The sequence below is a fragment of the Methylomicrobium album BG8 genome (genome assembly GCF_000214275.2).
Classification (GTDB): Bacteria; Pseudomonadota; Gammaproteobacteria; order Methylococcales; family Methylomonadaceae; genus Methylomicrobium; species Methylomicrobium agile.
In genome coordinates this window covers 516210-573880 of record NZ_CM001475.1, presented here as the reverse complement: position 1 = coordinate 573880, position 57671 = coordinate 516210, and the positions used below count along the sequence as shown (strand labels likewise).

Below are 57671 nucleotides of genomic sequence, written 5' to 3'. Positions count from 1 at the left end.
GCAAGCCTCGCAACGCTTCCAATTCATCCGCTCGCAGATCGTCGTATTCGAGTCGCGCACCTCTGTGGCCGCGCCGCAAGAGATGGTGGGAGTGATTCCTCTCCTGTCGACCAACAGCATTTTTTATCATTTCATCGACTCGCGCCGCCGTACCGAAAGCAATATCGATGACTTCCGTCAATGGCTGGGCTTTTTCGGAGGGACTTACCAGCCTTTGATCGACCAATTATCGAAGATCGATCCGTATTTCGTCACTTTGACCCAATTACGCCAACAACTGGCCGCCACTTTTCAACACTATTTTACGGAGACCGTGTCATGACCTCGATGCTGGAATCCTATGCCGCGGTGGCCGGCGAGGACGTGATCCGCCATTTGCAGCAGTTGACCAGACCGCTGCGGGGCAAGACGATGGTTCACGTCAACTCCACCCGCGTCGGCGGCGGCGTCGCCGAAATCCTGGAAAAAATGGTGCCGCTGGCCCGGGAACTGGGGATCGACGCGCGCTGGGAAGTCATTACCGGAGACAGCGAGTTTTATCAATGCACCAAGAGCCTGCACAATGCGATCCAGGGCAACCAGATCGGCATACCCGAAACGCAATTGAACCATTTCCGCGAAGTCAACGAACAGAATGCGAATCAATTGCGGCCCATTCTCGAAGAGGCGGATTTCGTGTTTATCCACGACCCGCAACCGGCGGCGCTGCTGCAATATTGCAAGGAACGGAAAGGCAAATGGATCTGGCGCTGCCACATCGATGCCAGCCATCCGTACCGGCGCCCCTGGCGTTTCGTCGAACAGTTCGTGCGCGGCTACGACGCGAGCATCTTTTCCCTGCCGCAGTTCGTCCAGCCGATGCCGCACCCGTCTTACATCATTTCGCCGAGCATCGACCCGTTGAGCGACAAGAATATCGACTTGCCGCAGGAAGAACTGGATTCGGTCCGCGGGCATTTCGGCATCGATCCGGACGCGCCGATGATCGTCCAGGTTTCGCGCTTCGACCGCTTCAAAGACCCGGTCGGGGTGATCGAAGCGTACAAGATGGCCAAGTGCTATATCCCGAACCTGCAAATGGTGCTGGCCGGCGGGAGCGCCACCGACGACCCGGAAGGCGAAGCCGTCCTGAACGAGGTGCGCTTCGCGGCCGGCGATGACCCCGACATCAAGATTCTGCTGCTCCCGCCCGACGCGCACCGGACGATCAATGCGTTGCAGCGGCTCGCCGATATCGTGCTGCAAAAATCCACCAAGGAAGGTTTCGGCCTGACGGTGACCGAGGCGCTTTGGAAAGGCAAACCGGTGATCGGCGGCGATACCGGCGGCATTCGCCTGCAGGTGATCAACTTCCATACCGGGTTTCTGGTCAATACCCCTGAAGGCGCCTCCTTGCGGATCCGCTATCTGTTGAATCAAAGGCAGAAAATGGAAGAAATGGGGATTAAAGGCAAAGCGTTCGTGCGCGAAAACTTTCTCCTGACCCGCCAGTTGCGCGAACACCTGACCTTGATGGTTGCACTGCAGCATCATGCGAACGACCGGATCGAAGTGAGTGGATAACGACGCATGGCGGGAACAAAAAGATCGCATCTGATGCCTTTCGGAACCCGGTTGCTCGACGACGGCCGGGTGAACTTCCGCCTGTGGGCGCCCGGAGCGGATAAAGTCGAGTTATGCCTGCAAGGCGATGCCCCCGAAGTCAGGCTGCACATGGCCGCCGAAGACGAAGGCTGGTACGGCATTACCACCGAACTGGCCGGTACCGGGTTTTATTACCAGTACCTGATCGACGGCAAGCATCATGTGCCGGATCCCGCCTCCCGCTATCAGCCTCAGGACGTGCACGGTTCGAGCCAGGTAATCGATCCCGCGGCTTGGCAATGGCAGGACCACCACTGGCAGGGGCGAACCTGGGAAAGCGCGGTGTTCTACGAGCTGCATGTCGGGGCTTTTTCCGGGGAAGGCAATTTTGCCGGCGTCAGGAAACAGCTGGATTATCTGGCCGATCTGGGCGTCACCGCGATTCAGCTGATGCCGGTCGCCGATTTTTTCGGCCGGCGCAACTGGGGCTATGACGGGGTGCTGCCGTTCGCGCCGGCGAGCTGCTACGGAACGCCCGACGAGCTGAAAGAGCTGGTCGACGCCGCGCACGCGAAAGGCCTGATGATTTTCAACGATGTGGTTTATAACCATTTCGGGCCCGAAGGAAATTATCTCCGCTTTTACGCACCGGAGTTTTTTACCCCGGACCAGGATACCGCCTGGGGCAATGCGATCAACTTCGGGCAAAGCCACTGGGTGCGCCGGTACTTTATCCACAATGCCCTGTATTGGCTCGAAGAATACCATTTCGACGGCTTGCGTTTCGATGCCGCGCACAGCATTTTCGATCACCGGAACCCCCACTTTCTGGAGGAACTGGCCGACGCGGTCCGCCAGGGGCCGGGCTGCGACCGCCATGTCTACCTGGTCCTGGAAAACGACAACAATGCCGGCCATTATTTGAGACGCGGCAAGAACAGCCCGCCGCATTATTTCGATGCTCAGTGGAACGACGACATGCATCATGTCCTGCATGTGCTATTGACCGGAGAAACCTTCGGATTCTACCGGGACTACCGTGACCGGACGATGCATCTGCTGGGCCGGTGCCTGACCCAGGGGTTCGCCTATCAGGGGGAAACCTCGCCCTATCGGGCCGGGCAACCCCGCGGCGAACCCAGCCCGGACCTACCGCTCACCGCCTTCATCGCCTTCCTGCAGAATCATGACCAGGTCGGCAACCGGCTGCAAGGCCGGCGGATTACCGAACTCTGCCCGGCCGAAGCCGTGCGCGCGGCAACCGCGATCGTTTTGCTGGCGCCCTCGCTCCCGTTGCTGTTCATGGGCGAGGAATGGGCCTGCACTCGGCCTTTCCCTTATTTTATCGATTTTCCGGAGGAACTCGGCCGGCAAGTGGCGGAAGGGCGGCGGCAGGAGTTTGCCGATTTTCCGGAGTTCGAAGGCGAAACGGCGCCCGGCGCTCCACCTTCGCCGAATGCGCTGCCAACCTATCAGTCGGCGATTCTGCACTGGGAAGAAATCACGCTGCTGCCGCACCGGCAATGGCTGGATTTTCACCGGGAATTGCTGCGCATCCGCAAGCGCGAAATCATCCCGAGGCTACACGGCGTCACCGGAAAACAAGCCCGCTACCGGCTGATCGCCGACCGCTCTCTTCAGGTGCAGTGGCAGTTGAACGGCGGCGCGATGCTGACGTTGACCGCCAACCTGGGCGCTATCGAGGCAAATGCGGAATGCCCTGCCGCCGGCAGGGTGTTGTACGCCAGTGCCGGCGAGCCGCAGGAAACGTTGCGGCAAGGAAAATTACCGCCGTGGTCGGTCCTGTTCTGCCTGGAGGAACCTGATGATGATCGAGTCGACAGCCGGCTATCCGCTTCCCCGCGAAAGTGAGGAACAACCCAGCGAAACCGCACTCCGGCGCCAAAAAGCGGCGATTCCGGTATCGACTTACCGCCTGCAATTGAATAAAGGCTTCACGTTCGCGAAAGCGACCCGGCTGGTGCCGTATTTACGCCGCCTCGGCATCAGCCATTGTTATGTGTCGCCTTACCTGAAGGCCCGTCCGGGAAGCACACACGGCTACGATATCGTCGACCACGGCGCAATCAACCCGGAAATCGGCAGCGCCGAAGCGTTCGACCGTTTCGTCGCCGAACTGCAGCGCCACGGCATGGGCCTGATCGCCGACATCGTGCCGAATCACATGGGCGTGATGGGCAGCGACAATCTCTGGTGGCAGGACGTACTGGAGAACGGCCAGGCTTCCGGCTATGCCGACTTTTTCGACATCGAGTGGCATCCCGTCAACCAAGCGCTGCAAAACAAGCTGCTGATTCCGGTGCTCGGCGGCTTGTACGGCGAGATCCTGGAACAGCGGCAACTGACGCTGGAGTTTGACGCCACCCTCGGCGAATTCGGCATTTACTATTTCCAGCACCGTTTTCCGGTCGATCCGCAGACCTATCCGCTGATCCTGAACTCGCAGCACGCGCAGTTGACGAAGGCTTTCGCGCCGGACGACCCGGTATTTCCGGAATACCAGACCCTCGACAACAGTTTTAGCAAACTGCCGCCGAGCACCGAAACCACCGAAGAAAAAAAAGAAGAACGCCGGCGGGACAAGGAAGTTTTCAAGAAACACCTCGCCCGGCTCTGCGCGGACAATCCGCCGATCCTGCGCTTCATCGCCGACCGCGTGGCGGAAATCAACCGGAGCGGCGGCGAGAACGGCGAAATGCACGCGCTCCTGGAAAAGCAGGTTTACCGCCTGGCTTACTGGCGCGTCGCCGGGGACGAAATCAATTACCGCCGGTTCTTCGATATCAACGACCTGGCCGGGTTGCGCATCGAAGACGAAAAAGTGTTCGACACGACCCATCAATTGATTCTGTCCCAGCTCGGGCAAGGCAAGATTCAGGGACTCCGGATCGATCATGCGGACGGGCTGTACGATCCGGTCGCCTATTACGAACGCCTGAACAAAAAGATGGCGGCCATCCTCTCGAATATCGAAGCCGAACCGAAAGACATGCCCCCGGTTTATGTCGTGGCCGAAAAAATCGTCGCCAATTACGAATACCTGTCCAGCGACTGGCCGATTCACGGCACCACCGGCTACGAGTTCGCCAATATCGTCAACGGCGTTTTCATCGACGGCAATGCGGAAGCCCAACTGACGCGCTGTTACGGCCGTTTCGCCAGGAAACGCCAGGATTTCGGCGAACTGGTCTATCAGTCCAAAAAACGGGTGATGACGACGCTGATGGGGGGCGAATTGAGCGTGCTTGCCAACCAGCTCGGTAAAATCGCCAATGCGAACCCGAAAACCCGCGATTACACGCTGAACGCCCTGCGCGAAGCCTTATCGGAAGTGGTCGCCTGCTTTCCGGTCTACCGGACCTATATCAACGGCAACAGCATCGGCAAAAAAGACAGCCAATACATCAACTGGGCCGTCGAACAGGCCAGGCAGCGCAGCCGCGCCGCCGACAAGACCGTGTTCGAGTTCATCCGGAACATCCTGCTCCTGGAACAGCATTCGCCGGTTTCGGAGAGAGAGCGGCTCAAGTTCGCGATGAAGCTGCAGCAATACACCGCGCCGGTGATGGCGAAAGGCTATGAGGATACCGCCTGCTACCGTTACAACCGGCTCATTTCGGTGAATGAAGTGGGCGGCGATCCCGGCCATCTGGGCTATTCGGTGAATGCCTTCCATTATTTCAACCAGGAACGGCTCAAGAAATGGCCGCACAGCATGCTGTCGCTGTCCACGCACGACAGCAAGCACAGCGCCGACGCGCGCGCCCGGATCAATGTGCTGAGCGAGATACCGCAGCAATGGCAGGAAGTCGTGCTGCGCTGGCGAAAATTGACCAAACGGCCCAAATCGAAGGCGGGCCGGACCGCGATCGTCTGGGACGACGAATATCTGTTCTATCAAGTGCTGATCGGAACCTGGCCGCTGACGCCGATGGACGAGACCACGCTGAAGGATTACCGGGAACGCATCCGGGCCTATATGATCAAGGCGGTCCGCGAAGCGAAACTTTACACGTCCTGGATCGACCCGAACGAGGAGTACGAACAGGCCGTCGACGCGTTCGTCTGCCGCTGCCTGGACACCAACACCAATCCGATGTTTTTACGGGAATTTACCGAATTCGAAAAACGGATTCGAACGCCCGGCCTGTTGAACGCGCTCGCGCAAACGGTGCTGCAGTTGACCTCGCCCGGCATGCCCGACATTTACCAGGGCTGCGAACTCTGGCAATTTACGCTGGTCGATCCCGACAACCGGCGCCCTCCCGACTTCGACCGGCGCCATCAGGCGATGGAGCGACTGGAAGCGATGCTGGCCAAACCCGACCAGAACCGCCTTCAACTGCTGCGTTCCCTGCTCGCTTCGATGGAAGACGGGCGCATCAAGCTGTTTGTCGTAATGCAGACGCTACGTTTCCGGCTGCGCCATGCCGCGCTGTTCCAGACCGGCGACTACTTGAAAATCAATATCCAGGGCAGCGGCGCCGAGCATCTCTTGGCGTTCGCCAGAAAAGACCGGAACCATTTCGTCATTATCGTGGTTCCCCGCCTGATCGCCGCTTTATATATCGACAAGGCCGAGCCGCCGGGCGGTTTCTGGAACGGCACCCGGCTGGAACTGCCGCCGGCGGCGCCCGAAGAATACCGGGATCTGTTCGGCCAATGCCGGGCCAGCACCGTAAGGGCCGAGGATCAGCTTCAACTTTGCCTGCCCTCCTCTTTCGGCCTGTTTCCGTTTGCGATTATGTCGACGCCTCCCGAATCGGCGCCATAAAACCGAACATCGGCCTTGAGCCGAAAGCCATCGGCGCGCTTCGGCAAAAGGAATCGATCACCCCGCAATACCGCTAAGTCTAGAGCATTTTCACTTGGGGTATATGGCCTTCGTAAGGAAAACACGTCATTCCGGCAGAGCCTGCCCCGGTCAGGGACTGCCAGACGACTGCACCCGTAGGGTACGCTGTGCATACCTTTCGACATGAGAGGGTACGCATTCGGCAACTGCTCCATGCGTTGCCCTAACTCCTGCATCCCTACAGTCGAGCGTACCCTACGGGGCTGGCTGGACTTAACGGCATGGCACCCTTCAGAAGGTGAGGGCCTTACTACACGCGACATGAAAATGCTCTGGCTTCGAGGTGTTGCAAAGCTGGCTTTGCAAGTGACGAAACCGAATAACAAAGCCAGCTTTGTATTCCATGAATAACCTTGCCCCCGGCGTATCTTAACGGCATTGGGCCACCCCGCACGGCACCTCATTTTCCCGAAAGATATTTTTTGACAGCCCATAGGCCATGGATCAATATTGATATCTGGTATTCGGGAAAACGGAAAGCTTCCGTCCGGTATAGATCGAGGGAACGATTGATCTGGTTTTTGCTCAATGCCGAAAAACTCACTGCGTCATCCTGCGGGATGAAAACTCAAATACGACCAAAAAGTCATCGTGAAAAAACCTCCATCTTCCTCCAACAATTCCTCGGATTCTCCTTCCCGACCTTCCGAAGATAAAGCCGTTCCTTTCAAAGTTGTCGGGATCGGCGCCTCCGCCGGCGGCCTGGAGGCTTTCGAGGAATTCTTCCAGCACATGCCGGCCGACAGCGGTATCGCCTTTGTGCTGGTGCCGCATCTCGACCCGAGCCACGCCAGCCTGCTGACCGAAATCCTGCAGCGCTCCACCCGCATGCCGGTCGTCGAAGTACAGGACCAAATGCCGGTCGCCTCCGACGAGGTATATGTGATTCCACCCAACCGGGACATGGAAATTTTTCACGGAAAAATCCAGCTCAGCGTCCCCAATGTACCGCGCGGGAAGCGCTTGCCGGTCGACGCCTTTCTGCGTTCGCTGGCCGAAGACCAGAAAGAAAACGCGGTCGGGATCATTTTTTCCGGCACGGGCACCGACGGCACCTTAGGATGCCGCGCGATACTGGGCGCAGGCGGCGTGACCTATGTACAGGAGCCGGCCACGGCGCGTTACGACGGCATGCCGTCCAGCGTGATCCAGGCCGGTTATGCGACGCGGGTATTGCCTGTCGATAAAATGCCCGATGCGCTGATCGCCGAGCCCGGAAAAATCCGGATCGCCGGGACCGAGAAAGCCGCTGCCAAAGGCGAACCGGCCTCGCGTCCCAAAACGGAAAGCGGAATGATGCGTATTCTGCTGCTGCTCCGCTCGATTACCGGCCACGACTTCTCGTTGTACAAGGAAAGCACGATCGGCCGCCGTATCGAGCGCTGCATGCTGCAGAACGACATTAAAGATACCGATACCTATATCCGCTACCTCAAGGAAAAACCGGACGAAGTCCACACTCTGTTCAAGGAACTGTTGATCAATGTGACCAGTTTTTTCCGCGATCCCGAAGCGTTTGCGACGCTGGAAGAAACCATACTTCCGCAGTTGTGCAAGGATAAACCGGAAGGCGCTTTCTTCCGGGTCTGGGTCGCCGGGTGCGCTACCGGCGAGGAAGCCTACTCGATTGCGATTATCTTGCGCGAAATGATGGACAAGCTCCAGAAAGAGCTCAAGGTGCAGATTTACAGCACCGACCTGGACGAGGATGCGATTGCAATCGCCCGCACCGGACTTTATCCACCCAACATCGCGCAGGATGTCACGCCGGAACGGCTGCGCCGCTTCTTCCTAAGAGAAGACAACGGTTACCGTGTCAAAAAGGAGATCCGGGAAATGATCGTGTTCGCGGTGCAAAACGTAATCAAGGATCCGCCGTTCACCAAACTCGACCTGTTGTGCTGCCGCAATCTGTTGATTTATCTGAAACCGGAACTTCAGGACAAGCTGATACCGGCATTTCATTATGCGCTCAAGCCGGATGGCGCACTGTTTCTGTCGCCTTCGGAAAGCATCGGCAATCATCACGAACTCTTCAAAGTACTGAACCGCAAGTGGAAGCTCTATCGCGCCGTGCATTCCATCACCTCCGCCCGGACCATGATGGCGCAAGGGATATCCTGGGGACTGGGAGCCGTTACAAAAACACCCGAAGAAAGCATGAAGACGATCAGGGAACTCAATATTGCCGAGCTGACACGGCGCATACTGGTGCAGTTTTTTGCGCCCGTTTCGGTGATCACCGACCATAAAGGCGACATTCTGTTCATTCACGGCGAAACCGGCAAATATTTACGTCCGGCGCCCGGCCAACCTTCGCACAACATCATCGAAATGGCCCGCGAGGGATTGGGGATGGAGCTGCGCACCGCGCTCCACATAGCCGCCAGCGAGAGAATACAGATTTTGAACCGGCAAATCCAGGTCAGGACCAACGGCGGCTTCTCCCCGATCAACCTGTCGGTTCGCCCTATTGCCAATCCCGACGCCAGCCAGAATCTGCTGCTGATCAGCTTTGAGGATGTCGCCGTCGATCTCGTCAAACCGGTACGCAAACGCGCCGCCAAACCCGGTGAACAGGGGCGCATCGAAGAGCTGGAGCGCGAGCTGGAACAATTGAAGACCAGCTATCGCGCCAGTATCGAGGAACAACAGGCGTCCAACGAGGAACTCAAATCCGCCAACGAAGAAATGCAATCGACCAACGAGGAATTGCAGTCGACCAACGAGGAACTGGAAACCTCGAAGGAAGAATTGCAGTCGGTCAACGAAGAGCTGGTCACCGTCAACTCGGAGCTTCAAGCCAAAATCGAGCAGTTGGCCGGCATGCAGAACGACATGAAAAACCTGCTGGACAACATCAATGTCGGGATTATTTTTCTCGACCGGAATCTGATCATCCGGCGCTTCACCCGCGAAGCGGTGCGGATTTACCGGCTGGTGCCTTCGGACGTGGGACGGCCTTTGAACGACATCAAATCGGTCATCAACGGCGACGACCTCCACCACGCGGCGCAAGCCGTACTCGAGACACTGATCCCTTACGAGCGCGAACTTTACATCGGCGACAATACCTGGATGATGGTGCGAATCCAGCCCTACCGCACGCTGGACAACATCATCGACGGCGTGGTAATGACTTTTACCGACATTACTTCGCGCAAGGCAATAGTGGAACAAGATGCAGTGGTACGCGCCGAAAGCCTCGTCAATACCATACGCAAGCCTCTCGCCGTCCTCAACGAGTCATTCCAGATAATGTCGGCCAGCCAGTCGTTTTATAGCGCATTCGAGATTACCCCGGAAGAAGTGGTAGGCCATCCGATAGATCAATTGAACATTGGCTTCACGGCTCTTCCCGAACTTCGCAAGCTGCTGGAAAATGTTTTACGGAATGATCAGCCGATTGACGGCTATGGGATAATAGCGGACATCCCCGGCGTTGGCCAACGCAGGATAAAAATCAACGCCAGCCGCATAACGGGCAAAATCGCCATGCCGCAGATGATCCTGCTGTCGATGGAAATCAATCCCTGACAAACCGCAGAAGGTTTCGCCCTGTAGTTGATGCCGAGCGGACTTTTATATTTTTCGGTTTACGGTTGAATGAACTGTGCGGTTTCAGGAAACCGTAAATGCCTTCTTATTCAACTTCGGCGCCCCGTTTCAGAAGCAGTTCTTTCAATAGCGAACGATGGCAGCGGCTTTCATCCTCGCAATAACAACCGACCGACAGGTTCGTATGATGGGAAAGCGCGGCGAGCAGGTCCAGGTCCTTGCTCGCTCCCGGCTCCTTCATTTCGGCCAGGAATTTTCGCTTGAAAGTTTTCCAGGACTTTTCGTCGTCCGTCGCGAGAAACTCCTTGAGCACCGCCTCGCTTGGAGACAGATTCGGAAACCACACATCGTAGATATTCTTCGCCGTGTAATCTTCCTTTCTGACGCCTCTGGGCGGATGTCTGACCGTACCGATGCGCAGACCTTCCCGATCTTGGCGGGAACTGCCTAATCTTACGATTTTTATCGCCATTTGTTTCTCCTCGTATCATTGAAAAAACCATCCCTAGGACATTGATATAGAAACGATGTCGTAAATGTAGGGCGGATGCCGGCAGGCGATCCGCCATCTTACGGCGGAACCGCTGTCGCGTTCCGCCTTACCGGCTTGTTGTCCGCATCAAGCGTTAAGTAGCCTCGATATAACAAAGTGAAATCGAGGCTACCGGTATTTAATCTCCACGGCTTCGCTTCCCAACTGCCGCTTCAACCGTAACAATAGCTCTTCGGTCGCAAACACCCGCCACTCATCCCCCAGCCTGACGGTCGCCTGCGCCTGCTCCGAGCGGTATTGAATCAGTACCGGACAGGCGCCGCCTTTGAAGGGCTCCAGCGCCGGGCTCAATTCTTCGGCCAGCGAATTGCCGTTGACGCCGGCGTTCCAGATCAACTGCACGCCGCGCGCGAACGCGTTGCGGGCCTGGTCGATGCTGTAGAGTTTTTCGGCGGTCAGGCGCGGGGCGCCGGTGAAATCGTCCATCGCGAGCGCGCCTTCGGCGACCAAGAGCACGTCGCGAGTGAAGATGTCGCGGTGCCGCTCGTAGATTTCCGGATACACCGCGACTTCCAGCCGGTCGGTGCGGTCGTCCAGCAGCGCAAACCCCATCGTCTTGCCGTTTTTAGACTGGCGGGTGCGGATTTCGACGACAAGTCCCGCGACGCGCGCTTCCATCTTGCCCTTGCTGCGTTCCATGTCCGATTTCAGCTTGTTCAGACTGCCGTGCGTAAACTGGCCGATTTCGGCCTCGTATTGCGCGATCGGATGGCCGGTCAGGAACAGGCCGAGGGTCTGCTTTTCGGCGTTCAGGCGCTCCTGCTCGGGCCAGGGCTCGACGTAAGTCGAATAGGCGGCGATCGAGTCTTCTTCGGGGCCGGCTTCCTGCAGGCCGAACAGGTCGTTCTGGCCGGTTTCGGCCATTTTGCCGTGCTGTTCGGCGACTTTCAGCACGGTCGGGAGTTCGGCCAGATGCGCGGCCCGGTTCGGGTCGAATACGTCGAACGCGCCGGCGCGGATCAGAGCTTCGAGCACGCGCCGGTTGACCTTGCGCAAATCAACGCGCTTGCAGAGATCGTAAAGGTCTTTGTAAGGGCCGTTTTCCTCACGCTCCCGGATCATGTCCTCGATCGCGTTTTCGCCGACACCCTTGAGGGCGCCGAGGCCGTACACGATCTTACCGGTCCTGTTTACCGTAAAATGGAAGTTCGAATCGTTGATCGACGGCGGCGCGATCGGCAGCTTCATCCTTCGGCATTCTTCGATCAGCACGACGACCTTGTCGGTGTTGTCCATATCGGCCGACAACACCGCGGCCATGAATTCGGCCGGATAATGCGCCTTCAGCCAGGCGGTCTGGTAGGCGACCAGCGCGTAGGCTGCCGAGTGCGACTTGTTGAAACCGTAGCCGGCGAACTTCTCCATCAGGTCGAAGATGTAGGTCGCGATGCCTTCGTCGATGTTGTTCGCGACCGCGCCCGTGGTGAATATCTCGCGCTGCTTGGCCATTTCCTCGGGCTTTTTCTTGCCCATCGCGCGGCGCAGCATGTCCGCGCCGCCGAGCGTGTAGCCGCCCATTTCCCGGGCGATCTGCATCACCTGCTCCTGGTACAGAATGACGCCGTTGGTCGGTTTCAAGATCGGAACCAGAATTGGGTGCGCGTATTCGGCCTTCGCACCGTGCTTGACGTTGATGTAATCGTCAACCATGCCCGATTCGAGCGGGCCCGGTCGGAACAGCGCGACCAGCGCGATGATGTCGTCGAAGCAGTCCGGCTTCAGCTTTTTGATCAGCTCCTTCATCCCGCGCGATTCGAGCTGGAACACCGCGGTGGTCTGCGCGGTCTTCAAAATCTCGTAAGAGGCCGGATCGTCGCGCGGAATCGCGGCGATGTCGACCGGGGTTTCCCCACGTTCGGCCTTCTTGCGGTTGATCGTTTGCAGCGCCCAGTCGATGATCGTCAGCGTGCGCAGCCCCAGAAAGTCGAACTTGACCAAACCGACCGCCTCGACGTCGTCCTTGTCGAACTGGGTGACCAGGTTGCCGCCGCCCTGCTCGCAGTACAGCGGCGTGAAATCGGTCAGCTTGGTCGGCGAGATTACCACCCCGCCCGCGTGCTTGCCGGCGTTCCGGGCCATGCCTTCGAGCGCGCGCGCCATGTCGAGCAGCGTGCGGACTTCTTCCTCGTTCTCGTAGCGCTGCCGAAGGTCGTGGCTGTCCTGCAGCGCCTTGTCCAGCGTCATGCCGAGTTCGAACGGAATCAGTTTGGCGAGCTGGTCGACGAAGCCGTACGAGAAGCCAAGCACCCGGCCGACGTCGCGGGTCACCGCTTTCGCGGCCATCGAACCGTAGGTGATGATTTGCGAGACTTGGTCGCGGCCGTAATGCTCGGCTACATAGTCGATCACTTCGTCGCGCCGGTCCATGCAGAAGTCGACGTCGAAGTCGGGCATCGAGATCCGCTCGGGGTTCAGGAATCGTTCGAAGAGCAGGTCGAATTCGATCGGGTCGAGGTCGGTGATCTTCAATACATAGGCGACCAGCGAGCCCGCGCCCGAGCCCCGGCCCGGACCGACCGGAATCCGGTGGTTCTTCGCCCACTGGATGAAGTCCGCGACGATCATGAAATAGCCGGGGAAGCCCATCTGGGTGATCACGCGCAGCTCGGTTTCGAGCCGGTCGTAGTAGACCTTGCGGTTTTCTTCCTCGGCGCCGCTGCCGAACGGCGGATGCTGGCGCAGGCGTTCTTCGAGGCCCTTGCGCGATTCTTCGGCCATCACGTCGCCGATCGTCATCCCTTCCGGCACCGGATAGTCGGGCAGGAAGTTTTTGCCCAGCGTCAGCGTGATGTTGCAGCGTTTGGCGATTTCGACCGTGTTTTCGAGCGCCTCCGGAATGTCCGCGAACAGCTCGCACATTTCTTCGGGACTGCGCAGATACTGCTGATTGGTATAGTCTTTCGGCCGCCGGCTGTCGTCGAGCACGCGGCCCTGGTTGATGCAGACGCGGACCTCGTGCGCGTCGAAGTCTTTCCGATGCAAAAAGCGCACGTCGTTCGTGGCGACGACCGGAAGGCCCGCCTCGGCCGCCAAATCGAGCGCGGCCGCGATGTAGTGCTCTTCGCCGGGCTTGCCGACGCGCTGCAGTTCCAGATAGAAGCTGTCCGGAAACAGGTTTGCCCAATACAGCGCCTGGCGTTTCGCATCCTCCTTGCGTTCGCCGGTCAGCGCGCGGCCGACATCGCCGGCCATCGCGCCGGACAGCGCGATCAGTCCGCTGTGGTTCGCCTCGATCCATTCGTATTTGAGCATCGGCACGCCCTGATGCTGGCCTTCCTGATAGGCCTTCGAAATCAGTTCGGTCAGGGTGGTATAGCCCTGCCGGTTTTTGACCAGCAGCGTCAGGCGATAGGGGTTGGCCGGCTCGTCCGGATTGAAGATCAGCACGTCCGCGCCTGCGACCGGCTTGATGCCCTGGCCCATCGCGGCCTTGTAGAATTTGACCAGCGCGAACAGGTTCACGTGATCGGTCACCGCCGCCGCCGGCATGTTCAATTCGGCGAGGCGCTTGACCAGCGGTTTGATTTTGACGATGCCGTCGACCAGCGAAAACTCGCTGTGCAGTCTGAGATGGATGAATTTGGGTTGCATGGATGCTACTTCTTACCGCTGCGGATAAAAGTAGGGCGGATTCGCCGAAGGCAATCCGCCGGGAATGTGCACAGGCTTCAAAATGGCGGATTGCCTTCGGCGAATCCGCCCTACGGCTATTTTCATAGTGGAAAAGATCGGTTTGGCCGATTCGGAGGGCTATAAGTCTTCGATGCCGTTGAACAGGCTCATGTAATCCTGCATGGCGCGCTTGATCACTTCATGGGCTTCGGCGCGGCCGTACACGTCGGTAATCTCGCAGGTGGATTCCTCGCCGGGCAGGTTTTTGTAGGTCAGAAAATAGTGCATCAGCCGGTTGATGTAGGAACTCGGGCAGTCCGACACGTCGTTCCACTGCCGGTAAAATTCGTCGCCTTTCATCACCGCGATGATCTTGTCGTCCGCGTCGCCGCCGTCGAGCAGGCGGAAGCCGCCGACCGGGATCGCCTGCAGGATGATGTCGCCGTGCGACACGCTACGTTCGCTCAACACGCAGATATCGAGCGGATCGCCGTCGCCCTTGATGCCCATCCGGCCCGACTTCAAGGCGGCGAACTCGGCGACTTTACCCCCGCAATAGGTACGCGGAATGAATCCGTACAAGGTCGGCACCATGTTCGAGAATTTTTGCGGCCGGTCGATTTTCAGGTAGCCGCTTTTCTTGTCGACTTCGTATTTGACCGTATCGGTCGGCACGATCTCGATGAAGGCGTTGACCACCGAAGGCGTATTGTCGCCCGCGCTGATGCCGTGCCAGGGATGGGCTTTGTAATGGTAGTTGTTCATGTAATTGGGATCGATCAATGGGCGGTCTTGTTTCATTGCCATGCTCCGTTTGAAGGCGATGAATCGAACAAATAAACTGTAGCTTCGATGCAGCGTAAAACCGGATCGACGGATAAGCTGCCTCGATCGCACATACGCTATCGAGATGATACATAAAATAGACAGGCCAAAGTCGCGAAACGCCTGGCATCAAACCGAAATGGGCGCCCTGATCGGATCGTGCGCCCGGTAACCTTCGACTTCGAAATCCTCGTGCCGGTAATCGAACAGCGAATCCGGCCGGCGTTTCAACACCAGCCGCGGCAAAGGATAAGGCGTACGGCTCAATTGCAGCCGGGCCTGCTCCAGATGGTTCAGGTACAAGTGTACATCACCGCCGGTCCAGATGAAATCGCCGACGCCGAGACCGGCCTGCCGCGCGACCAGGTGCGTCAGCAGAGCGTAGCTCGCGATATTGAACGGCACGCCCAGAAAGGCGTCGCAGCTGCGCTGGTAAAGCTGGCAGGACAGCCGCCCTTGCGCAACGTAAAACTGGAACAGCGCATGGCACGGCGCCAGCGCCATCCTGCCTTGGGCGACGTTCGCCCGCGGGCTGATCGTTTCGTCCGGCAAATCGGCCACGTTCCAGGCCGAAACAATCAGCCGGCGGCTGTTCGGAGTGGCCTCGATCTGCTCGACGACCTGTTTCAATTGGTCGACGGTACCGCCGCCCGGCAGCGGCCAGGCGCGCCACTGGCGCCCGTAAACCGGGCCGAGATCGCCGTTTTCGTCGGCCCATTCGTCCCAGATGGTGACCTTGTGTTCGTGCAGATAGGCCAGATTCGTATCGCCGCGCAGGAACCAGAGCAGTTCGTGAATAATCGATTTCAGATGGATCTTTTTCGTCGTAACCAAAGGAAACCCTTCGGCCAGCGGGAAACGCATCTGGTGTCCGAAGATCGACAGAGTACCGCTGCCGGTCCGGTCGCCCTTCCGGACGCCTTCGTGAAGGATTTTGTTCAGTAGATCGAGATAAGGTTGCATGCAATTCCGAATTCAGGTCCTGTCGTCATGCCGATTCAAACGTTTTGCGGAACCGGCTTGCGGTAAGCCCAGTAAATCATCCCGGCGCCGATCAGGATCATCGGCATGGACAGGATCTGTCCCATCGTGACCCAGTCGAGCGCCAGGTAGCCCAACTGCACGTCGGGCATCCGGAAGAATTCGACGAAGAAGCGGAAGCAGCCGTAAAAAAACAGCGCCATCCCGGTCGGCGCCATCTTCGGGCGGGGCTTGGCGGTATAGATCCAGAGAATGACGAACAGCACCACGCCTTCCAGAAACGCTTCATAAAGCTGGGACGGGTGACGCGGCAAAGGGCCGCCGTTCGGGAACACCATCGCCCAGGGCACGTCGGTCGTCCGTCCCCAGAGTTCCGAATTGATGAAGTTGCCGATCCGGCCGGCAAACAGGCCGATCGGGCACAGCGGCGAAATGATGTCGGTCAGCTGCATCATCGTGCAGTGCTGCTGCTTGCCGAAAAACCACATCGCCACGAACACCCCGAGCATGCCGCCGTGGAACGACATGCCGCCTTTCCAGATCTCGAACAGCACCAGCGGGTTGTGCAGGAATTCGGGCAGATTGTAAAACAGCGTGTAGCCGATGCGCCCGCCCAGGATCACGCCGAGCGCGCCGTAAGTGACCAAGTCTTCGATGGCCTCGGGCTTGATCGGCGACCAAGGTTTTTCGGCCCGTTTCTTGCCTAATATCCAGACGCCGGCGAATCCGACCAAGTACATTAAACCGTACCAGTGGATTTTCAGCGGGCCAATGGCGATGGCGATCGGATCGATTTGCGGATAAGTCAGCATGGTTACCGGGGCGAGTTGAACAATCAAACGAAAGGCCATTATACATGGAATTTCAGGCCGATAACGGCCGAGCCGGCAATACAAAGCGCGGAAAACCTTGCCACGGGCAAACGCCCCCGGACGGCTCGGCTCTTGTGCGGGCCGAAGGAAACCGCCCTTCGCAGTAGCCGGATACTTGACTACTTGGCGAACATCGGCGAGGGGCGCCAACGGAAAATAAAATGTCCGGACGGCCTGCGCGCCGGAGAGCCCGGACATTTCACCGCATCGCCGATGCCTTTTATTCCGACATGCCCGAATGATGTTCCGTATGCCCGGGCACCTGGGCATTGCCGTGATCCTTTGCCTGTGCATCCAGCCATTCATGCAGGGCCTGTACATACTGAGGGTATTCGGTGGAAAAATGAATCTGGGCCCCGTTGGGCAGCGGTTTGTATTCGTAGCGGATATCGTCGGCGGGAGCGGTTTTCAATTGCTGAAGGCCCGGCATATCGGGGCCGTGCATCCGCATCGTGCTGGAAAAATCGCCTTTTCTGAATTCTTCGGCCATTTTTTTCAGATGGCTCTGGATCAATTCAACCTGTTCGGGATTGTCCGCTTTGGCCACTACGTGCAGAACTCCGCCGTGAACGGTCTTGGAGAAAGTTTCCAGCGCCTGGGCGGAGTTATAAGGCACCAGTTCCTGGCGGCGCTGCTCGACATCCTCGCGCCGCTGCGGCGCCGCATTTTCCTCGGCGAACGCAGGCGTCGCGAAAAATAAAAGTCCCATCGAAATTAAGGCTGCGTGTTTCATTATCGTTCTCCTCGTGTATTGACCCCCGGCGAACCCATTGCGCGCCGGGCTTTTGAAAACGGGTACTTCAGTCAAAATCCGAATGCCCTGAAAGCCGTGCTTCGGAATATTTACCAAGACCGGCCGGATAGACGCCAGGTTCCGTCATTCGGGTACGATCGGTGCGGATAATTTCGTTCCGGCTGCGCTTCTGTGTTGCGGATGGTACGCGCAGCGTACCCTACTTCTGCATTGCGGGAGCGCCCAAACTGCGGTTTCAGGGCGCCAGTTCGACGCGGATTTCGGTCGATGCGGCATGGCCGTCCGCGTCGACCACGCTGATCAGGTAATGGCCGGGCTGGCCGGGCAGCCAGGAATAGGTTTCGGAAGGAGCCGTTCCGGCAATGAAACTGCGATTGGCGAACCAGTAAATGTTGCCGTTCGCGGCCGTGGTCGCTTTCAGGGCCAGGGTCGACGGTTTGCCGAGACGGAGAGCGTAGATGCCGGATTTCAAAGGCGAGATAATTCGGAGCCCGCCGTCCTCTTCCGCCGGGTTCCGGTAGCACGCGGGCAATGGCGGAGCCGGGCGGCGCGGCATGCCGGCCTGTTCGAAAAGGCGGAGCATTTCGCTGTCCCAGAATTCGACGATTTCGCGCCGGCTTTGGGGGGCGTCCGGGCAGACGATGCGGCCGGTTTGCCGGTCGAAATGGACCGCGCGGTGCAGCGTGCTGGTTCGGATCGGCGATTTGCCCGGAATGAACCAGGTCTTCGCCCGTACCGGACAGTCCGCGTTCGGAAGGTCGCCGCTGGCCGCGCAGACCTCGACCTCTGCAACCGTATCGGGCTTGAACGAGGGAATCGGGTCGGCCAGTCCGGGCAACAGGCTTTGGGCCCGCAGGCCGTCGAGAATCGAAAAGAACAGCGGCGCGGCCGCTTTGCCGCCGACCAGAGCAGGATTTTTAGTGCCGTCGAAATTGCCGACCCAGACGGCCAGCACATAGTGCCCCGCGATGCCGATGCTCCAGGCGTCGCGAAATCCCCAGGAAGTGCCGGTTTTCCAGGCCGTCTCGGGCCGGTCCGGGCGCTTCGAATCGGGCCGCGGATTGTGCTTCAGCATGTCGAGCGTAATGTAGGCCGCGGCGCTGCTCAGCAGCGCCAAGGGCTCGGTAGCTTCCGATTCCGCCCGGCCGGGGCTGCCGCAATAATTCAGCCTGCCGAGCTTTCCCCGGTTGATCAGCAGCGCATAAAGCTCGGCCAGCTCTTCCATCGTCACCTCGCCGCCGCCGAGCGCCAGCGATAGCCCGTAATGCGGTTCATCCCGCAGCCTCGACACGCCGGCGCGCAGCAGGAATTGATAGAAGGTCGGGCGGGAAAGCTTGGCGGCAACCCGGACCGCAGGGACGTTGCGGGAGCGGATCAACGCCTCCTGCACCGTGACCGGCCCGATAAAACGGCCGTCGAAATTTTCCGGACTGTAAGGGCCGAAGGCGGTCGGCAGGTCGGCCAGGATCGTGCGCGGATGCACCAGCCCCTGATCGAGCGCCAGCGCATAGACGAACGGCTTTAAAGTCGAACCCGGCGAGCGTTTCGCCAGCGTGCCGTTGACCTGGCCGTCGATCGCGGCATTCCGGTAATCGGCCGAGCCGACCATCGCCCGCACCTGCATCGAATTTGTATCGACCAAAAGGGCTGCGGCGTTGCGTACGCCTTTGTCGCGGTTGGCCGCCAGGAAATGGCGGATCGAACGTTCGACGCTTTTTTGCACGGTCCGATCCAGACTGCTGAGGATCGCTTCCGCTCCGGCGCAACGCTGCAACAGCAGGTCGGTCAGATGCGGGGCTTCGATCGCCAATTCGGAACGGCCGTATACGGGCAAGGGCAAGGCCAGATCGGCGGCATAGCGGCGGTCTTCCGGAAATTCGTCGAGCCAGTTTTGCCAAAGGCGCTGCCGGGCGGCCAGCAGCGCCTTTGGCAGTTCATGGTGTATCGGGACGCGGCGCGCAGGATTTTGCGGAATCACCGCCAGCGTCACCGCTTCGATCCGGTTCAACTCCACCGCAGGCTTGTGAAAATAAATCCGGCTCGCCGCACCGATCCCGACGATATTGCCGCCGTACGAAACGCCGTTCAGATAGGCTTCCAGTATCTCGTCCTTGCCGTAGCGCAGGTCGAGCCACAGCGCGAACGCAATCTGCCGCAGTTTTCCGAAATAACGGCGGCTGTCGATCCGGTATAACTGCCGGGCGACCTGCATGGTGATCGTGGAGCCGCCTTGCCGGCCGTTGTTAGTCAACGTGGCCCAGGCCGCGCGCGCCAAAGCCCAGGGATTGACGCCGGGGTGCCGGTAGAACCAGCGGTCTTCGTAGAGCAGGACGGCGGCGCGGAGATGGACGGGGATCTGTTCCAGCGGAGTCCACAGCCGGAACTGGCCGTCGCTCGCCAGGGTCAGGCGCAGCAGTTCCCCATGCCGGGCGTAGATCGCGGTTGATTTGGGGTAGGCATCCGAAAGTGACGATTTGGGGAAATACTTAACCGCTCCAAGAACAAGCCAGACTGTCGCTAAACCGAGAACGGCGGCTCGAAACCACCCATGCGCATGCAACGGGTTGCGCGGTAGGCCGGCTTGATTGCGGGTCATTTAATCAACCATCACTGTTTCGGACAATGACAACAGGCTCTGCCGGGAAAAGCGCAGGTCGGGCTTCCTGGCGTCAGCCCAGCCTGAGCAGCCTCTTGTCGGAGATTTCCGCACGGTTATTTTTTGATACTTTTATAGTTTTCCTCGCTTTCGCGCATGATTCTTTCTCCCTCTTCGACGATTCGCCGGCCTTCGTTAATTTTATTTTGACCTTCGGCGATCATGGCATTGCCGCGGTCGACCAACTGCTTGCCTTTTTTCCATCGATCGCCTAAATTCGCGATGCCCTGGCTTTCGCGCAGCATTTCCTCGCCGGAAATAAGCGGTTCCGGGGCCGGGACCGGCGCCGGTTCGGAGGCACAGCCGCCAAGGGCCAGAATGAAGCATGAAATCGCCAGCTTCGCTCGAACAGTAAGATAATTTTGCATAATCAATGACTCTTGAATGTTACGGATTAAATAGGAGACGGTGAATTTTACCAGATGTGGTGAAAAAACCGGGGGTTCGAACATAGGTTCAATCGATGCGCGCAATGTTAAACCCATCGGTTTGAGCAGAGAAACCCTTATCCTATCCCGCTGGGTTTGCGCTAGGCTTAAATCCGGCCGGCGCAAACGGTATTTGGAAGAGAAACGGGTCGGATGGCCTCAACAGCCGAATACGCCACAACCCTTATTGACTGTAGGGGACGGCGTACCTTTTATCCTCCAATAGTACGCACAGCGTACCCTACAGCGGTAACTCCACCCCGCCTGAGGTAACGCTATCGCTCGACAGGGGAACTAGGGAAGAAGTCATTATCGGCCAAACTCTACCCCCTCTCCATAGCGAGAACCCGGCGGAAAAGCGGCTGCCGGACCGTGAGTTTCTTTAAAGCTGTCCGGCTTTGGATACCGATCATGGCGGGATATTGCCTGTTGTACGAAAGCTGTCGCGGCTCCAACTGGAGGCGCGGAGAATAATCTGAGATGAGACAAGCGGATGATATGATTACCGGCTTGAAATTTACTTAATCGGAGTCGATATGATTGGCTATGCCGTTAGCCGCCCTTTTGCCTTGAGCGTTCGCGGCCAGCGCAAAACCCTGAAAGCCGCGCCCTCGCTCGAAACGCCTACGGCGGATACGGTCTATATCTCGGCCCAGTGGGAAATCGACATGCTCCAACAGGCATTGACGGAGGCTTGGCCGCAAGCGAACAAGGCGGAATTGTTGCGAATCATTTCGTCGGCAACTCTCGTGCGGACGGCGGGATTTCCCGTCCTGTTGGGCGCCGGAGCGTATGCAGACCCCGAACATCAATCGCCGCCGCAATGCCTTGTCCTTCAATTGCGGTCGCTTAAAGCCGCCCAACCGTTTCGCGAGCACTTCCGGCTGCTCGTCATCAATGGTTTCGGCAGCAATTTGGGCGACACGATGATCGGCCTTACGGCTTTCAGGCAGGTGCTGTCCGTGTTGTGCGCCGAATTGCCGGCGGTGTCGGTGGACCTCATGCTGGGTTGGCATAAGGACGATCGCCTGGAAAGGCTGGTGCGGAATGTGGAGGGTATCGATACCGTATTGACTCAAGGCTTGAGTCTGGCCGAAATGTCGCGTTATCAGGGTATCTTCGATACCAGCAGATTGCTGTTGCTGCCTCGTTATGGAAAGATGCCGATGGTGGATTGGTATCTGTGGTGGTTCGGCATAGAGCCTTCCCAAGTCGCTGCTGCCGACAAGCGCAACCAAGTAGCCATCCCGGCGGAGGCCGATCGAGCGGTGGCTGATTGCCTGACGCCTAAAGCTGGGCCGCGCATCCTGGTGAATCCGCGCGCTTCGGTGCTATTGCGGAGTATGCCGGAAAGCGCCTTGCGGCGATTGATCGAGCATATCCTGTCTGCCTGGCCGGAAGCGGATGTGCTGCTGACTCATCAGATGAACATCCATTCCCCTCGTTTGCAGTTCGTTTCGAAAATCACGCCAACGGTGGACCATCTGGCGGCGCTGCTCACGCAAGTCGACGGACTCATTGGCGTCGACACTTATACCCAACACCTCGCCGATGCGACTTCAACGCCGTCCGTTACGATGATGGCCTCGATGGAGCTGGAGGTTTATCCCTACTACCCATTGGGTGAAAGTTTATTATTGCCGGGCGCAAGCCAGCTTTCCGGCTGGGGTAAGGCCAAAGTTGCGCCATCCGACTGGGCCGCCGCATCGAGCCATTACGAAATGGCGTGGGAGGCAGTGGATTTTGATGCCGTACTTTCCGCCTTACGCCGAATGATGGCTAAAAAGCAGGCGTCCTATCGTGCCTATCCGATACGGTTTCATCCCGAACCCGGCCCGGAACGGAAGCTTTCGACGCGGCAGGCAGTCATCGAAGGCATGGAACTGGACATACCGATACGGCAGCGGGAAGACCCGTTGGCGCAGTTACTCCACCAGACCGTCATCGGTTTGGGCAAGCAAGTCCTGGCCAGGGGAGATACTGTGGTTTATCTTGGCGCGGGAGCTGGAGCAGCGGCGCTGCCTCTGGCTCGAATGGTCGGCGGACAGGGACGTCTGGTCGCTTTCGAACCGCGCCGGGAATTGTATCAGCTGCTTTGCGCCAATCTGGCGCGGGCGGGAATTCGCCATGCCGAAGCGCATTTCGCGATGCCGGAAGGGGAAGGATACGCCGTACGCGAAATCGCCAATCTCTCGATGGATGATGAATATCTGCCGTTGAGCATGGGCAATTCGGAACAGCTCGAACCGATCGTCTGCTGGCCGCTGGATGCCAGAAAAATAGAGGCGTGCCGCCTGCTGACCGTCTGCTCGCCTTTACCGCTGCTGTCGGTGCTGCAAGGGGCCGGCAATACGATACGGCGTTGCCAGCCGGTTATCGTCGCGGGCGTATTGTACTGGCGGGATGTGTCGCGATTGACTGAGTTTCTGGCCGGGTTCGGCTACCATGTCAGGACATTGGAAGTCAGTGATTCCGCCCTGCCGGAATCGGGGATTCAATACGCTATCCTGGCGGCGGAACCGCCTGGAGGAACAGCGCATATCAATTAGTGCGTAGGTTGGGTTAGGCGCCAGCCGTAACCCAACACTCGAAGCCGAATCCTGTTGGGTTACGCTTCGCTAACCCAACCTACGGATCTTTCTCGTCGACACGCACCGTGCCTGATCCGGAATGTGCTCGCAAGGTCGGTACGTACATCGCCTCGGCATAGACCGGCGGCACGTTGAATAGCCCCGTAGGTTGGGTAGAGGCGATAGCCGAAACCCATCGTGGATAGCCAATATCGTATGATGGGTTTCGCTTCGCTCTACCCCTCCTACCTTGCTATGGCAAACGGCGATTGCTGTCGCGAAACCGCCCTACCACACTGTAGGGCGTTTTCGCGACAGCAAAACGCCAATCCCCTTTAAAGCGCGGCGGATTGCCTGACGGCGAATCCGCCCTACAAGCTGATTAAATCCTTCGACAAGCTCAGGACGAGCGGTAAGCTGTCGATTCCGTTCGTGGTGAGCTTGCCGGGCCATGGACGGAATCAGCTTATTCAGAGCCTCCTCAAGACCTATAATTGGCCTAATTTAAATTCAAAGCCCAAATTCACCACCAAGTCGTTCAACACGCCTTCGCCGCCGACGTTAGACGGAAGGGTATTTATACGATAGCGAACATCGCCGCGTAAACTGAAGTTGTCGGTAATCGTAAAACTGCCGCCGCCGCCGGCTTCAAAAATGAACGAAGTGGCATGGGTGTTGAAATAACGGGAGGTCAACTCGGTACGCATGCCGCCGAGGCTGGCGACCAGATAGGGTGAAAAACGGTCGCGCATGAAGTAAAACTGCCCGTCCAGGCTAGCTCCCAATAAATCGGTTTCGCCGCCGCCGCAACAGGGAATGTCGTTCCTATAGTTATGCCAGAAGCCGCGCGCCTCCACGTTGAAATAGCGATTGATCACCATTCCGACGCCGGCTCCCGCCCCCCAGCCATCGGATGCCTGCGTATCGCCGCCCGGATGCAAATAACTGCCGAACGGCGCGACATAAATATCGCCCGCCTCTCCGCTCGCTTGCGAAACGGCGCTAATGCCCAGCGATGAGACGGCAACCAAAACCGTCGCTAACTTATTTATGTTCATCGATCTCTCTCAAAAAATTACACAAAATTATCCACAGTCAGCGCCTTGACGCCAGTCAGCATGATTTCAAAATCCGCTATGCCGTCGCCCGTGACATCACCTTGCAACAGATGGGTCTTGGCATCGAAATGCAATTCCCCTGCCTGTTCGCTAAATGCCGTGACAAGAACGAACTGCTGCCCGCTTGGCAGCAATTTGTTGGCCAACTCGGTTAAATCGATTTTGTCCTCATTCACCTTAAAGTCGGCGATGACGTCGCGGTTCTTCTTACCGACCAAACTGTCCGACAGCTCCACGTACTTGAACACATCGGCCCCGGCGCCGCCGAACAATTTATCGGAGCCGCCACTGCCCACCAACACATCGTTACCTCCCAATCCTCGCAGAACATTCTTGCCGTCGTTACCCACGAGGATATTGTCCTTGGCATTGCCGGCGCAATTCAAATTGGCAATGCCATGAGTAGACGCATTCGACAGGCCCGCCATTTTAAGCAGCCAGTCGGGCAAGCAATTGTAAGCACTGGTGGATGTCGATACGACCTTGTTGAGCAATTGCACATTATCGACGTCCACCGGCGTCTTTTTTAAACTGACATTCGAAGTAATCCACACGGGTGGAGGATTAACCGGCTGCTGGATGAACACCGGCAACCCCGGATCGAACAACGCTTGCATATTGGGATCGTTGTCGCCAAAAGCATTGTCGGTAAGCGTCAACTCGATCGCTTGAATCAGACCGTCCTTAATGATAAAGCGAGCGCCATCGCCCACCGGATTACCCGCCGCGTCGGTGCGTTGCGTAAAATCATACCAACCGGCGCTGGTAATCTCTTTACCGTTCAAATCCAGCAAGACGCCTGGCGCATCTATAGCCGCCTGGGTAACATATTTGAGATAAGCGTTGAAGCCGTTTTCGGGTACTTTAGCGCGTGAAATGTCGATCACCACCCGCACTTGCGTACCATTGTCGGGATTGTTATCAAAATCCTGCAAGACAAGTCCGTCGTCGACAGGCGTAATCGCAAATTGAATCGGATCCCAAGGCGCTTCAATGGTAGTGCCATTGGGAAGATTATTCACGCTGACCGGATGCCCGCCGAACTCGGCGGCATCCTGAGGAATCACGTTGATTTGACTGAGCTGATAGAACTCATCGCCAACTATCGGCGAATCCTCCTCGGCATATCCCGATACCACCGACAACGAAATGATCGGCTTGACTTCGGTCAACGTGCCTTCAATGGCTTTATCGAAATACCCGCTATTGATCCAGGCCAATGTAGCCAGCGCATGTTGTTCGGCATCTTGTTTGCCATCGTTATTCAAGTCGCCATCGGCGCCGCCGTTGCCGGTAGATGAGGACATGGTCGCCAAAATCTCTTCCACATTGGGCGCAATACCGTCTTTGTCGAAATCGTCGTCCAACAGGACGGTATTGCTGACCGGCCGGCCGTCTATCAGATCGCCCGTGTATTTCAGCCCGGTACCGTCGTCTTTGATGGTAGCGGTGCCGAAGGTTTCGCCCACTACCGGACTGCCGGGCAAACCGGTGGCCGTCAAGCGGAAAGTTTCAGCGCCCTCTTTTAAGAGGTCATTGATCAACGGGACACGAACCAGCAAGTTCGTTACCGCGCCCGGCCCCTCCGGCAAGGTCAAGACATCGTTGGCGGGATACGCCTGCCAAGCGCCATCCATAAACACTTCCAGCGTATCCGCCACATCCAGGCCCAAACTGGCATGGCCTTCGCCTACGCCGGTTGAAGTCAAACGCAACGTCAATTGCTGGCCGCCCAAACCGGTGAGGATAAACACCGCAAACGACGAACCTTCATTCACCTCAAAACTGTCAATCGAAAAGCTGCGGTCATCGTCCTTGATTATCCTCGGGTCGGTCGTCTCCGCGCCGCTTTCGTTATAAAACGCACCGCGCCCGTCATCGCCAATTACCCCGGTGCCATAAGACATCAAGCTGCCGGTGACCGCTTTCAGTTTGAACGACTCCGGCCCCTCGAACACCTCGTCATCTCGAATAGCGACTCTCACCAACAGTGTGGTGCTGCCGGCCGGATAAGTCACCGGCGACCCCACATAATCAGCCCATTGATCGCCATCGAAATACTGCAGTTGGGTACCCGTATCGTCACCCAAGGCCGCGTGGCCTTCGGGCAAGGTTCCATCCGCCAAGCGCGCCGCGGTTTCTTCCAACGAGAGAGATAACTGTTGTCCTGTAGAGCCGGAAACCCGGAACACCGCATACGGAGACTTCTCGTTGACCGTCACATTATCGATTCTCAGTAACCGGTCATCGTCAAGATGGCTCTGACTGGTCACCGGCGTATCGGCACTGACCGAGCCGGTAAAAATCGTGCCCGTGCCATCGTCGAGCAAAGTCGCCGTTCCGGTAAACGCGCGGCCGCCGCTGCTGGCAATCAATTGGAAGGTTTCCGGGCCTTCATAGATGGGTGGATCGTCATTGACGATACCGGTTCGAACCAGCAACAGACCGCCTGCAGGAAAGTTCGTCACGCTGTCCGGAACATAATCTTGCCAGGCGTTACCGTCGAAAAACTGCAACGCCGAACCGCTGGGGGTATTGGCGGTATCTACGCCCAAGATGGCATGGCCCTCGCCACTACCGGTAGGCGCCAAAGCCAAACTAACCGGCTGGCCGGCAAGACCGCTGACAGTAAAGATGGCAAACGGCGAGGCTTCGTTCACCTCGATGTTGCTCACCTGCAGCGGCAGATCGTTGTCGAGAATGGTTCCGGCGCCAGTCACGCCGCCCACGGTCAGACTCAAAGTTTCCCCATCTTCGATGAGACTGTCATCGGTGGTGCCAATGGTAATGGTAAAACTGGTCACGCCTTCCGGCACGATGACGGCATTGTAATTAGCGTCTTTCCAGGCGACGCCGCCGCTGAAAGTCCAGCCGCTCCGCGCCGCATAGTCGCTGCTGTCGGCCGTACCGCCAAGGGCGACGCTGTGTTCGGTCGGGATGGCGCTCGCGCCGGACAGGGTCACGGCGTAACGCAAGCTCTCGCCTTCAACGACACGGTCGTCGACAGGGTTTTGTCCGGAATTGCCATTGTCTTCGGCAACGACGCTGAGGACCGTTTGCTCGTCGTTATCTTCGATGGTGGCGGTGCCGGTGACGGCTTGGCCGCCCGCCGGGGTGACGGTCAGCGTGAAGGTTTCGCTGCCTTCGGTGACGTCGTCATCGATGATCGGCGTGCGCACCAGCAAGGTGCCATCGGTGTTGATGATCTCGACCGGACTGCCGGTGTAAGTCTGCCAAGTTTCGCCGTCATAGTATTGCAGGTCCGGACCAAAGTCGGGGTTGGCGCCGCTGCCGACGGCCGTGCCGTCGGTCAGGGCCAGAGAGACCGGCTGGCCTTGCGTGCCGGTCACGGTGAACACGGCGTGGCTCGACGCCTCGTTGACGGTGATGTCGTTCACGCTCACGGCGCGGTCGTCGTTCACCGGAACGTGGCCCTCATTGCCTTCGGCCGGGTTCGAACCATGCGGCTTGCTGGGGTCGGCCGGATCCGTCGGCACCAGAATCGTCCCCGTGCCGTCGTCAACGATCGTGGCCAGGCCCGTGTCGCCGTTGTCCGGGTTCGAAACGTAGTTCGCCGTCAGCGTGAAGGTTTCCGCGCCTTCGTAGAGGTCGTCCTGTTCGGAGGTGATGTCCACGCGCACCAGAATCTGGCCGCTGCCGCCGGCCGGCACTTCCGGCCGGCTGCTGCCCGAATAGGTCGTCCAGGAGGTGCCGCCGTTCGTCGAATAGTGGAGCGCGAAGCCGCTGACCGTCGCGTCCCGGTCGGCCGCGTCCGCCGTGTTGCCCAGCGTCAATTCCACCTTGTCGCCGGCCTTGCCGGTCACATCGACCGTGAAGGTCGCGTAGGTCGAAGCTTCGTTGAACGTACCGCCGCCGGTCACCGTGATGCTGCGGTCGTCGTCCTTCGGAACCGCGCTGTCGGGCGTGCCGTCGTCCTTGAAGATATCGCCGGCGCCGTCGTCCTGGATGGTGGCGGTGCCGGTGACGGCTTGACCACCCGCCGGGGTGACGGTCAGGGTGAAGGTTTCGCTGCCTTCATAGACGTCGTCGTTGACGATCGGCGTGCGTGCCAGCAGGGTGCCGCCGGTCGGAAGGGCGATCGCTCCTGTGTAGTCGGTCCAGGTGGCGCCGCCATCGATGGATACTTGCAGAGGGTTGGCGCTGCCGAAGTCAACGCCGCCGCCCGTGGCCGTGCCCGGCGTCAAACTCAGGGTGATTTCCTGGCCTTGCGTGCCGGTCACGGTGAACACGGCGTGGCTCGACGCTTCATTGACAATAATGTCGTTCACGCTCACGGCGCGGTCGTCGTCCTTCGGAGCCGCGCTGTCGGGCGTGCCGTCGTCCTTGAAGATATCGCCGGCGCCGTCGTCCTGGATGGTGGCGGTGCCGATGACGGCTTGGCCACCCGCCGGGGTGACGGTCAGGGTAAAGGTTTCGCTGCCTTCATAGACGTCGTCGTTGACGATCGGCGTGCGTGCCAGCAGGGTGCCGCCGGTCGGAAGGGCAATCGCTCCTGTGTAGTCGGTCCAGGTGGCGCCGCCATCGATGGATACTTGCAGAGGGTTGGCGCTGCCGAAGTCAACGCCGCCGCCCGTGGCCGTGCCCGGCGTCAAACTCAGGGTGATTTCCTGGCCTTGCGTGCCGGTCACGGTGAACACGGCGTGGCTCGACGCTTCATTGACAATAATGTCGTTCACGCTCACGGCGCGGTCGTCGTCCTTCGGAGCCGCGCTGTCGGGCGTGCCGTCGTCCTTGAAGATATCGCCGGCGCCGTCGTCCTGGATGGTGGCGGTGCCGGTGACGGCTTGGCCACCCGCCGGGGTGACGGTCAGGGTAAAGGTTTCGCTGCCTTCATAGACGTCGTCGTTGACGATCGGCGTGCGTGCCAGCAGGGTGCCGCCGGTCGGAAGGGCGATCGCTCCTGTGTAGTCGGTCCAGGTGGCGCCGCCATCGATGGATACTTGCAGGGGGTTGGCGCTGCCGAAGTCAACGCCGCCGCCCGTGGCCGTGCCCGGCGTCAAACTCAGGGTGATTTCCTGGCCTTGCGTGCCGGTCACGGTAAACACGGCGTGGCTCGACGCTTCGTTGACGGTGATGTCGTTCACGCTCACGGCGCGGTCGTCGTCCTTCGGAGCCGCGCTATCGGGCGTGCCGTCGTCCTTGAAGATATCGCCGGTGCCGTTGTCCTGGATGGTGGCGGTGCCGGTGGCGGCTTGGCCGCCTATGGGCGTTGCCGTGAGGGTGAAGGTTTCGCTGCCTTCATAGGTGTTGTCGTCGATGATCGGCGTGCGTATCAGCAGGGTGCCGTCGGCATTGATGATCTCGACCGGGCTGCCGGTGTAGGTTTGCCAGGTTTCGCCGTCATAGTATTGTAGGCCAGGGCCGTAGTCGGGGTTGGAACCGCTGCTGACGGCCGTACCGTCGGTCAGTGTCAGGGTAATGCTCTGGCCCAGGGTACCGGTCACGGTAAACACGCCGTGGCTCGACGCTTCGTTGACGGTGATGTCGTTCACGCTCACGGCGCGGTCGTCGTCCTTCGGAGCCGCGCTATCGGGCGTGCCGTTGTCCTTGAAGATATCGCCGGTGCCGTCGTCCTTAATGGTGGCCGTACCTTTGACACTAACGCCGCCATTACCCGGCGTCACATTCAGGCTGAAGGTTTCGTTGTTGTCGGAAACTGTATCGTTGGTGATCGGCGTGCGCGCCAGCACCGTGCCGTTGTTGGGCACGGTAACAGTGCCGCCCGTGTAATTGGTCCAGGTCTGGCCGCCGTCAACCGATACTTGCAAGTTGACGCTGCCGGTGCTGCCGAAATCCACACCGCTTCCGTCGGCTGTCTCCGGAGTCAAGGCCAGGGTGATTGCCGTGTTCGGCGTGGCGTGTACTTCAAACACCGCCGTGCCGGACGCCTCGTTGACAACCGGATTAGTAACGGTCAGATCGTTGTCGCGCGGGATATAGCCCGGAGTATTCGAGTCGGCCGGGGTTTTTGCGCCGGTGTCCGGGTCAAAAATATCGCCTGTGCCATCGTCCCTGATGGTGGCCGTGCCGATTGCTGCATGGCCGCCTATGGGTGTTGCGGTGAGGGTAAAGGTTTCACTGCTCTCGCTGAGAGTATCGTTGACGATCGGAGTGCGCACCAGCAGCGTAGCGTCGGCATTGGCGATGGTCACGGCTGTTCCGGCTGCGTAATTCTGCCAGGTTGTGCCATTGAAGTATTGCAGGCCCGGACCAAAGTCGGGATTGGAACCGCTGCTGACGGCCGTGCCATCGGTCAGGGCCAGGACGATCTGTTGGCCTTGCGTGCCGGTCACGGTAAACACGGCGTGGCTCGACGCTTCGTTGACGATGATGTCGTTCACGCTCACGGCGCGGTCGTCGTCCTTCAGAGCCTCGCTATCGGGTGTGCCATTGTCCTTGAAGATAGTGCCGGTACCGTCGTCCTGAATGGTGGCGGTGCCGGTGACGGCTTGGCCACCCGCCGGGGTGACGGTCAGGGTGAAGGTTTCGCTGCTTTCATAAAGATCGTCGTTGACGATCGGCGTGCGTACCAGCAAGGTGCCGCCGACCGGAAGGGCGATCGTACCCGTGTAATTCGACCACGCTTCGCCATCCCAATATTGCAGGTTCGTGGCACCGCCGCTGCCGAAGTCGATGCCGCCGCCGGTGGCCTGACCGGTGGCGGTGCCGCCGGTCAGCGCCAGCGTTACCGTTCTGCCGGCGTCGCCTTCGACGGTGAACACGGCGTGGCTCGACGCTTCGTTGACGGCGATGTCGTTCACGCTCACGGCGCGGTCGTCGTCCTTCAGAGCCTCGCTATCAGGCGTGCCGTTGTCCTTGAAGATAGTGCCGGTACCGTCGTCCTGAATGGTGGCGGTGCCAGTGACGGCTTGGCCGCCCGCCGGGGTGACGGTCAGCGTGAAGGTTTCGCTGCCTTCATAGGTGTTATCGTTGACGAGCGGCGTGCGCACCAGCAGGGTGCCTCCGTCCGGAAGGGCGATCGCCCCCGTGTAATTCGACCACGCTTCGCCATCCCAATATTGCAGGTTCGTGGCACCGCCGCTGCCGAAGTCGATGCCGCCGCCGGTGGCCTGACCGGTGGCGGTGCCGCCGGTCAGCGCCAGCGTTACCGTTCTGCCGGCATCGCCTTCGACGATGAATACGCCGTGGCTCGACGCTTCGTTGACGGTGATGTCGTTTACGCTCACGGCACGGTCGTCGTCGCGTGTAATGTAAGCTTCATCGCTTGGGTCAGTCGGGGTTTCTTCGCCGGTGTCGGGGTCAAAGAGGGTGCCGGTGCCGTCGTCCTGGATGGTGGCGGTGCCGGTAGCGGCTTGGCCACCCACGGGAGTGGCAGTCAGCGTGAAGGTTTCGCTGCCTTCATAGGTGTTGTCGTTGACGAGCGGCGTGCGTACCAGCAAGGTGCCGTCGGCATTGGCGATGGTCACGGCTGTTCCGGCGGTGTAGGTCTGCCAGGTTGTGCCATTGAAGTATTGCAGGCCCGGACCAAAGTCGGGATTGGAACCGTTGCTGACGGCCGTACCATCGGTCAGGGCCAGGACGATCTGCTGGCCTTGCGTGCCGGTCACGGTAAACACGCCGTGGCTCGACGCTTCGTTGACGGTGATGCCGTTCACGCTCACGGCGCGGTCATCGTCGCGTGTAATGTAAGCTTCATCGCTCGGGTCAGTCGGGGTTTCCTCGCCGGTGTCCGGGTCGAAGAGGGTGCCGGTGCCGTCATCCTGGATGGTGGCGGTGCCGGTAGCGGCGTGGCCACCCACGGGAGTGACGGTCAGGGTGAAGGTTTCGCTGCCTTCATAGATGTTATCGTTGACGAGTGGCGTACGCACCAGCAGGGTGCCTCCATCCGGAAGGGCGATCGCCCCCGTGTAATTCGACCACGTTTCGCCATTCCAATATTGCAGGTTCGCTGCACCGCCGCTGCCGAAGTCAATGGCGCCGCCGGTAGCAGTACCCCCGGTCAACGCCAGGACAACATGCTGGCCTTGCGTGCCGGTTACGGTAAACACGCCGTGGCTCGACGCTTCGTTGACGGTGATGTCATTCACGTTTATGCTGCGGTCGTCGTCCGCCGAAACGTGACCCTCATTGCCTTCGGCCGGGTTCGAACTATGCGGCTTGCTGGGATCGGCCGGATCCGTCGGCACCAGAATCGTCCCCGTGCCGTCGTCAACGATCGTGGCCAGGCCCGTGTCGCTGTTGTCCGGGTTCGAAACGTAGTTCGCCGTCAGCGTGAAGGTTTCCGCGCCTTCGTAGAGGTCGTCCTGTTCGGAGGTGATGTCCACGCGCACCAGAATCTGGCCGCTGCCGCTTGCCGGCACTTCCGGTTGGCTGCTGCCCGAATAAGTCGTCCAGGATGTGCCGCCGTTCGTCGAATAGTGGAGCGCGAAGCCGCTGACCGTCGCGTTCTGGTCGTCCGGGTCTTCCGTGTTGCCCAGCGTCAGCTCCACCTTGTCGCCGGCCTCGCCGGTCACATCGACCGTGAAGGTCGCGTAGGTCGATGCTTCGTTGAACGTGCCGCCGCCGGTCACCGTGATGGCCCGGTCATCGTCGAAGGTTAAACTGCCGCCCGGCGTTCCCGGTCCTTCGCCTTCGTCGGCATCCGTGATGTCGCCATCCCCATTGACGTCGATACGGCCCGTGTTGTCGTCCACGATGGTCGCCGTGTCGGTACTGGTTTTCGCGCTGTTTGTCGCATAGCTCGCCGTTAGCGTGAAGGTTTCCGCGCCTTCGTAGAGGTCGTCCTGTTCGGTGCCGATGTCCACGCGCACCAGAATCTGGCCGTCGCTCGGTACCGTCGGACGGTTACCCGATGCCCCATTCCAGGTGTAGGTTTCCCAGTCCTCGCCATCGTTCGTCGAATATTGGATCGCGAAGCCGCTGATCGTCGCGTCCCGGTCGGCCGTGTCCGCCGTGTTGCCTAGCTCCAGCAACACCGCATCGCCCACCTCGCCATCGGCAGTCACGGTAAACGTCGCATACGTTGAGGCTTCGTTGAACGTGCCGCCGCCGGTCACCGTGATGTCGCGGTCGTCGTCGACCGTGACTGTGCTGACCGCCGCGCTGGCGGTGGCATTACCGGCAGCATCCGTCGCGGTGAAGCTGAAGCTGCGATCGCCCCCTGTCGGGGTGGTAGAAGCATTCTTATATTCCAACGCCTGAATAATGCTGGCGGTTTCGGCTGCCGTGAGGTCGCCTCCTCCCGACTTGACGATGGTGAACGTGCCGCTCGTCCCGCCAGAGGTTCCATTGGCCGTCACCTGCACCGAGACGCTGCCAACCGTAACCGTGCCCACGGCTGCGCTGCCGTTCGCCCGATAGAAGCTGCCGTCATCGAAGGACAACAACTCGTCATCCCCGTCGGACAAGCCCGCCACCGTCAAGACCAAGGAAGCAATTCCATTTCCTTCGATGACACTGGCCGCATCGTCATTGTCATCGATACCGACGGCCACGCCCGGCAATACGTTGGCCGAGTGGTTCAGCGTCGAGGCGTCCGACGGATCGAGGTCTATCACCGGCGGCTTGGTGTCGATCACATAGTTGTCCGACGCTGTCGTGCCGCTGGCCGAATTGCCGGCGAGATCGGTTACGCCGGCGTTGTTCAGCGTAATGACGTTGGAGGTGTCTTCGAGATCGGCCGTCGGCGTAAAAGTTGCCGTCCAGGTGATGCCGCCATCGCTGGAAACGATAGCGGTCAACGTGCCGCCCTCGATCGTCAGATCGTCGTTATCGAAATTCTTGACCGCTTCGCTAAACTGGATCGTGACCAGGGCCGTGTCCCCCGCCTTCAGCGAGGACTTGTCCATTGTAATGATCGCATCGACGACCGTCGGAGGAGTCACGTCGATGATCAGTTCATTCGCCGTTTGGTCGTACAAGACGCCTCCGCGCAGGGCCTTGACTTCGTAGGTTTTATCCTCGTTGGCCAATTCGTCGCCCACGGGAATTTCCAGCGTCCAGACCATGTCATTAATCGTGAGTTCAGGATCTCCCTTCTCATAGGTCTTGCCATTCACGTTCACGCTGAAGGCTTCGCTCTCACCGAGTAGGGTATTGCCGACGGTGCCGGTCAAGATGGGAGTCAGGTCGTTGGTGCGCAGCGCGTCGACGGTGGGCGCCTCGGTCGTCAGCGGGTTGCTAAAAGCCATCGATGCGAAGATGGAGCCGTACTGACGCGCAGTTGAGCCTACGTTTCCTGTTGCCCCCATCTTGATGGTAAACGTGCTGACCGTATCGAATTGCGTCTGAACGCGGCCTATATCGTTGACGACCAAGCCATCATAACTTTTATTATTTCCACTTTCGAAACGCATGCGCCCCGTCCCGACGGCTCCCGCCTTGATTTGCAAATCCGTGGGATTATTGACGGTATAGCTTTTAAAACCGCCGTACTCGACAAATTCTCTGACATTGCCGCTGGCAGCATCAATATCGATGGAATTATTATAAAAGCCGCTCAAGGCGCGCACATTGCCATCGGTGTCCTTGAACGTGATCGAAAAAGTCACGCCGCCATCGGCTGCCGTCGTTTTGATTTCAGGGGCAAAAAAATCCGCAGTCGTCATTCCCGCAGGAGCCGTTGCGTTTGTAGGATTGTTATTATCGATCGAGGTCAACTCCGCGCCCTGAATACTTTCAATCTTTACATAGGCATCAATCTGCACGCCGTCGATCGTAACGACGTTGGTGTATTTGTAAACGGCTTCTTCTTGCTTGTCGGTGCCGGAGAAAAGAGCCCCATTATTGAACTTTAGCGGCGTAGCGCCAGGCACGATCAGCGGAACTGTCTCGTCCGCGAGCACATACGACCAGTCGTCCGCCACGAGGCTCGGGGCTTCGATGTTGCCGGTGTGGCTTTCCAGCGTCCAGTCGCCGCCTTTGCCGGCGTCGCCGGTGGCATTGGTGGAGGCGGCAATGTCGGCGCCGGTGAGTTGGGCGAGTTGCCGGATGAAGGCATCGCCTTGTTCGCCCTGGGCAATGTCGCAGCCATAGAGAAGAATGTCGGCATCCGCCGTGAGATGGGCGGCCCAGGTTTGCAGGGCATCGCCTTGCGTGGCAAGGCTTTGTAGGTCGAGGGTATCGCTGCCGAGCGTCAGGCTGCCGGCGCTGCCGTGGCTGACGATGTGGATGGCGTCGAACTTACCCCCCCCAAATTAGCAAGTTCCATGCCAATAGCGTTCAACCCGGACTCATCGGCTTGGACGATGCGCACGGCGACGTTGGCGGGTAGGTCGGCGAGCAGGCTCTGATAGTCAGGCACGCGGGCGTCGATGACGAGCAGCGTAGCGGGGGCGGCAGAATCTTCATAGACATCACCTGCCGGGGTAGTTGCTGTGTTAATCGATTGCGCGTTAGAAAAACTGAAAATAGCCATTTCAAATTCCTGGATTAAAGTCTGAGCATTATTTTGCGGCCGCCGTTGAAACCAGCGAACCTCATTTCATCTGTGTATCTTTAACTTAACCCGTGCCCAAGTAGACAACCTCATCGACTTAGCCACGGCATATTCCCCTTATATAGAAACATTATAATTAAGGTTTTATCTTTGTCTAGCTTAAGGTTGGGTTACGCTGCACTAACCCAACTTTGGTATTGTCTAATTGTGTTTTTCAAACGGTAATCGTATGGATACGCTTCTACCCGCGATTGTCATGGCATGAAGGAGCGGCTTTAGCCGCGATAGAGGCTTCAATCGCGGCTAAAGCCGCATCCTACTTTGAAGGCCATTGGCGTTTTGCTATCGCGAAAACGCCCTACAATGCCGGTAGGGTGGATTCGCCATCAGGTAATCCGCCGCGCTTTAAAGGGGATTGGCGTTTTGCTATCGCGAAAACGCCCTACAATGCCGGTAGGGTGGATTCGCCGTCAGGCAATCCGCCTTGCTTTGAAGGGAATTGGCGTTTTGCTGTCGCGAAAACGCCCTACAATGCCGGTAGGGTGGATTCGCCGTCAGGCAATCCGCCTTGCTTTGAAGGGAATTGGCGTTTTGCTGTCGCGAAAACGCCCTACAACGCCGGTAGGGTGGATTCGCCGTCAGGCAATCCGCCTTGCTTTGAAGCCTGTTGGCGTTTTGCTGTCGCGAAAACGCCCTACAGCTCTTTCGAGTGCGAGGGCGGGGAAAAATCGGGACGAATAGGGTACAATCGCAACCGCTTCATTGCCCTTGTCTTCCCCGGAGAATCGATCGATGGCCAGGTTGTTTGCGGTGTTGTCCTCATTATGGCGCGCTTTTCTGCTCGGCTGGCGCGGTCTGTTCGGCGTCTGGCGCTGGGACAAGCCGGCCTGGATCGTCCAATTCGGCGGCTGGCTAGCGCCACGGCTTGACTATGTGAAAAGCCATCTCTGGCAAAGCATCCTGGCCCTGATCCTGGCCGCAGGAGTCGGCGCCGCAAGCTGGTACGGTTACCATTTGTGGGAAAACCGCCCCAAGCCGGCGTCGGTCGACTTTTCGGTCGCCGCACCCGAGCGGATGAAAATCGAGGAAAAAAACGCCAAACCGAATCCGCTGGTGATTACGTTCGACGGCTCGGTTGCGCCGCTGGAGCAGGCCGGCAAGGCGATTGCCGAAGGCGTTACGATCGAGCCGGAGGTCAAAGGCCGCTGGCAGTGGCTGGACGACCGGCGCCTGGCGCTGCAACCCGATCACGAATGGCCGGTCGGGCGGACGTTCGAAGTCGCTTTCGAAAAGCATCTGGTCGCGAAACAAATCCGGCTGGCGCGCGACGAGTTTTCGTTCGCGGGGCCGGCTTTCACCGCTACGCTCGACAAAGCCGAATTTTATCAGGACCCGCTGGACCCGGCGCTGAAGAAAGCGATTTTCCAAGTCCGCTTCAGCCATCCGGTCGATGCCGCCTCGCTCGAAAAAGCGGTCGAGATGACCCTGGTCGGCGCGCAGGATTCGAAAATCAAACCCGAGCCGATCCCGTTCACGGTCAACTACGACAAACTGGGGCTGAACGCCTTCATCCACAGTCGGCCGCTCGCGATTCCCCAGCATCCTCAGCAGGTCAACTTTTTGTTGAACAAAGGCGTCAAGGCTAAAGGCGCGGAGGCGAAAACCGCGTCCGAATTACGCAGCGAAGCGCGCGTGCCGGGCCTTTACGACGAACGGATGATCGAGAATATGGAACTCACGGTCGCGCCGAATCTCCAGTCCGGCCAGCAGGAACAGGTTCTGATCGTCACTACGTCGGTGCCGGTTCACGAACAGGAAATCGCCAAATCGATTCAAGCTTGGCAACTGCCCGAATTCGATCCGAAGACGCCGGAAGAAGAGCGCGATCACCCGACTTACTGGTCCGTGGACCGGGTCACCGCGGAAATCCTGAAATCCGCCCAACCGGTCGACCTGCACACGGTTCCGGCCGAAAACGAGTACGGCACCTCCCATGCGTTCCGGCTCGAAGCCGATGTCGGCCGCTATCTGTATGTGGCCGTTTCGAAAGAGTTGCGCTCGTTCGGCGGCTACCGATTGCCGAAACCGGTTTACCGGACCCTGCAAGTGCCCGAGTTTCCGAAGGAATTGCACATCATGGGCCAGGGATCGCTGTTGATGCTGAGCGGCGAAAAGAAAATCGCGGTGATGACGCGCGACCTGAAGGGCCTGAAAGTCGAACTGGGCCGGCTGCTGCCGGACCAGTTGCAGCATCTGGTCACCCAGACCTCCGGCGATTTCGCGCATCCGGAATTCAACGGTAATCTCGGGCAGGACAATCTGGCCGAACGCTTCGAACTCAAGCTGCCGCTGCCGGAGGCCGGCCAAGGCAAGCCGCATTATCAACCGGTCGATCTGAAAACCTATCTGGTCGATGCGGAGGGCCAGCCGAAACGCGGCATTTTCCTGCTGACCGCGAAAAGCTACGATCCGGACAAGCCTGAACAAGACCAAACAAACGATGCCGGCGGGCCGGAAGAAAAGCGCTTGGTGCTGGTGACCGATCTCGGGATGATCGTGAAAACCGAACGGGACGGCTCGCAGGTCGTTTTCGTGCAGTCGATCGGGACCGGCGAACCGCAGGCAGGCGTCGAGGTTTCGGTAATCGGCAAGAACGGACTGACGTTGATGAAGGGCTTGACCGATGCGGACGGCATGGCCCGCTTCGCGAAACTGGCAAAACTCGAACGCGAACGTGAGCCGGTCTTGTACCTGGCTACCGATCGCGGCGACATGAGCTTTTTGCCGCTCGGCCGGGACGACCGCAACCTGAACCTTTCGCGTTTCGATATCGGCGGCGCGGCCAATGCGGCCGATCCGGGCGAACTCAGCGCCTATCTGTTCTCGGATCGCGGCATTTACCGGCCGGGCGATACCTTCCATATCGGGATGATCGTGAAGGCAGAAAAATGGGAGATGCCGCTCGCCGGCCTGCCGCTGGAGGCCGAAATCCTCGATCCGCGCGGCCTCGCCATCAAAAAAACGCGGCTGAATCTCGGCCGGGGCGGCTTCAACGAGCTCGCGCACGAAACGCTCGACAGCTCGCCGACCGGCACCTATACGGTCAATCTGTACACGGTCAGGAACGCGAAGTCGGACAAATACCTGGGTTCGGTGTCGGTCAAGGTCGAGGAGTTCCTGCCCGACCGGATGAAGGCGGCGATCGCGTTCTCGAAGCCGATTCCCGAAGGCTGGGCCAATCCGCAAGATTTGCAGGCGGCCGTGAACGTGCGGAATCTTTACGGCGCGCCGGCCGAAAACCGGACCGTCGAGGCCAGTCTGGCCTTGAGCCCCAGGCTGCCGGAATTTCCCCGCTACAAGGATTACCGTTTTTACGATCCGCATTTCGCCGAGCACGGTTACGATGAAGATTTGAGCCCAGCACGGACCGATGCGGGCGGCAAGGCAGTCTTCAGCCTGGACCTGGAAAAATATGCGAAGGCGACCTACAAGCTGCATTTACTGGCGCGCGCGTTCGAAGCGGAAGGCGGGCGCAGCGTTGCCGCCGAAGCGGATATCGTCGTTTCCGACCTGCCGTATCTGGTCGGCTACAAGGCCGACGGCGCGCTCGATTTCGTCGCCCGCGATGCGAAGCGCAATGTCGAGCTGATCGCGGTCGATCCGAATCTGCAAAAGACCGCCGCCGACCCGCTGACGCTCGAACTGATCGAACGCAAGGCGCTGTCGGTGCTGATCCGGCAGGATGACGGTACCTACCGCTACGAGTCGCGGATTAAGGAAAACCCGTTGCACAAGGCGCCGCTGGCCCTGCCGAAGGAAGGCCATACGTTGACGCTCGACAGCAAGACGCCGGGCGATTACGTCTATCAGGTGCGGAATGCGGAAGGTACGGTGCTGGCCAAAATCGCCTACAGCGTCGCCGGCCTCGGCAATGTGTCCCGGACGCTGGACCGCAATGCCGAACTGCAGCTGACGCTCGACAAGCCGAGCTACGCGCCGGGCGAGACGATCAGCGTGAACATCCGGGCGCCTTATACCGGCGCGGGGCTGATTACGGTTGAGCGCGACAAGGTCTACGCGAGCCGCTGGTTCCGTGCCGACACCCAGTCGACCGTGCAGACGATCGAAGTGCCGAAGGAGCTGGCCGGCAACGGCTACGTGTCGGTGCAATTCGTCCGCGATCCGGGCTCCGACGAAATTTTCATGAGCCCGCTGTCTTACGGCATCGCGCCGTTCAAGATCGGCTTGAATGCGCAAACGCAGCCGTTGACGCTCGACGCGCCGGAACGGATTCGGCCCGGCGAGCGCCTGCCGATCAAGCTGGCCAGCGAAGGCCCGGCGCGGGTCGTCGTGTTCGCGGTCGACGAAGGCATCCTGCAGGTCGCGCGCTACAAGAATCCCGACCCGCTCGGCCATTTCTTCCGGAAGCGCATGCTCGAAGTCGGCACGTCGCAGATCCTCGACCTGATTCTGCCCGAATTCACCAAACTGTTGCAGCTCTCCGCGCCCGGCGGCGACGGCGAGGAAGAGGAAGCCGCCTCTTACCTGAACCCGTTCAAGCGCAAACGCGACAAACCAGCCGTGTACTGGTCCGGCATCACCGATATCGACGGCGAGAAAACCTTCAATTACGATGTGCCGGACACGTTCAACGGCGCGCTGAAGATTTTCGCGGTCGCGGTCGGCGATTTGAAGATCGCCAGCGTGATCGGAAAAACCCAGGTGCGCGGCGATCTGATCGTTACGCCGAACGTGCCGTCGATGGTCGCGCCGGGCGACCAATTCACGGTCAGCGCCGGCATCGCGAACCACGCCGAAGGCAGCGGGCCGAAAGCCGAAGTCAAAGTTAGGCTGAATGTGCCGCCGCAGTTGCAGGTCAAGGATGGCGCCGAACGGACGATAAAGATAGCCGAAGGCCACGAAGGCGCCACGACCTTTACCTTGCAGGCTGCCGCCGGCGGCAAAGCCGTATTGGGCGACGCGGAACTGCGCTTCACTGCGGAAAGCGGCGGCAAGTCGGCCGGACTGAGCAGCCATCTGAGCCTGCGTCCCGCCGTGCCGAAAATGGCAAACCTGAGATTTGGCAACTTCAAAGGCAAACAGGAAGTGAAAGAACTGCGCCGGCTGTATCCGGAATACCGGCAGGTCAGCGCCGGCCTGTCGCCGTTGCCGCTGGTCGCGATGCCGGGATTGACGGCTTATCTGGACAATTTCAGCCATTACTGCACCGAGCAGTTGACCAGCAAAGCGATACCGGCGATCGTGCTGCGCAAGCGTCCCGAATTCGGCGACAAGCCCGAACCGGCCAGTGCCGATATGGATTGGTTGAAATTGCTTTCGGTGCTGCGCACCCGCCAGAACGGCGAAGGCGGCTTCGGTTTGTGGACCGCTTCGCCCGAGGCGCATGAATTCGTGTCGGTCTATGCGGCCCATATGCTGCTGGAAGCGTCCGCGAACGGGTTTCCGGTGCCGGCGGACATGCTGCAACAGGCGCTCGACTATCTGAAAAATCTTTCCGCGAGCCCGGCGGAAGACTTGGCCGGCCTGCGCGCGCGCGCTTATGCGGCGTATCTCTTGACCCGGCAGGGCAACGTCGCGACCGCCGCGTTGGCCGGGATTCAAGAAGCGCTACGCGCGAATTACAAGGATGAAGAATGGCGAAACGACCTGGTCGCGGTCTATCTCGCAGCCAGCTACCGCTTGCTGCAGCAGCCTTCGGCCGCCGATGAACTGATCAAAATTCCGGCTGAATCGCTCGGAAGTTCGGCCGGCACCTTCGATTTCAACGACTATTACGATCCCTTGATCCATCAGTCCCAGACCCTGTATGTGCTGGCGAAGCATTTCCCGGCCCAGCTCAAAAAGCTGCCGGCCTCGCTGTTCGAAGCGATCGGCCGGCACTTGCGGGAGGACCGCTTCAACACCCTGTCCTCGGCGTATCTGCTGCTCGCTTTCGACGCCTACCTGGACGCGCTGCCGGCCGGCGTGGCGCCGCATCTTGCGATCACCGCGATCGACGGCAAAGGGCAGCGCCAAGCCCTGGCGCTGCCGCAAAATTTCGCGCCGCGCGCGGCGTTCCCGCTCGACGCCGCCGCGCTCGAATTCGAAGGCGAAAGCGGCATGCCGCTGTATTACGCGGTTTCCGAATCGGGCTTCGATATCGCGCCGCCTTCGGCAGAAGTGCGCGATGGTCTCGAAATCGTCCGAAGCTTCCTGGGCGACGACGGCAAGCCGCTCGATAAAATCCCGCTGGGCGCGGAAGTCACCGTCTCGATCCGCGCGCGGGCGATCGACCGGGACTTTATCGCCAATGTCGCGATCGTCGATCTCTTGCCCGGCGGTTTCGAAGCGGTGCTGCAAAATCCGGCCGAGAAAGAACAAACCGATTCCGAAGAGGATGCGGGAGAAGAAAATGTTCCTCACTGGCAGGACCGGCTGAAAACCGGCGGCAACTGGACGGCCGATTATGTCGACGTGCGCGAAGATCGCGTGCTTCTGTACGGCACGCTAAACAAGGACATGGCCGAATACCGCTACCGTGCCAAAGCCACTGCGGCGGGTACGTTCAACGTGCCGCCGGTCTATGCCGAGGCGATGTACGTACCGACCTTGCGAGCGCATTCCGGATCAGGCGCGGTGCGTGTCGACGAGAAAGATCCGTAGGTTGGGCTAGCGAAGCGTAACCCAACAGGATTCGGCTTCGAGTGTTGGGTTACGGCTGGCGCTTAACCCAACGGCTCTGGTAGGGCGGATTCGCCGCCAGGCAATCCGCCGCGCTTTGAAGGGGATTGGCGTTTTGCTGTCGCGAAAACGCCCTACAGTGTGGTGGGCGGTTTCGCGTAAGCAAACCGCCGTTTGCCATAACGCTATGGCTTTCCGAAGCGGTTCGACAATACGATTTTTTCGATCAACTGTTCCGCATCATCCAGTTCATGCTCATAAATATCGGTCCGATAGGCTTCGCCTTGGGTTTCGGTATGCGAGGCAAGCAGCGCGTCGCCTTTTTCGCTGGTCTTGATCCGGGTCAGGGTCGACAACCCCGGCTGCAGCGGATTTTTGCGCAGTTCCTCCGGATCGAGGCCGATACGGACCGGGACCCGTTCGGCAATATGGATAAAGTTGCCGGTGGCGTTGTCGGTCGGCAGCAGCGCGAACGGACTGCCGGTGCCGGGATTGATGCCCTGCACGCGGCCGTGGTACACGAGGCGGTCGCCGTAAGCGTCGACGCGGATTTCGGCAGGCTGGCCGGGACGGATGCCGGCGATCTGGTTTTCGAGATAATTCGCTTCGATCCAAAGGTCGTCGAGCGGCACGATTACCAGCAGCGGCGCGCCGGGCTTGATCTGGTCGCCAACCTCGGCGCGGCGTTTCGCGACATAGCCGGAAGCCGGCGCGAGAATATGGCGGCGCTTGTATTCCAGGTACGCCAAGCGCAGTTGGCTTTTGGCTTTTTCGACTAAAGGATGTTTGTCGACATCGACGCCTCCCACCTCGGCTTCGATGCCCGTTTTCTCCGCTTCGGCCTCCTTGATCGCGGCCTCCAGTTCCTCGATTTTGTCCCTGGCGTTTTGCACCTGCTGTTCGGAAGCGGCGCCGTCGCTAAAGGCGGCCAGATAGCGATTCAAATCGTGGCGGACCTGGTTCAGGGCCGCCTGCCTGGCCGCGATGCGCTGCCGCAAGGTTTGAATTCCCGCAGTCAGTTTTTCGAGATGGCGGACCGTTTCGCCGAGTTCGGCCTGCGCCTTTTCGAAATCCAGCTGCGCCCGAACGCCGTCGAGGCGCACCAGGACCTGCCCCTGGCGCACTCGTTGCGTGTTTTCGGCCAGTATTTCGACGACGGTGCCTTCGGTTTGCGCTTTCAGCGTAATCAGGTGGCCGGTCACGAAAGCGTCGTCGGTCGCGACCCATTCGCGGTTCGCAAACCACCAGTAAACCAAATAAGCGGCGACGCTCAGCAGTAACGTCAAGGTGACGGCGGCCAGCCGGCGCCTGCGGCGGCGGAGGATTTCCCTGGGGCGTATCGTTTTATGCATGGTTTCCTTTATTCAACGGCCTTGTTCAGATAGCCGCCGCCCAGAACGCGGGTGAGTTGTACGGCGGTTTTGCAATAATCGCCTTCGAGGCCGGCCAGCCGGAGACGTTGGAAGGAAACGGCCGTATTCGCTTCGATCAGGCCGCGGCGGTCGCTCAGCCCGGAACGGTACTCGCTTTCCGCCAGCCGCCGGGCCGTTTCCGCCGCGGCAAGCGTTTGCCGCTGCTCATTCACCTGTTCATCTATCTTTTGCCAGCCGGCCAGCGCGTCGGCGACTTCCTGCACCGCGTGCAGTACCTGGCCGTTGTAATGCTCGACCGCGGCGTCGTAGGCGGCCTCCCGATACTGGAGTTCGGCGCGCAGGCGTCCGCCTTCGAAAATCGGAAAGTCGATCGACGGACCGACCGCATAAGCGAGGCTCGACCCCTGCAAAATCACATCGGTCATGCTGACGCTGTGGAGCCCCGCAAAGGAGACGAGATTCACATCGGGATAAAATGCCGTTTTCGCGACATCGATCAGCTTCGCTTCGGCTTCGGCGCGCAGCCGCGCGGCCTGCACGTCGGGACGATGCGCGAGCAGGCGCAGCGGCAGGTCGTTCGGCAAGGGCAGCAGCCGGGGCAGGACCAGGGGAGCGGACGCGACTTGCCGCCCCCAGTCGGGTCCTTTCCCGGCCAGCGCCGCAAGGCGGTTTTGCAGCAGTTGGATTTCGGCGCGAATCGCCGCCTCCTGTTGCTTCGCATCGTTGAGGTCCATTTTCGCTTTCAACAGCGGCGCGGTGGACGAAAGTCCGGTGGAGAGCCGCGATTCGGCCCATTTGAGCCATTCGCTCCGCTCGGCGGTGAGGCGGGCGGCGGCGTCGAGCCGGGCCGATGCCGAAGCCAGATCGAAATAGGCGCCGGCGACCGCGGCCGAGAGCAGCAGGCGGGCGTCGGCCAGCTCGATCTCCGCAGCCATCGCCTTGCCGATCGCGGCTTCCAGCGCCGCCTTGTCCTCGCCCCACAAATCCAGGTGGTAGCGCAACACGAACGGATTGATCAACAGCTGCCGGAAATGTTCGCCCGCCAGTTTGGCCTGCACGCTGTTGGCGGAAAAACGTTGGGCGCTGAAACCGATATTGGCGTCGACGGTTGGATATTGATTGGCCGCCTCGGCATCGACCAGGGTTTGCGCCTGGCGCAGCCGCGCCTCGACGGTTTTGAGGGTCGGACTGTCGGCCAGCGCGGTTTCGACCAGCCGGTCCAACGCCGGTATCGCGAAGCTTTGCCACCATTTCTCCGAGGGCCAGCGGGGGCTGGCCGGCAATGCCTGTCGAGCCGCCGCCAGCGTCTTATCGACGCGCGGCATGGGGATTTTGCCGGCGCGCGCGCCGGGCTCGGGAAGCCAGGCGCAGGATGGAGCCAGGAGCAGCGCGCCCAGGCATGCGGCGAAACGCCGCCGTAATGCGTTCATACTTCCCTCGCCAGCAGTTCCAGCGCGCGGCGCACCCACGGGAGGCGCCGCGGCTCCCGGGTCGGCTGCGCCAGCCAGACCAGCAGCGCCATTGCGGCGAAGGCGCAGCCGGCGATCCAGAAGGCATCGTTGACGCTGTGAATGGCCGCCTGCTGCTTGGCGATTTTCGCCAGTTGCACCGTAGCGGCCGGTTCCGCAAAGCCGGCGCCGGTCAGTGTCTCCATTGCCAGGCTGTAAGGCGGATCGAGCGGCGTCAGGGTTTCGGCCAGGCGGGTCATGTGGAAAGGCGCGCGCCGGTAGAATACAACCGTTTGCAGCGAAATGCCGACCGCGCCGGCCGCGATCCGCATCAGGCCGGCAATATCCACCGCGCGTGGCTGTTGGGCCGGCGGCAAACCGTGTAGCATCAATACGGTCAGCGGCCCGAAGAACGTGCCGAGGCAAATGCCTTCGATCAATTTAGGCCAGAACAACCGATCGAAAGACGCGGAATCGTCGAAGCGGCTCAGCCAGAAATAAACGCCCGCGAAGCCGAGCAGGTTGGCGCAGGCCAGCGGGCGGGCGTCGCAGCGTTTGACGACTTCATGAAAGACTCCCGCGACCGGCTTCGCGAAAATCGCCATCGGCAAAAACACAAGGCCCGCGAGGAACGAAGAATAGCCCATCGTTAGTTGCAGCTGCACGATCAGGAGCGACAGCAACCCCTGGAAAAACAAAAAACCGATCGAAAGCAGCAGTACCCCGATCGTGAAATTGCGGTGCGCGAATAAGCGGACGTCCAGGAAGGGCCGGCGTCTGCCGAGTTCCCAGACGATCCAGTACAACAGGGCGGCGATACAGATGACAATCAACGCATTCAGATAGCCCGAATTCGTCCAGTCCCAGTCGTTGCCCTGATTCAGCAGGGTCTGGAAGCTGCCCATCGCGACAGCCAGCAGGCCGAAGCCGATCCAGTCGAAATGGCTGAAGGCGGTTTTTGCGCCGCGCCCGTACAGCAAGGCGCCGACAATGCCGGCGATCGCGAGCGAGACGGGAACATTGAACAGAAACAGCCAGCGCCAGCCCAGATGGTCCGCGATCCAGCCGCCGAGCGGAGGGCCAAATGTGAACGGCGTCAGCGTGAACAGGCTCCAGACGCCAATGCCGACCGACTTTTTGCGGTCGGGATATTCTTTCAGAACCAGCGTCTGGCCCAAAGGCAGGGTTACGCCGCCCGCGAAACCGAGTACGACCCGTGCGGCCAGGTATCCGTAGAGTGAAGTGCTGTAGGCGCAGACGGCCGAAGCGGCCGCAAACAACATGAAGGCCCAGACGAACGGGCGGTATTCGCCCTTCTGCCGCGCAAACCACGAGCCGAGCGGAAAACCGAGCGCCAGGCTGGTCATGTAATCGGTCTGGGTCCAGGTCGCGAAGCTGGGCGGAATGGAAAGCCCGCCCGCCACGCGCGGCAGCATCGCGATATAGGCTCCCGCATTGAAAATCACCACCGCATGACCAAGGCCCAGACACAGGTTGAACAGCACGAAGCGCCAGCCGCGCAGCCGTTTGCTATAAATGAGGCCCATGCTATGAAGATTTCCTGACGGGGAAGGCGGTTGCGAAGCGTGTAGTCATACGGAAAATCCGCAGCATAAGATTTGGCAAACTCTCAAAAAATAGCGAATCGATACTATGATAAAGCAAAAACGGCGCGGCCCGATATTGCCGACGACCTTAAAGGCCGGCCCGTTAACGGCCGCCAGCGCCTCTGTCCGATTAATTAAGCGGGCACCGCTGGCTTTTTTTTTAATCCCGTCAGATCAAAAGTCCCCACATCAGCATACCCACGCCGATTGTGAAGGCCGATCCCCATTTCATTCGATCCGATGCCGATGAGGTATGCCAATAATCCAGCGTCACTGCACCCAACTGATGGCGTGTATCGATCCACTCGGCTTTGAATGCCTCGTACCAGCCCGGCAACCGGCGGCTCAGCCTGTAGAGGGAGGCCGCCGCAATCAGAAACAACAGGTAAAAAGTGACGACCTGCGCCGTATGGCGCGATGTATCGAACAAATGTTCGATGGCCGCATCGAAGACGTATTCGATGCCTTCGAAAGCCAAATCCAGGAGTTCGAGAAACAGTTCGAGCAACGTATCGAACAGCATATACGACAGGATTACGATCGGCAAACCGAAACCGATCTTCTGTTTTAGCGATATGCTCATAACCTTTCTCCACAAGCCGCTTCCGACTACGGAGTTGACAGTGCCGACAAGCGCACCGGCGTCAGGCCGATGTCCTGCATCGCCTCCGCGATCAGCCGGCCGCCGTTCTCGCGGATCGAAGCCTTGAACCTTTCGCCTTGCGGATAGAGCAGTGCGGGTATTGCCGTGTCGCCGACTACTAGCGATTTTTTGCTGGTCTTGGCGAGCACTTGACCCGTGTGCGGATCGATCAATTTGAGCAAGACCTGAAGGGACGTCTGGCCTTCGAAAATACGGTAGCGGCCGATGCCGACTTCGAGCACCGCGTCGGCTGTTTGCGCCCCTTCAAGGGATGCGGGAGCGTTCCGGGCGTACCATCGATCGACCGCTTCCCGCCAGTGTCCGATATACGCGGTGCGTTCTCCGGCGGCGATCGGCAGGCGGGCGGCTTGAGGCTTCAGGTCGGCCGTAATATGCGCGGCCTTCAACTGCGCTTCCGCGGCGGAGGCCAGTTCAAGCGTCGGCATCCAATAACCGGACAAGGCCGAAGCGTCGCCATTCGCCGACAGGTCGGCGATTTCCACGCTGTCGCCCTGCCCGACCTTGCCAGCGATCAGGATACCGCCAGGACTCCGGTACACGGCTTCCTGCGCAGTGCCAGTGCCGGGCAAAGCCAAAACCATATTGTATTCATGCGCGTAATTCGGCATCCGGGTTTCGAGCGGGTCGGGCAACACCTCCAGGGGCGGCGCCTCGACGGCCACTATTCTGACCGTCTTGATCGCCGACGCCGCCGCGCCGGGCAATCTGACCGTGGGAGCCGTCTGGCAGCCGGCCAGCATCAACGCCGGCAACAGCCAATACCAACCCTTTTGTGCGTATTTCTCGAACATCGCAAACCTCCTGCCTGAGCCCTGAAAGCGAAATTTATCTCTGCGCCGAAATGGACCGCCCGACTCGGTAGCGAATGACAATGACCCAGAATAGGGCGATCACTTTTAATTACCAATATAAATTCAATTTACAAATGAAACAAATGATTTATATTTGACTTTAATATCGAAAAAACAAATGGAAACGCGATGGATATCGAACAGATCCGTACTTTTTTGAGCGTAGCGGCGAACGGCAGCTTTCAGGAGGCGGCCAACCGCCTCTACGTGACGCAATCCACCGTCAGCATGCGCATCCAGCGCCTGGAAGAGTATCTGCGGGTGCCTTTGTTCGTGCGCAACCGGTCCGGGGCGCATTTGACCCAGCAGGGCAGGCGGTTCCTGAAGCATGCGAAATCGATGTTGTTGACGCTGGAGCAGGCGAAACACGATATCGGCCTGCCCAGCCGCTTTCGGGCCAGCATTACCGTCGGCGCGCGCATCGCGCTGTGGGAAACGATGCTGCCGCGCTGGATCGGCGAGATTCGCACGTCGTTGCCGGATGTGTCGCTGCGCTGCGACATCGGCTTTGAGGACGATTTGATGCGGCGGCTGATCGAGGGCACCGTGGATATCGGGATGATGTACGCCCCGCAGCACAGCCCGGGGCTGAAAGTCGAACATTTATTCGACGAGACGCTGGTGCTGCTGACTACCCGGCCGAACGACCCCTGGCCGGGAGACGACTATATCTATGTCGATTGGGGGCCCGAGTTTTACGCTCAGCACAGCGGCTTCTATCCCGATATGGAGCGACCCGCGCAAGTGGTCAATATCGGCTGGCTCGGCATTCAGTTGATTTTGTCCAACGGCGGCTCGTGTTTCCTGCCGATCCGGATGGCCGAATCCTTCGTCTGGGCAAGGCGCCTGCACCGCGTCCCCTGCAGTCCGGAATTCAAACTGCCGTCGTATATGGCATATCCGCTCGATACCGATTCGGCGGTACTGACGCAGGTGCTGGGCAATTTGCGCCGGCTGGCGACGGTCGAGCGGCAAACCCGTTACAGTTGAACGCTACCGCTTCCAAAGCCAATGTCTGTTCTGGCGGAACCGCTGGCGCGTTCCGCCTTACGCGGGTTACGCTACGCGAATCGGATCTACGCGGACCAAACAACCCGCGCAGGATGTGAGGGCTGTAGGGCGTTTTCGCGATAGCAAAACGCCAACAGGCTTCAAAGCGGGCGGATTGCCTGGCGGCGAATCCGCCCTACACAAGAGCCGTAGGATGTGTTGAACGCAGCGAAGCGCATCGATCGCGAACGATGGGCTTCGTGCCTCAGCCCATCCTTGTATTGGTAGTAGATTCACCGCCAGGCGAGCCGCCACAGTCAGATTGCCGGAATCAATTTGGCCAATTCGGGCTGGCTTAATTTGCTTATGGCGAACTCGGCATTTTGGCGCAGGCGCGGCCGGTAGTTGGCGGGCGCCCGGTTTTCCTTCAACAATTGCAGACAGATATCGAACGTTTCGCGGTAATGTCCCGTCCAGTAGGCCAGTACGGCATACTCGTCCCGCAAGCCGTAATCGGCTATCCAGGCTTCGACGAACAAGCCGGTGGCGGGGGGCGGCAGACGCAAGGCATGCCGCGCCAGAATGTAGCCTTGCTGGTATAAATTGTGGATCCGGCAGATACGGGCCGCGCCATGCAGCCCTTCCAGGCGGGTGGGCAGACTTTCATGCGCCGCCATGAAGGCCTGTACGATCTCGGCCGCCTCATGCCCTAAACGCTCTTTGAGGCGGGCGGCATTGAGCAGGCTGACAAAGACCTCTTCCCGCCAGAATCCCTGCCCTGCGCGGCGCAGGTAAGCCTGCAGCGCCGGCGCGTGATCGCCGCTGTCGCGATAACTTTGCGCCAGGTAAAAGGTATAGCGGGAAATCAGGAACGGATCGGTTTCCTCGGCCAGGGCGGCTTCCAGTAAACGGGCGTCGTCCTGAAATTTTTGGGGGTTATGGCTGCGCGCGCTGTCCTGCAAGGGACGGTTGAAAAAGCCGCTGGCGCGCGCGCGGGACAACGGGGGCGGGCCGTCCAGATATTCATGCAAGACGCCCTTGTAGCAAAAGTCCAGCCGATTGCTGAACAACTGCGGCCTTGTATAACTGATATTGCCGTAGCGGGTTTCGATATCGTAAAGGTCCAGGGTCAGCCCCTGCTTGAAACGCTTCGGTTCGAAGCCGGGCTCATAGACCAGCACCTCGTCGGCATCGATCATCAGACCATAGTCAATGTCCCGATGCTCCCGGAGCTTTTGCAGCGCAAAGCTGCGATTATAGGCAAAGTCGCGCCACGGCTCCTCGATCACTTCGCCGGGCACGGACCGTTCATGTAAAAACCGGTGAATCGCCGCTTGCGTGCCGTCCGTGGAACCGGTGTCCACGATCAGCACGTAGTCCGCCAAAAGCTGCACGTTTTCCAGACAGCGGCGGATGATCGGCGCTTCGTTTTTGACGATCATACACAGGCCGATACGGGCCATAAAACCTCCTGTAGTACATGCGGCAGGCCGGAAACCGGCCTGCCTCCCGATAAACGCAAGTGGGTTCTTCCCACTCTGGACAGAACCAGAAAAACAATTGTTCAACCGCGTAGGTCGGGCAACGGTTTTATCGTTGCCCGACGTCCATGTGGCGATCATGCTTCGGAATATGGCACGGGTCTAAAACCCTGTCACTTTTCAAGGCATGGGAAATGTCGGGCACGAAAAGCGCGTGCCCGACCTACGCGACTGGACAGAACCAGAAAAACAATTGTTCAACCGCGTAGGTCGGGCAACGGTTTTATCGTTGCCCGACGTCCATGTGGCGATCATGCTTCGGAATATGGCGCGAGTCTAAAACCCTGTCACTTTTCAAGGCGTGGGAAATGTCGGGCACGAAAAGCGCGTGCCCGACCTACACGACTCTGGACAGAACCAGAAAAACAATTGTTCAACCGCGTAGGTCGGGCAACGGTTTTATCGTTGCCCGACGTCCATGTGGCGATCATGCTTCGGAATATGGCACGGGTCTAAAACCCTGTCACTTTTCAAGGCATGGGAAATGTCGGGCACGAAAAGCGCGTGCCCGACCTACACGACTCTGGACAGAACCAGAAAAACAATTGTTCAACCGCGTAGCCCGACGTCCATGTGGCGATCATGCTTCGGAATATGGCGCGGGTCTAAAACCCTGTCACTTTTCAAGGCATGGGAAATGTCGGGCACGAAAAGCGCGCGCCCGACCTACGCGACTGGACAGAACCAGAAAAACAATTGTTCAACCGCGTAGGTCGGGCAACGGCTTTATCGTTGCCCGACGTCCATGCGGCGGTCATGCCTCGGAATATGGCGCGGGTCTAAAACCCCGTCGCTTTTCAAGGCATGGGAAATGTCGGGCGCGAAAAGCGCGCGCCCGACCTACGCGACTGGACAGAACCAGAAAAACAATTGTTCAACCGCGTAGGTCGGGCAACGGTTTTATCGTTGCCCGACGTCCATGTGGCGATCATGCTTCGGAATATGGCGCGGGTCTAAAACCCTGTCACTTTTCAAGGCATGGGAAATGTCGGGCACGAAAAGCGCGTGCCCGACCTACGCGACTACACGACTCTGGACAGAACCAGAAAAACAATTGTTCAACCGCGTAGCCCGACGTCCATGTGGCGATCATGCTTCGGAATATGGCGCGAGTCTAAAACCCTGTCACTTTTCAAGGCGTGGGAAATGTCGGGCACGAAAAGCGCGTGCCCGACCTACACGACTATATCTATGTCGATTGGGGGCCCGAGTTTTACGCTCAGCACAGCGGCTTCTATCCCGATATGGAGCGACCCGCGCAAGTGGTCAATATCGGCTGGCTCGGCATTCAGTTGATTTTGTCCAACGGCGGCTCGTGTTTCCTGCCGATCCGGATGGCCGAATCCTTCGTCTGGGCAAGGCGCCTGCACCGCGTCCCCTGCAGTCCGGAATTCAAACTGCCGTCGTATATGGCATATCCGCTCGATACCGATTCGGCGGTACTGACGCAGGTGCTGGGCAATTTGCGCCGGCTGGCGACGGTCGAGCGGCAAACCCGTTACAGTTGAACGCTACCGCATCCCAAAAAAGACCTCTCTCAAAAAAAAAGTTGCTGTGCGTGTGGCAATGACCCGCGAATCTTATAAGTAGGGCGGATGCCGACAGGCGATCCGCCAATTGGCGGCCACTCTTCGGCGGAACCGCTGGCGCGTTCCGCCTTACAGGCTCCGACCTAACGGTACTACCCATTTTTCCTCGCGGGCAAAAGCATCCTGTTGACCTTGATTTATATGAGGCAGTCAGATTGCCGGAATCAATTTGGCCAATTCGGGCTGGTTTAATTTGCTTATGGCGAACTCGGCATTTTGGCGCAGGCGCGGCCTGTAGTTGGCGGGCGCCCGGTTTTCCTTCAACAATTGCAGACAGATATCGAACGTTTCGCGGTAATGTCCCGTCCAGTAGGCCAGTACGGCATACTCGTCCCGCAAGCCGTAATCGGCTATCCAGGCTTCGACGAACAAGCCGGTGGCGGGGGGCGGCAGACGCAAGGCATGCCGCGCCAGAATGTAGCCTTGCTGGTATAAATTGTGGATCCGGCAGATACGGGCCGCGCCATGCAGCCCTTCCAGGCGGTTGGGCAGACTTTCATGCGCCGCCATGAAGGCCTGTACGATCTCGGCCGCCTCATGCCCTAAACGCTCTTTGAGGCGGGCGGCATTGAGCAGGCTGACAAAGACCTCTTCCCGCCAGAATCCCTGCCCTGCGCGGCGCAGGTAAGCCTGCAGCGCCGGCGCGTGATCGCCGCTGTCGCGATAACTTTGCGCCAGGTAAAAGGTATAGCGGGAAATCAGGAACGGATCGGTTTCCTCGGCCAGGGCGGCTTCCAGTAAACGGGCGTCGTCCTGAAATTTTTGGGGGTTATGGCTGCGCGCGCTGTCCTGCAAGGGACGGTTGAAAAAGCCGCTGGCGCGCGCGCGGGACAACGGGGGCGGGCCGTCCAGATATTCATGCAAGACGCCCTTGTAGCAAAAGTCCAGCCGATTGCTGAACAACTGCGGCCTTGTATAACTGATATTGCCGTAGCGGGTTTCGATATCGTAAAGGTCCAGGGTCAGCCCCTGCTTGAAACGCTTCGGTTCGAAGCCGGGCTCATAGACCAGCACCTCGTCGGCATCGATCATCAGACCATAGTCAATGTCCCGATGCTCCCGGAGCTTTTGCAGCGCAAAGCTGCGATTATAGGCAAAGTCGCGCCACGGCTCCTCGATCACTTCGCCGGGCACGGACCGTTCATGTAAAAACCGGTGAATCGCCGCTTGCGTGCCGTCCGTGGAACCGGTGTCCACGATCAGCACGTAGTCCGCCAAAAGCTGCACGTTTTCCAGACAGCGGCGGATGATCGGCGCTTCGTTTTTGACGATCATACACAGGCCGATACGGGCCATAAAACCTCCTGTAGTACATGCGGCAGGCCGGAAACCGGCCTGCCTCCCGATAAACGCAAGTGGGTTCTTCCCACTCTGGACAGAACCAGAAAAACAATTGTTCAACCGCGTAGGTCGGGCAACGGTTTTATCGTTGCCCGACGTCCATGTGGCGATCATGCTTCGGAATATGGCGCGGGTCTAAAACCCTGTCACTTTTCAAGGCGTGGGAAATGTCGGGCACAAAAAGCGCGTGCCCGACCTACACGACTTACCGCGACCGGCACAACGTCCGCCGCACGCCGATACGGATATCGACATGGACGGATCGATTTTGTGCCGTTCGGTGCAATCGCTGTTACAGCTCCGGCTCTTAATCCAAGCGCAAGACGCTCAACTGCGCATCGACCCCGGCCTCGCCACTCAAAGTAAATGATGTCGCCGAAGAATCATTACGGAGCGTGATTATGTCGTCTGCATTCAGGTCCAAAATAGCCGTGCCGGAAACTTGGCCTGGTGCAGCCAGGACGGGTACAGACGTTGACTGATTAGCTGTGCCGTTGACTGCGATCGCTATTGCGGCCCCGACACCATCCGTGAGATTGACTTTATAATCGATCTTATAGGTGCCGGTCGAGGTTATGGACACTGATGAGCCGGTGGTATGAGCAATTCCCTCCAACGGCCCGTTATTGGAAAAAGAAACGTCAGTGTCTCCCCCGACAATAACATCTCCTCCAGACACCCCTTCATAGACATAATGAGCGGGACGGCGTTTATAATCCATGCCGTTAAGTACCGTAGGGCGTTTTCGCGATAGCAAAACGCCGACAGGCTTCAAAGCCATGGCGGATTGCCTGGCGGCGAATCCGCCCTACCCATCCTACCTTGCTGGCGCTATTCGATGTTCTGGATCTGTTCCCTGATCTGCTCGATCAGCACTTTCAGTTCGATCGAGATTTTGGTGATTTCCTTGTCGGCCGATTTGGAGCCGAGCGTGTTCGCTTCGCGGTTCATTTCCTGCATCAGAAAATCGAGCCGCCGCCCGACCGGCTCGCCCTGCTCGATTACGCGCAGCACTTCCGTGATATGCGTTTCCAGCCGGTCCAGTTCCTCGTCGATGTCGAGCTTTTGCGCCAGGAACACCAGTTCCTGTTCGAGGCGGTCGAAATCGGGCTGCGCGACCAGCTCCGCAATGCGGTCCTTCAGTTTGTTGCGGATCGCCTGCAGCACTTCCGGAATCCGTTTCCTTGCGGCGGCGGCGTGAAGCTGCATTTTCTTGCAGCGGTCGCGGATCAGGCTTTGCAGTTGCCGGCCTTCCCGTTCGCGTACCTCCAGCAGTTTCAGCAGGGTCTGGCCGACCAGTTCGGCGATACCCCGGTTCAGCGTTTCCTTGTCCAGCTCGGGCTCCTGCTGAATGCCCGGAAAGGCCAGCACATCGAGTGCGGAGAAGGACAACGGGCCGGTCATTTGCGCCTCGATTTGCTGGGCGGCGGCCAGCAGCGCGGCGACCGCTTCCCGGTTGACGAACAAACTCGGCGAGTCCTTGGCCAGTTTCTTAAAGGTCAGTGTGCATTCGATTTTGCCACGGCTGATTTTCGCGGTGATCGCGGAACGGATATCGGCTTCGGCAAAACGCAGGCGTTCCGGCAGCTTGATCGAAATGTCGAGATAGCGGTGATTGACCGACCGCAGTTCACAGTTGATCGTCAGCGCGCCGATCTCGGCCTCGCCGCTGGCAAACGCGGTCATACTTTTAGTCATTCATCACCTATAATAAACAGGGCTTTAAGGAAACTCTGAATAAGTCCTACGCCTGGGATAAAATATCCGCAGCTTGCCATTTTCGATAGGTGCCCGCCATGAAGCAACTCGGACTCAGTGCCCCACTGTTTGTGAAGAAACCGAAACAGACTCGGCGGCAGCAATTTCTCCAAGAGATGGAGCAGGTAGTGCCTTGGAGTTTGTGGACGAGCCGGATAGCGCCGCACTACCCGACAGCGGGCCGAGGCCGCCGCCCCTTTCCCTTGGCGACGATGTTGCGCATTCACCTGATGCAGCAGTGGTTCGGCTATTCCGATCCGGCGATGGAGGAAGTATTGCACGACATGCCGCTGCTGCGCGAGTTTGCCGGGCTCGATGCGGGCGAGGACGCCCTGCCGGATGAAACCACGATCCTCAAGTTCCGGCATCTGCTGGAACGCCATCAGTTGGCACAAACCCTATTTGATGAAACGGCGGCGCTGTTGGCCGAAAAAGGCCTGTTGCTACGGCAAGGCACGATCGTCGATGCGACATTAATCGCTGCCCCGCCGTCCACCAAGAACCGGGCGCGCAAACGGGATGCCGAGATGAGTTCGACCAAGAAAGGGAACAATTACCACTTTGGGATGAAGGCGCACATTGGGGTCGATGCCGAGTCGGGGTTAGTGCATACTGTGGAGATGACCACCGCCAAGGTGGCGGATGGGGTCATGACGGAGGCGTTGCTGCACGGCGAGGAACGGGTCGTGCTGGGCGATCGGGCCTATACCCGCAAGGACCGGAATCTGGCGGCGGATCGCCTGGAAGGTGAGCCGGTTTGGGCCTTTCCGTTCAAGCGGGGGAAGGGTGAGGAGTTGCCGGTAGAGCAAGCCCTTCACAACCACATGCTGGCGCCGTTACGCGCCATGGTCGAACATCCGTTCCGGATCGTCAAGCGCCAGTTCGGCTATACCAAAGTGCGTTACCGGGGGCTGTTCAAGAATGCCCAACAACTCTACTTGCTGTTTGCCCTGGGCAATCTTTATCACGTTCGGCAGGCGCTGCAGCCGACCTAGGGAGACCTTTGTCCTTCGCCCTGGAAAACCGAGAACACTGAGTGAAATCACCCCGATAGCGGGCGCTGCCGGGAAGGATTTGCCCATTTTCGGCGAGGTGCCACGGATGTCGCACGGTGTCGCTTATAAAAACCACTTATTCAGAGCTTCCTTAAAGCGAAGTGGAAAGATGGCGGAATATTACGAACCCGAAACATATCCCAAAGAGTGGAATTATCTGCAAACCGGCACCATTATAGACCAGTATGTGATCGAACGGGAATTGGCGCACGGCGGATTCAGCTCAGTCTATCTGGCCCGGCAGACTTCCGATCAGGTGCAGGTTGCGATCAAGGAATACCTGCCGCGCAAATTGGCGCATCGGACCTGGAACAATGTGGTCGTGTTGAACGACGAGGAATCCCGCGTCATGTTCAGGCGCGGCCGCCGGTTGTTTTTCGAAGAGGCCCGGGTGCTCGCTACGCTGAAGCATCCGAATATCGTCGAGGTGATCAATTTCTTCGAAGCCAATTCGACCGTTTATATGGTGATGGTCTACAACTACGGCATCACGCTCGAAAAATTACTGGTCAGGAAATCCTGGAATATCACCGAAGCCTTCGTCAAGGCGGTGTTCAATTCCTTATTGGACGGCGTCGGCTATATTCACCAGCACGGCTTTCTGCATCTGGACATCAAACCGGCCAATATTCTGGTGCAGCCCGGCAACGATTCGGTATTGCTCGATTTCGGCGCTTATCAGAGCTTTCCCTGCGCCAATCCCCAGCATAAGACCAAAGTGCTGACGAAAGGCTTTTCGCCGGTCGAGCAATATGATCTTTGCACTCCGCTCGGGCCGTGGACCGACATTTATGCGATAGGCGCCAGCATGCGCGTCTGCCTGGAAATGAAATCGCCGCAACCGGCTCCCGAACGGGCCGAAAAAGACGCCCTGGAGCCTGTGGTAAAATTGTTCAAGCGGAAATACTCCGAGCCGCTGTTGAACGCCATCGATTGGGCGATGGCGGTTTCTCCGCAAGACCGGCCG

32 protein-coding genes and 1 pseudogene (2 of these 33 cut by a window edge) are annotated in these 57671 nt (G+C 59.1%); 12 read left to right on the top strand and 21 right to left on the bottom strand.

Annotated features, from left to right (window positions below):
• From METAL_RS02425 to METAL_RS02405, 5 genes are all read left to right on the top strand, one after another.
• A protein-coding gene (locus METAL_RS02425) for a DUF5752 family protein (protein ID WP_005369295.1) crosses the window boundary here: on the top strand, positions 1-322 show its final stretch. It extends 368 nt beyond the left edge of the window; the window shows 322 of its 690 coding nt (coding positions 369-690); the start codon falls outside the window, past its left edge; it ends in the stop codon at positions 320-322.
• A complete protein-coding gene (locus METAL_RS02420; RefSeq protein WP_005369293.1) occupies positions 319-1563 on the top strand; it encodes a glycosyltransferase in 1245 nt (414 codons plus the stop codon). Before METAL_RS02425 ends, METAL_RS02420 begins: the two co-directional genes overlap by 4 nt.
• A 33-nt stretch (positions 1564-1596) precedes the next feature.
• Positions 1597-3456, top strand: coding sequence for a malto-oligosyltrehalose trehalohydrolase (gene treZ, locus METAL_RS02415; RefSeq protein ID WP_213069437.1), 1860 nt, complete (start codon positions 1597-1599; stop codon positions 3454-3456).
• Complete coding sequence (gene treY, locus METAL_RS02410; protein ID WP_005369289.1) at positions 3410-6379, top strand: malto-oligosyltrehalose synthase; 2970 nt, start codon at positions 3410-3412, stop codon at positions 6377-6379. The genes treZ and treY overlap by 47 nt, the downstream gene beginning before the upstream one ends.
• Positions 6380-7051: 672 nt before the next feature.
• Positions 7052-9997, top strand: a complete 2946-nt coding sequence (locus METAL_RS02405) for a chemotaxis protein CheB (protein ID WP_005369285.1) — start codon at positions 7052-7054, stop codon at positions 9995-9997.
• Positions 9998-10103: 106 nt separating this feature from the next.
• Here the strand turns inward: METAL_RS02405 and METAL_RS02400 are convergent, their stop codons facing one another.
• The 8 genes from METAL_RS02400 to METAL_RS21415 all read right to left on the bottom strand — a co-directional run bounded on the left by METAL_RS02400 (position 10104) and on the right by METAL_RS21415 (position 20825).
• Complete coding sequence (locus tag METAL_RS02400; protein WP_005369283.1) at positions 10104-10490, bottom strand: DUF488 domain-containing protein; 387 nt, start codon at positions 10488-10490, stop codon at positions 10104-10106.
• Between the two features lie 189 nt (positions 10491-10679).
• Positions 10680-14162, bottom strand: coding sequence for a DNA polymerase III subunit alpha (gene dnaE, locus METAL_RS02395; protein WP_005369281.1), 3483 nt, complete (start codon positions 14160-14162; stop codon positions 10680-10682).
• Between the two features lie 159 nt (positions 14163-14321).
• On the bottom strand, positions 14322-14984 hold the full coding sequence (locus tag METAL_RS02390) for an inorganic pyrophosphatase (RefSeq protein WP_005369280.1): 663 nt from the start codon (positions 14982-14984) through the stop codon (positions 14322-14324).
• 153 nt (positions 14985-15137) lie between these two features.
• The gene (gene thyA / locus METAL_RS02385; protein WP_005369279.1) at positions 15138-15971 is read right to left on the bottom strand and encodes a thymidylate synthase; all 834 of its coding nucleotides are present in this window, start codon (positions 15969-15971) and stop codon (positions 15138-15140) included.
• 35 nt (positions 15972-16006) lie between these two features.
• Entirely contained in the window at positions 16007-16801 is a 795-nt protein-coding gene (gene lgt / locus METAL_RS02380) for a prolipoprotein diacylglyceryl transferase (protein WP_005369278.1), read from the bottom strand.
• A 280-nt stretch (positions 16802-17081) separates the two neighbouring features.
• A complete protein-coding gene (locus tag METAL_RS02375; RefSeq protein ID WP_005369277.1) occupies positions 17082-17594 on the bottom strand; it encodes a hypothetical protein in 513 nt (170 codons plus the stop codon).
• Positions 17595-17850: 256 nt separating this feature from the next.
• The gene (pbpC, locus tag METAL_RS02370) at positions 17851-20211 is read right to left on the bottom strand and encodes a penicillin-binding protein 1C (protein WP_005369276.1); all 2361 of its coding nucleotides are present in this window, start codon (positions 20209-20211) and stop codon (positions 17851-17853) included.
• Positions 20212-20327: 116 nt separating this feature from the next.
• Positions 20328-20825: a hypothetical protein gene (locus tag METAL_RS21415; protein WP_245549447.1), complete on the bottom strand. Its 498-nt coding sequence runs from the start codon at positions 20823-20825 to the stop codon at positions 20328-20330.
• Between the two features lie 410 nt (positions 20826-21235).
• Between METAL_RS21415 and METAL_RS02360 the strand changes: the two genes are divergently transcribed.
• Positions 21236-23248, top strand: coding sequence for a hypothetical protein (locus METAL_RS02360; protein WP_005369274.1), 2013 nt, complete (start codon positions 21236-21238; stop codon positions 23246-23248).
• Between the two features lie 509 nt (positions 23249-23757).
• Here METAL_RS02360 and METAL_RS02355 read toward each other — a convergent pair.
• From METAL_RS02355 to METAL_RS02340, 4 genes and pseudogenes are all read right to left on the bottom strand, one after another.
• A complete protein-coding gene (locus METAL_RS02355; protein WP_005369272.1) occupies positions 23758-24327 on the bottom strand; it encodes an outer membrane beta-barrel protein in 570 nt (189 codons plus the stop codon).
• A 17-nt stretch (positions 24328-24344) separates the two neighbouring features.
• On the bottom strand, positions 24345-35234 hold the full coding sequence (locus tag METAL_RS02350; protein ID WP_005369270.1) for an Ig-like domain-containing protein: 10890 nt from the start codon (positions 35232-35234) through the stop codon (positions 24345-24347).
• 57 nt (positions 35235-35291) lie between these two features.
• A pseudogene (locus METAL_RS22060) lies at positions 35292-35507 on the bottom strand (DUF4347 domain-containing protein); the annotation flags it as partial.
• Positions 35504-35785, bottom strand: coding sequence for a DUF4347 domain-containing protein (locus tag METAL_RS02340; protein ID WP_005369268.1), 282 nt, complete (start codon positions 35783-35785; stop codon positions 35504-35506). The pseudogene METAL_RS22060 and the gene METAL_RS02340, both read right to left, overlap by 4 nt.
• 272 nt (positions 35786-36057) lie before the next feature.
• Here METAL_RS02340 and METAL_RS21405 point away from each other — a divergent pair, with 272 nt between their 5' ends.
• Together METAL_RS21405 and METAL_RS02335 are read left to right on the top strand one after the other, a co-directional pair.
• Positions 36058-36735 carry a hypothetical protein gene (locus METAL_RS21405; RefSeq protein ID WP_245549446.1) on the top strand — a complete coding sequence of 226 codons (678 nt, stop codon included), beginning with the start codon at positions 36058-36060 and terminating at the stop codon, positions 36733-36735.
• 145 nt (positions 36736-36880) lie between these two features.
• A complete protein-coding gene (locus tag METAL_RS02335; RefSeq protein WP_342633141.1) occupies positions 36881-42469 on the top strand; it encodes an alpha-2-macroglobulin in 5589 nt (1862 codons plus the stop codon).
• Positions 42470-42672: 203 nt separating this feature from the next.
• Here the strand turns inward: METAL_RS02335 and METAL_RS02330 are convergent, their stop codons facing one another.
• The 5 genes from METAL_RS02330 to METAL_RS02310 all read right to left on the bottom strand — a co-directional run bounded on the left by METAL_RS02330 (position 42673) and on the right by METAL_RS02310 (position 48370).
• Positions 42673-43839, bottom strand: a complete 1167-nt coding sequence (locus METAL_RS02330) for an HlyD/EmrA/EmrK family protein (RefSeq protein ID WP_005369264.1) — start codon at positions 43837-43839, stop codon at positions 42673-42675.
• 8 nt (positions 43840-43847) lie between these two features.
• Positions 43848-45290, bottom strand: coding sequence for an efflux transporter outer membrane subunit (locus tag METAL_RS02325; protein WP_005369263.1), 1443 nt, complete (start codon positions 45288-45290; stop codon positions 43848-43850).
• A complete protein-coding gene (locus METAL_RS02320) occupies positions 45287-46855 on the bottom strand; it encodes a DHA2 family efflux MFS transporter permease subunit (RefSeq protein ID WP_005369261.1) in 1569 nt (522 codons plus the stop codon). The genes METAL_RS02325 and METAL_RS02320 overlap by 4 nt, the downstream gene beginning before the upstream one ends.
• Before the next feature lie 229 nt (positions 46856-47084).
• On the bottom strand, positions 47085-47498 hold the full coding sequence (locus METAL_RS19740) for a hypothetical protein (protein WP_005369258.1): 414 nt from the start codon (positions 47496-47498) through the stop codon (positions 47085-47087).
• A gap of 26 nt (positions 47499-47524) precedes the next feature.
• Entirely contained in the window at positions 47525-48370 is an 846-nt protein-coding gene (locus METAL_RS02310; RefSeq protein WP_005369256.1) for a hypothetical protein, read from the bottom strand.
• 189 nt (positions 48371-48559) lie between these two features.
• Here METAL_RS02310 and METAL_RS02305 point away from each other — a divergent pair, with 189 nt between their 5' ends.
• A complete protein-coding gene (locus METAL_RS02305; protein WP_005369251.1) occupies positions 48560-49420 on the top strand; it encodes a LysR family transcriptional regulator in 861 nt (286 codons plus the stop codon).
• Between the two features lie 317 nt (positions 49421-49737).
• Here METAL_RS02305 and METAL_RS02300 read toward each other — a convergent pair whose 3' ends face one another.
• Positions 49738-50883 carry a glycosyltransferase family 2 protein gene (locus METAL_RS02300; RefSeq protein WP_005369249.1) on the bottom strand — a complete coding sequence of 382 codons (1146 nt, stop codon included), beginning with the start codon at positions 50881-50883 and terminating at the stop codon, positions 49738-49740.
• 1244 nt (positions 50884-52127) lie between these two features.
• Here METAL_RS02300 and METAL_RS02295 point away from each other — a divergent pair.
• Positions 52128-52469, top strand: coding sequence for a hypothetical protein (locus tag METAL_RS02295; protein WP_245549445.1), 342 nt, complete (start codon positions 52128-52130; stop codon positions 52467-52469).
• 231 nt (positions 52470-52700) lie between these two features.
• On the opposite strand, the gene METAL_RS02290 is transcribed toward METAL_RS02295, so the two are convergent.
• The 3 genes from METAL_RS02290 to METAL_RS02280 all read right to left on the bottom strand — a co-directional run bounded on the left by METAL_RS02290 (position 52701) and on the right by METAL_RS02280 (position 55589).
• On the bottom strand, positions 52701-53846 hold the full coding sequence (locus METAL_RS02290; RefSeq protein ID WP_005369244.1) for a glycosyltransferase family 2 protein: 1146 nt from the start codon (positions 53844-53846) through the stop codon (positions 52701-52703).
• Between the two features lie 352 nt (positions 53847-54198).
• Entirely contained in the window at positions 54199-54672 is a 474-nt protein-coding gene (locus METAL_RS02285; protein WP_005369242.1) for a BclA C-terminal domain-containing protein, read from the bottom strand.
• A 50-nt stretch (positions 54673-54722) separates the two neighbouring features.
• Positions 54723-55589, bottom strand: a complete 867-nt coding sequence (locus METAL_RS02280; protein ID WP_005369240.1) for a YicC/YloC family endoribonuclease — start codon at positions 55587-55589, stop codon at positions 54723-54725.
• Between the two features lie 98 nt (positions 55590-55687).
• Here METAL_RS02280 and METAL_RS02275 point away from each other — a divergent pair, with 98 nt between their 5' ends.
• On the top strand, positions 55688-56644 hold the full coding sequence (locus METAL_RS02275; protein ID WP_005369238.1) for an IS5 family transposase: 957 nt from the start codon (positions 55688-55690) through the stop codon (positions 56642-56644).
• Positions 56645-56813: 169 nt separating this feature from the next.
• A protein-coding gene (locus METAL_RS02270) for a serine/threonine protein kinase (protein WP_040578271.1) crosses the window boundary here: on the top strand, positions 56814-57671 show its 5' portion. It continues 45 nt past the right edge of the window; only the first 858 of its 903 coding nucleotides appear in the window; it begins with the start codon at positions 56814-56816; its stop codon lies off the right edge, out of view.

Bases quoted from the DNA above. Each gene is read 5' to 3' on its own strand.
- METAL_RS02420 (WP_005369293.1), top strand. From the start codon at position 319: ATGACCTCGATGCTGGAATCCTATGCCGCGGTGGCCGGCGAGGACGTG.
- treZ (WP_213069437.1), top strand. From the start codon at position 1,597: ATGCCTTTCGGAACCCGGTTGCTCGACGACGGCCGGGTGAACTTCCGC.
- treY (WP_005369289.1), top strand. From the start codon at position 3,410: ATGATGATCGAGTCGACAGCCGGCTATCCGCTTCCCCGCGAAAGTGAG.
- METAL_RS02400 (WP_005369283.1), bottom strand. From the start codon at position 10,490: ATGGCGATAAAAATCGTAAGATTAGGCAGTTCCCGCCAAGATCGGGAA.
- dnaE (WP_005369281.1), bottom strand. From the start codon at position 14,162: ATGCAACCCAAATTCATCCATCTCAGACTGCACAGCGAGTTTTCGCTG.
- METAL_RS02390 (WP_005369280.1), bottom strand. From the start codon at position 14,984: ATGAAACAAGACCGCCCATTGATCGATCCCAATTACATGAACAACTAC.
- thyA (WP_005369279.1), bottom strand. From the start codon at position 15,971: ATGCAACCTTATCTCGATCTACTGAACAAAATCCTTCACGAAGGCGTC.
- lgt (WP_005369278.1), bottom strand. From the start codon at position 16,801: ATGCTGACTTATCCGCAAATCGATCCGATCGCCATCGCCATTGGCCCG.
- METAL_RS02375 (WP_005369277.1), bottom strand. From the start codon at position 17,594: ATGAAACACGCAGCCTTAATTTCGATGGGACTTTTATTTTTCGCGACG.
- pbpC (WP_005369276.1), bottom strand. From the start codon at position 20,211: ATGACCCGCAATCAAGCCGGCCTACCGCGCAACCCGTTGCATGCGCAT.
- METAL_RS02360 (WP_005369274.1), top strand. From the start codon at position 21,236: ATGATTGGCTATGCCGTTAGCCGCCCTTTTGCCTTGAGCGTTCGCGGC.
- METAL_RS02355 (WP_005369272.1), bottom strand. From the start codon at position 24,327: ATGAACATAAATAAGTTAGCGACGGTTTTGGTTGCCGTCTCATCGCTG.
- METAL_RS02340 (WP_005369268.1), bottom strand. From the start codon at position 35,785: ATGGCTATTTTCAGTTTTTCTAACGCGCAATCGATTAACACAGCAACT.
- METAL_RS02335 (WP_342633141.1), top strand. From the start codon at position 36,881: ATGAAAATCGAGGAAAAAAACGCCAAACCGAATCCGCTGGTGATTACG.
- METAL_RS02330 (WP_005369264.1), bottom strand. From the start codon at position 43,839: ATGCATAAAACGATACGCCCCAGGGAAATCCTCCGCCGCCGCAGGCGC.
- METAL_RS02325 (WP_005369263.1), bottom strand. From the start codon at position 45,290: ATGAACGCATTACGGCGGCGTTTCGCCGCATGCCTGGGCGCGCTGCTC.
- METAL_RS02320 (WP_005369261.1), bottom strand. From the start codon at position 46,855: ATGGGCCTCATTTATAGCAAACGGCTGCGCGGCTGGCGCTTCGTGCTG.
- METAL_RS19740 (WP_005369258.1), bottom strand. From the start codon at position 47,498: ATGAGCATATCGCTAAAACAGAAGATCGGTTTCGGTTTGCCGATCGTA.
- METAL_RS02310 (WP_005369256.1), bottom strand. From the start codon at position 48,370: ATGTTCGAGAAATACGCACAAAAGGGTTGGTATTGGCTGTTGCCGGCG.
- METAL_RS02305 (WP_005369251.1), top strand. From the start codon at position 48,560: ATGGATATCGAACAGATCCGTACTTTTTTGAGCGTAGCGGCGAACGGC.
- METAL_RS02300 (WP_005369249.1), bottom strand. From the start codon at position 50,883: ATGGCCCGTATCGGCCTGTGTATGATCGTCAAAAACGAAGCGCCGATC.
- METAL_RS02290 (WP_005369244.1), bottom strand. From the start codon at position 53,846: ATGGCCCGTATCGGCCTGTGTATGATCGTCAAAAACGAAGCGCCGATC.
- METAL_RS02285 (WP_005369242.1), bottom strand. From the start codon at position 54,672: ATGGCTTTGAAGCCTGTCGGCGTTTTGCTATCGCGAAAACGCCCTACG.
- METAL_RS02280 (WP_005369240.1), bottom strand. From the start codon at position 55,589: ATGACTAAAAGTATGACCGCGTTTGCCAGCGGCGAGGCCGAGATCGGC.
- METAL_RS02275 (WP_005369238.1), top strand. From the start codon at position 55,688: ATGAAGCAACTCGGACTCAGTGCCCCACTGTTTGTGAAGAAACCGAAA.